The organism is Clostridioides sp. ES-S-0108-01 (genome assembly GCF_020662285.1).
GTDB lineage: Bacteria > Bacillota > Clostridia > Peptostreptococcales > Peptostreptococcaceae > Clostridioides.
Genome location: NZ_JADGMN010000010.1, coordinates 1 through 55,829 on the forward strand (window position 1 = coordinate 1; position 55,829 = coordinate 55,829).

The 55,829-nt window shown below is 25.4% G+C and carries 90 protein-coding genes (1 of these 90 running past the window's edge); 3 read left to right on the forward strand and 87 right to left on the reverse strand.

Annotated elements, in window-relative coordinates:
* Positions 1-714: 714 nt before the first annotated feature.
* The 3 genes from IR152_RS10515 to IR152_RS10525 all read left to right on the forward strand — a co-directional run bounded on the left by IR152_RS10515 (position 715) and on the right by IR152_RS10525 (position 2,752).
* On the forward strand, positions 715-873 hold the full coding sequence (locus tag IR152_RS10515; RefSeq protein WP_227451804.1) for a hypothetical protein: 159 nt from the start codon (positions 715-717) through the stop codon (positions 871-873).
* A gap of 333 nt (positions 874-1,206) precedes the next feature.
* Positions 1,207-1,854, forward strand: coding sequence for a hypothetical protein (locus IR152_RS10520; protein ID WP_227451805.1), 648 nt, complete (start codon positions 1,207-1,209; stop codon positions 1,852-1,854).
* A 682-nt stretch (positions 1,855-2,536) separates the two neighbouring features.
* Positions 2,537-2,752, forward strand: a complete 216-nt coding sequence (locus tag IR152_RS10525; protein ID WP_227451806.1) for a hypothetical protein — start codon at positions 2,537-2,539, stop codon at positions 2,750-2,752.
* Positions 2,753-2,862: 110 nt separating this feature from the next.
* On the opposite strand, the gene IR152_RS20020 is transcribed toward IR152_RS10525, so the two are convergent.
* The 87 genes from IR152_RS20020 to IR152_RS10935 form a co-directional block, all read right to left on the reverse strand.
* Positions 2,863-2,997 carry a hypothetical protein gene (locus IR152_RS20020; RefSeq protein ID WP_255624752.1) on the reverse strand — a complete coding sequence of 45 codons (135 nt, stop codon included), beginning with the start codon at positions 2,995-2,997 and terminating at the stop codon, positions 2,863-2,865.
* Between the two features lie 210 nt (positions 2,998-3,207).
* Positions 3,208-4,320, reverse strand: coding sequence for a tyrosine-type recombinase/integrase (locus tag IR152_RS10530; protein ID WP_227451807.1), 1,113 nt, complete (start codon positions 4,318-4,320; stop codon positions 3,208-3,210).
* 287 nt (positions 4,321-4,607) lie between these two features.
* Positions 4,608-5,390, reverse strand: a complete 783-nt coding sequence (locus IR152_RS10535; RefSeq protein ID WP_227451808.1) for a hypothetical protein — start codon at positions 5,388-5,390, stop codon at positions 4,608-4,610.
* 79 nt (positions 5,391-5,469) lie between these two features.
* Positions 5,470-6,129, reverse strand: coding sequence for a hypothetical protein (locus tag IR152_RS10540; protein ID WP_227451809.1), 660 nt, complete (start codon positions 6,127-6,129; stop codon positions 5,470-5,472).
* Positions 6,130-6,137: 8 nt separating this feature from the next.
* A complete protein-coding gene (gene dut / locus IR152_RS10545; RefSeq protein WP_227451810.1) occupies positions 6,138-6,593 on the reverse strand; it encodes a dUTP diphosphatase in 456 nt (151 codons plus the stop codon).
* Between the two features lie 213 nt (positions 6,594-6,806).
* Entirely contained in the window at positions 6,807-8,030 is a 1,224-nt protein-coding gene (locus IR152_RS10550; protein WP_227451811.1) for a hypothetical protein, read from the reverse strand.
* Positions 8,031-8,525, reverse strand: a complete 495-nt coding sequence (locus IR152_RS10555; protein ID WP_227451812.1) for a crossover junction endodeoxyribonuclease RuvC — start codon at positions 8,523-8,525, stop codon at positions 8,031-8,033.
* On the reverse strand, positions 8,516-9,088 hold the full coding sequence (locus IR152_RS10560; protein ID WP_227451813.1) for a guanylate kinase: 573 nt from the start codon (positions 9,086-9,088) through the stop codon (positions 8,516-8,518). The genes IR152_RS10555 and IR152_RS10560 overlap by 10 nt, the downstream gene beginning before the upstream one ends.
* On the reverse strand, positions 9,088-9,471 hold the full coding sequence (locus IR152_RS10565; protein ID WP_227451814.1) for a hypothetical protein: 384 nt from the start codon (positions 9,469-9,471) through the stop codon (positions 9,088-9,090). The genes IR152_RS10560 and IR152_RS10565 overlap by 1 nt, the downstream gene beginning before the upstream one ends.
* A 118-nt stretch (positions 9,472-9,589) precedes the next feature.
* Positions 9,590-10,351 (reverse strand): site-specific DNA-methyltransferase, encoded by a 762-nt coding sequence (locus IR152_RS10570; protein WP_227451815.1) that lies wholly within the window; start codon positions 10,349-10,351, stop codon positions 9,590-9,592.
* Entirely contained in the window at positions 10,345-11,154 is an 810-nt protein-coding gene (locus IR152_RS10575) for a PD-(D/E)XK nuclease family protein (protein WP_227451816.1), read from the reverse strand. Before IR152_RS10575 ends, IR152_RS10570 begins: the two co-directional genes overlap by 7 nt.
* A gap of 73 nt (positions 11,155-11,227) precedes the next feature.
* Complete coding sequence (locus IR152_RS10580; RefSeq protein ID WP_227451817.1) at positions 11,228-11,431, reverse strand: hypothetical protein; 204 nt, start codon at positions 11,429-11,431, stop codon at positions 11,228-11,230.
* A gap of 16 nt (positions 11,432-11,447) precedes the next feature.
* A complete protein-coding gene (locus IR152_RS10585; RefSeq protein WP_227451818.1) occupies positions 11,448-11,705 on the reverse strand; it encodes a hypothetical protein in 258 nt (85 codons plus the stop codon).
* Positions 11,689-11,943 carry a hypothetical protein gene (locus IR152_RS10590; protein ID WP_227451819.1) on the reverse strand — a complete coding sequence of 85 codons (255 nt, stop codon included), beginning with the start codon at positions 11,941-11,943 and terminating at the stop codon, positions 11,689-11,691. Before IR152_RS10590 ends, IR152_RS10585 begins: the two co-directional genes overlap by 17 nt.
* A gap of 141 nt (positions 11,944-12,084) precedes the next feature.
* A complete protein-coding gene (locus IR152_RS10595) occupies positions 12,085-12,597 on the reverse strand; it encodes a metallophosphoesterase (protein ID WP_227451820.1) in 513 nt (170 codons plus the stop codon).
* Between the two features lie 33 nt (positions 12,598-12,630).
* Complete coding sequence (locus tag IR152_RS10600) at positions 12,631-12,786, reverse strand: hypothetical protein (protein WP_227451821.1); 156 nt, start codon at positions 12,784-12,786, stop codon at positions 12,631-12,633.
* Positions 12,783-13,469, reverse strand: coding sequence for a hypothetical protein (locus IR152_RS10605; protein WP_227451822.1), 687 nt, complete (start codon positions 13,467-13,469; stop codon positions 12,783-12,785). Before IR152_RS10605 ends, IR152_RS10600 begins: the two co-directional genes overlap by 4 nt.
* 212 nt (positions 13,470-13,681) lie before the next feature.
* Positions 13,682-13,999, reverse strand: coding sequence for a hypothetical protein (locus tag IR152_RS10610; RefSeq protein WP_227451823.1), 318 nt, complete (start codon positions 13,997-13,999; stop codon positions 13,682-13,684).
* A 93-nt stretch (positions 14,000-14,092) separates the two neighbouring features.
* On the reverse strand, positions 14,093-15,487 hold the full coding sequence (locus IR152_RS10615) for a hypothetical protein (protein ID WP_227451824.1): 1,395 nt from the start codon (positions 15,485-15,487) through the stop codon (positions 14,093-14,095).
* 182 nt (positions 15,488-15,669) lie between these two features.
* Positions 15,670-15,900 carry an HNH endonuclease gene (locus IR152_RS20450; protein ID WP_413927493.1) on the reverse strand — a complete coding sequence of 77 codons (231 nt, stop codon included), beginning with the start codon at positions 15,898-15,900 and terminating at the stop codon, positions 15,670-15,672.
* Positions 15,848-16,063, reverse strand: coding sequence for a hypothetical protein (locus tag IR152_RS10620; RefSeq protein WP_227451825.1), 216 nt, complete (start codon positions 16,061-16,063; stop codon positions 15,848-15,850). The genes IR152_RS20450 and IR152_RS10620 overlap by 53 nt, the downstream gene beginning before the upstream one ends.
* A gap of 81 nt (positions 16,064-16,144) precedes the next feature.
* Positions 16,145-16,939 carry a hypothetical protein gene (locus IR152_RS10625; protein ID WP_311315439.1) on the reverse strand — a complete coding sequence of 265 codons (795 nt, stop codon included), beginning with the start codon at positions 16,937-16,939 and terminating at the stop codon, positions 16,145-16,147.
* A 132-nt stretch (positions 16,940-17,071) separates the two neighbouring features.
* A complete protein-coding gene (locus IR152_RS10630; protein ID WP_227451826.1) occupies positions 17,072-18,211 on the reverse strand; it encodes a DNA sulfur modification protein DndB in 1,140 nt (379 codons plus the stop codon).
* A gap of 170 nt (positions 18,212-18,381) precedes the next feature.
* On the reverse strand, positions 18,382-18,684 hold the full coding sequence (locus IR152_RS10635; protein WP_227451827.1) for a hypothetical protein: 303 nt from the start codon (positions 18,682-18,684) through the stop codon (positions 18,382-18,384).
* 75 nt (positions 18,685-18,759) lie between these two features.
* Positions 18,760-19,824: a CHC2 zinc finger domain-containing protein gene (locus IR152_RS10640; protein WP_227451828.1), complete on the reverse strand. Its 1,065-nt coding sequence runs from the start codon at positions 19,822-19,824 to the stop codon at positions 18,760-18,762.
* Between the two features lie 3 nt (positions 19,825-19,827).
* Entirely contained in the window at positions 19,828-21,339 is a 1,512-nt protein-coding gene (locus tag IR152_RS10645) for a DnaB-like helicase C-terminal domain-containing protein (RefSeq protein WP_227451829.1), read from the reverse strand.
* A gap of 55 nt (positions 21,340-21,394) precedes the next feature.
* Positions 21,395-21,946: a hypothetical protein gene (locus IR152_RS10650; protein WP_227451830.1), complete on the reverse strand. Its 552-nt coding sequence runs from the start codon at positions 21,944-21,946 to the stop codon at positions 21,395-21,397.
* A gap of 60 nt (positions 21,947-22,006) precedes the next feature.
* Entirely contained in the window at positions 22,007-22,561 is a 555-nt protein-coding gene (locus IR152_RS10655) for an ERF family protein (RefSeq protein ID WP_227451831.1), read from the reverse strand.
* 41 nt (positions 22,562-22,602) lie between these two features.
* Positions 22,603-23,496 (reverse strand): hypothetical protein, encoded by an 894-nt coding sequence (locus IR152_RS10660; RefSeq protein ID WP_227451832.1) that lies wholly within the window; start codon positions 23,494-23,496, stop codon positions 22,603-22,605.
* 119 nt (positions 23,497-23,615) lie between these two features.
* Complete coding sequence (locus tag IR152_RS10665; RefSeq protein WP_227451833.1) at positions 23,616-24,341, reverse strand: FAD-dependent thymidylate synthase; 726 nt, start codon at positions 24,339-24,341, stop codon at positions 23,616-23,618.
* 11 nt (positions 24,342-24,352) lie between these two features.
* Complete coding sequence (locus tag IR152_RS10670; RefSeq protein WP_227451834.1) at positions 24,353-24,913, reverse strand: hypothetical protein; 561 nt, start codon at positions 24,911-24,913, stop codon at positions 24,353-24,355.
* A gap of 41 nt (positions 24,914-24,954) precedes the next feature.
* Positions 24,955-25,107 carry a hypothetical protein gene (locus IR152_RS10675; RefSeq protein WP_227451835.1) on the reverse strand — a complete coding sequence of 51 codons (153 nt, stop codon included), beginning with the start codon at positions 25,105-25,107 and terminating at the stop codon, positions 24,955-24,957.
* A gap of 17 nt (positions 25,108-25,124) precedes the next feature.
* Positions 25,125-25,562, reverse strand: a complete 438-nt coding sequence (locus tag IR152_RS10680) for a hypothetical protein (protein WP_227451836.1) — start codon at positions 25,560-25,562, stop codon at positions 25,125-25,127.
* Positions 25,553-25,735, reverse strand: a complete 183-nt coding sequence (locus IR152_RS10685) for a PcfJ domain-containing protein (protein ID WP_227451837.1) — start codon at positions 25,733-25,735, stop codon at positions 25,553-25,555. The genes IR152_RS10680 and IR152_RS10685 overlap by 10 nt, the downstream gene beginning before the upstream one ends.
* Positions 25,699-26,676: a PcfJ domain-containing protein gene (locus IR152_RS10690; RefSeq protein WP_227451838.1), complete on the reverse strand. Its 978-nt coding sequence runs from the start codon at positions 26,674-26,676 to the stop codon at positions 25,699-25,701. The genes IR152_RS10685 and IR152_RS10690 overlap by 37 nt, the downstream gene beginning before the upstream one ends.
* 74 nt (positions 26,677-26,750) lie before the next feature.
* Positions 26,751-27,059: a hypothetical protein gene (locus IR152_RS10695; protein ID WP_227451839.1), complete on the reverse strand. Its 309-nt coding sequence runs from the start codon at positions 27,057-27,059 to the stop codon at positions 26,751-26,753.
* A complete protein-coding gene (locus IR152_RS10700; protein ID WP_227451840.1) occupies positions 27,059-27,310 on the reverse strand; it encodes a hypothetical protein in 252 nt (83 codons plus the stop codon). The genes IR152_RS10695 and IR152_RS10700 overlap by 1 nt, the downstream gene beginning before the upstream one ends.
* Positions 27,311-27,412: 102 nt before the next feature.
* A complete protein-coding gene (locus IR152_RS10705) occupies positions 27,413-30,484 on the reverse strand; it encodes a PHP domain-containing protein (RefSeq protein ID WP_227451841.1) in 3,072 nt (1,023 codons plus the stop codon).
* A 28-nt stretch (positions 30,485-30,512) separates the two neighbouring features.
* On the reverse strand, positions 30,513-30,758 hold the full coding sequence (locus IR152_RS10710) for a hypothetical protein (RefSeq protein ID WP_227451842.1): 246 nt from the start codon (positions 30,756-30,758) through the stop codon (positions 30,513-30,515).
* Positions 30,759-30,788: 30 nt separating this feature from the next.
* The gene (locus IR152_RS10715; RefSeq protein WP_227451843.1) at positions 30,789-30,950 is read right to left on the reverse strand and encodes a hypothetical protein; all 162 of its coding nucleotides are present in this window, start codon (positions 30,948-30,950) and stop codon (positions 30,789-30,791) included.
* 28 nt (positions 30,951-30,978) lie between these two features.
* Positions 30,979-31,188 carry a hypothetical protein gene (locus tag IR152_RS10720; RefSeq protein WP_227451844.1) on the reverse strand — a complete coding sequence of 70 codons (210 nt, stop codon included), beginning with the start codon at positions 31,186-31,188 and terminating at the stop codon, positions 30,979-30,981.
* Between the two features lie 14 nt (positions 31,189-31,202).
* Positions 31,203-31,805, reverse strand: coding sequence for a class I SAM-dependent methyltransferase (locus IR152_RS10725; protein WP_227451845.1), 603 nt, complete (start codon positions 31,803-31,805; stop codon positions 31,203-31,205).
* A gap of 2 nt (positions 31,806-31,807) precedes the next feature.
* Entirely contained in the window at positions 31,808-32,086 is a 279-nt protein-coding gene (locus IR152_RS10730; RefSeq protein WP_227451846.1) for a hypothetical protein, read from the reverse strand.
* 22 nt (positions 32,087-32,108) lie between these two features.
* A complete protein-coding gene (locus tag IR152_RS10735) occupies positions 32,109-32,441 on the reverse strand; it encodes a hypothetical protein (protein ID WP_021425100.1) in 333 nt (110 codons plus the stop codon).
* A 25-nt stretch (positions 32,442-32,466) separates the two neighbouring features.
* Positions 32,467-32,601 carry a hypothetical protein gene (locus IR152_RS20025; RefSeq protein WP_255624753.1) on the reverse strand — a complete coding sequence of 45 codons (135 nt, stop codon included), beginning with the start codon at positions 32,599-32,601 and terminating at the stop codon, positions 32,467-32,469.
* Position 32,602: 1 nt separating this feature from the next.
* Positions 32,603-32,872: a DUF5052 domain-containing protein gene (locus IR152_RS10740; protein ID WP_227451847.1), complete on the reverse strand. Its 270-nt coding sequence runs from the start codon at positions 32,870-32,872 to the stop codon at positions 32,603-32,605.
* A 100-nt stretch (positions 32,873-32,972) separates the two neighbouring features.
* Complete coding sequence (locus IR152_RS10745) at positions 32,973-33,425, reverse strand: hypothetical protein (protein WP_107612896.1); 453 nt, start codon at positions 33,423-33,425, stop codon at positions 32,973-32,975.
* A gap of 55 nt (positions 33,426-33,480) precedes the next feature.
* On the reverse strand, positions 33,481-33,708 hold the full coding sequence (locus IR152_RS10750; RefSeq protein WP_227451848.1) for a hypothetical protein: 228 nt from the start codon (positions 33,706-33,708) through the stop codon (positions 33,481-33,483).
* Positions 33,709-33,748: 40 nt separating this feature from the next.
* Positions 33,749-33,943 carry a hypothetical protein gene (locus IR152_RS10755; RefSeq protein ID WP_227451849.1) on the reverse strand — a complete coding sequence of 65 codons (195 nt, stop codon included), beginning with the start codon at positions 33,941-33,943 and terminating at the stop codon, positions 33,749-33,751.
* A gap of 27 nt (positions 33,944-33,970) precedes the next feature.
* Complete coding sequence (locus tag IR152_RS10760; protein ID WP_227451850.1) at positions 33,971-34,261, reverse strand: hypothetical protein; 291 nt, start codon at positions 34,259-34,261, stop codon at positions 33,971-33,973.
* A gap of 19 nt (positions 34,262-34,280) precedes the next feature.
* Positions 34,281-34,457 carry a hypothetical protein gene (locus IR152_RS10765; protein ID WP_227451851.1) on the reverse strand — a complete coding sequence of 59 codons (177 nt, stop codon included), beginning with the start codon at positions 34,455-34,457 and terminating at the stop codon, positions 34,281-34,283.
* 1 nt (position 34,458) lies between these two features.
* A complete protein-coding gene (locus tag IR152_RS10770; RefSeq protein WP_227451852.1) occupies positions 34,459-34,602 on the reverse strand; it encodes a hypothetical protein in 144 nt (47 codons plus the stop codon).
* Positions 34,603-34,628: 26 nt separating this feature from the next.
* The gene (locus IR152_RS10775; protein WP_227451853.1) at positions 34,629-35,069 is read right to left on the reverse strand and encodes a DUF5662 family protein; all 441 of its coding nucleotides are present in this window, start codon (positions 35,067-35,069) and stop codon (positions 34,629-34,631) included.
* Positions 35,070-35,222: 153 nt separating this feature from the next.
* Positions 35,223-35,495, reverse strand: coding sequence for a hypothetical protein (locus IR152_RS10780; protein WP_227451854.1), 273 nt, complete (start codon positions 35,493-35,495; stop codon positions 35,223-35,225).
* A 90-nt stretch (positions 35,496-35,585) separates the two neighbouring features.
* Positions 35,586-35,756 (reverse strand): hypothetical protein, encoded by a 171-nt coding sequence (locus IR152_RS10785; RefSeq protein WP_227451855.1) that lies wholly within the window; start codon positions 35,754-35,756, stop codon positions 35,586-35,588.
* Between the two features lie 34 nt (positions 35,757-35,790).
* Complete coding sequence (locus tag IR152_RS10790; protein ID WP_227451856.1) at positions 35,791-36,759, reverse strand: hypothetical protein; 969 nt, start codon at positions 36,757-36,759, stop codon at positions 35,791-35,793.
* Between the two features lie 27 nt (positions 36,760-36,786).
* Positions 36,787-37,188 (reverse strand): hypothetical protein, encoded by a 402-nt coding sequence (locus tag IR152_RS10795; RefSeq protein WP_227451857.1) that lies wholly within the window; start codon positions 37,186-37,188, stop codon positions 36,787-36,789.
* 39 nt (positions 37,189-37,227) lie between these two features.
* The gene (locus IR152_RS20455) at positions 37,228-37,827 is read right to left on the reverse strand and encodes an RtcB family protein (RefSeq protein WP_413927489.1); all 600 of its coding nucleotides are present in this window, start codon (positions 37,825-37,827) and stop codon (positions 37,228-37,230) included.
* Positions 37,828-37,838: 11 nt separating this feature from the next.
* On the reverse strand, positions 37,839-38,480 hold the full coding sequence (locus tag IR152_RS20460; protein WP_413927490.1) for an RtcB family protein: 642 nt from the start codon (positions 38,478-38,480) through the stop codon (positions 37,839-37,841).
* Between the two features lie 28 nt (positions 38,481-38,508).
* Entirely contained in the window at positions 38,509-38,976 is a 468-nt protein-coding gene (locus IR152_RS10805) for a hypothetical protein (protein ID WP_227451858.1), read from the reverse strand.
* A gap of 37 nt (positions 38,977-39,013) precedes the next feature.
* On the reverse strand, positions 39,014-39,457 hold the full coding sequence (locus tag IR152_RS10810) for a hypothetical protein (protein ID WP_227451861.1): 444 nt from the start codon (positions 39,455-39,457) through the stop codon (positions 39,014-39,016).
* Between the two features lie 66 nt (positions 39,458-39,523).
* Positions 39,524-39,970 carry a hypothetical protein gene (locus IR152_RS10815; protein WP_227451863.1) on the reverse strand — a complete coding sequence of 149 codons (447 nt, stop codon included), beginning with the start codon at positions 39,968-39,970 and terminating at the stop codon, positions 39,524-39,526.
* Positions 39,971-40,235: 265 nt separating this feature from the next.
* Positions 40,236-40,541: a hypothetical protein gene (locus IR152_RS10820; RefSeq protein ID WP_227451865.1), complete on the reverse strand. Its 306-nt coding sequence runs from the start codon at positions 40,539-40,541 to the stop codon at positions 40,236-40,238.
* Positions 40,542-40,585: 44 nt separating this feature from the next.
* Positions 40,586-40,954, reverse strand: a complete 369-nt coding sequence (locus IR152_RS10825) for a hypothetical protein (protein WP_227451867.1) — start codon at positions 40,952-40,954, stop codon at positions 40,586-40,588.
* Positions 40,955-40,968: 14 nt separating this feature from the next.
* Positions 40,969-41,505 carry a hypothetical protein gene (locus IR152_RS10830; protein WP_227451869.1) on the reverse strand — a complete coding sequence of 179 codons (537 nt, stop codon included), beginning with the start codon at positions 41,503-41,505 and terminating at the stop codon, positions 40,969-40,971.
* 85 nt (positions 41,506-41,590) lie between these two features.
* A complete protein-coding gene (locus tag IR152_RS10835) occupies positions 41,591-41,785 on the reverse strand; it encodes a hypothetical protein (RefSeq protein ID WP_227451871.1) in 195 nt (64 codons plus the stop codon).
* Between the two features lie 186 nt (positions 41,786-41,971).
* Positions 41,972-42,103: a hypothetical protein gene (locus tag IR152_RS20030; protein ID WP_255624754.1), complete on the reverse strand. Its 132-nt coding sequence runs from the start codon at positions 42,101-42,103 to the stop codon at positions 41,972-41,974.
* 34 nt (positions 42,104-42,137) lie between these two features.
* Entirely contained in the window at positions 42,138-42,635 is a 498-nt protein-coding gene (gene nrdG, locus IR152_RS10840) for an anaerobic ribonucleoside-triphosphate reductase activating protein (RefSeq protein WP_227451872.1), read from the reverse strand.
* 86 nt (positions 42,636-42,721) lie between these two features.
* Entirely contained in the window at positions 42,722-42,889 is a 168-nt protein-coding gene (locus IR152_RS10845) for a hypothetical protein (protein WP_227451874.1), read from the reverse strand.
* 225 nt (positions 42,890-43,114) lie between these two features.
* Positions 43,115-44,398 carry a hypothetical protein gene (locus IR152_RS10850; RefSeq protein ID WP_227451876.1) on the reverse strand — a complete coding sequence of 428 codons (1,284 nt, stop codon included), beginning with the start codon at positions 44,396-44,398 and terminating at the stop codon, positions 43,115-43,117.
* Between the two features lie 54 nt (positions 44,399-44,452).
* Complete coding sequence (locus IR152_RS10855) at positions 44,453-44,638, reverse strand: hypothetical protein (protein ID WP_227451878.1); 186 nt, start codon at positions 44,636-44,638, stop codon at positions 44,453-44,455.
* Between the two features lie 30 nt (positions 44,639-44,668).
* Complete coding sequence (locus IR152_RS10860) at positions 44,669-44,989, reverse strand: hypothetical protein (RefSeq protein ID WP_227451879.1); 321 nt, start codon at positions 44,987-44,989, stop codon at positions 44,669-44,671.
* Positions 44,990-45,048: 59 nt separating this feature from the next.
* Positions 45,049-45,438, reverse strand: a complete 390-nt coding sequence (locus IR152_RS10865; RefSeq protein ID WP_227451882.1) for a hypothetical protein — start codon at positions 45,436-45,438, stop codon at positions 45,049-45,051.
* 37 nt (positions 45,439-45,475) lie between these two features.
* A complete protein-coding gene (locus IR152_RS10870; RefSeq protein ID WP_227451883.1) occupies positions 45,476-45,706 on the reverse strand; it encodes a hypothetical protein in 231 nt (76 codons plus the stop codon).
* Between the two features lie 126 nt (positions 45,707-45,832).
* The gene (locus IR152_RS10875; protein WP_413927491.1) at positions 45,833-46,429 is read right to left on the reverse strand and encodes an RNA 2'-phosphotransferase; all 597 of its coding nucleotides are present in this window, start codon (positions 46,427-46,429) and stop codon (positions 45,833-45,835) included.
* A gap of 122 nt (positions 46,430-46,551) precedes the next feature.
* Positions 46,552-46,794, reverse strand: coding sequence for a hypothetical protein (locus IR152_RS10880; RefSeq protein WP_227451885.1), 243 nt, complete (start codon positions 46,792-46,794; stop codon positions 46,552-46,554).
* A 175-nt stretch (positions 46,795-46,969) separates the two neighbouring features.
* Entirely contained in the window at positions 46,970-47,485 is a 516-nt protein-coding gene (locus IR152_RS10885; protein WP_227451887.1) for a hypothetical protein, read from the reverse strand.
* Positions 47,486-47,658: 173 nt separating this feature from the next.
* Positions 47,659-47,997 (reverse strand): hypothetical protein, encoded by a 339-nt coding sequence (locus IR152_RS10890; protein ID WP_227451889.1) that lies wholly within the window; start codon positions 47,995-47,997, stop codon positions 47,659-47,661.
* Positions 47,998-48,159: 162 nt separating this feature from the next.
* Positions 48,160-49,053: a hypothetical protein gene (locus IR152_RS10895; RefSeq protein ID WP_227451890.1), complete on the reverse strand. Its 894-nt coding sequence runs from the start codon at positions 49,051-49,053 to the stop codon at positions 48,160-48,162.
* Positions 49,054-49,238: 185 nt separating this feature from the next.
* Complete coding sequence (locus IR152_RS10900) at positions 49,239-50,180, reverse strand: tyrosine-type recombinase/integrase (protein ID WP_227451892.1); 942 nt, start codon at positions 50,178-50,180, stop codon at positions 49,239-49,241.
* 186 nt (positions 50,181-50,366) lie between these two features.
* A complete protein-coding gene (locus tag IR152_RS10905; RefSeq protein ID WP_227451894.1) occupies positions 50,367-50,540 on the reverse strand; it encodes a hypothetical protein in 174 nt (57 codons plus the stop codon).
* Positions 50,541-50,616: 76 nt separating this feature from the next.
* Positions 50,617-51,189: an integrase gene (locus IR152_RS10910; protein WP_227451896.1), complete on the reverse strand. Its 573-nt coding sequence runs from the start codon at positions 51,187-51,189 to the stop codon at positions 50,617-50,619.
* A 188-nt stretch (positions 51,190-51,377) separates the two neighbouring features.
* Positions 51,378-53,732, reverse strand: coding sequence for a CRISPR-associated helicase Cas3' (gene cas3, locus IR152_RS10915; RefSeq protein ID WP_227451898.1), 2,355 nt, complete (start codon positions 53,730-53,732; stop codon positions 51,378-51,380).
* A gap of 42 nt (positions 53,733-53,774) precedes the next feature.
* Positions 53,775-54,296, reverse strand: coding sequence for a hypothetical protein (locus IR152_RS10920; protein ID WP_227451899.1), 522 nt, complete (start codon positions 54,294-54,296; stop codon positions 53,775-53,777).
* 151 nt (positions 54,297-54,447) lie between these two features.
* Positions 54,448-54,957: a hypothetical protein gene (locus tag IR152_RS10925; RefSeq protein ID WP_227451901.1), complete on the reverse strand. Its 510-nt coding sequence runs from the start codon at positions 54,955-54,957 to the stop codon at positions 54,448-54,450.
* Positions 54,958-55,130: 173 nt separating this feature from the next.
* The gene (locus tag IR152_RS10930) at positions 55,131-55,463 is read right to left on the reverse strand and encodes a hypothetical protein (RefSeq protein WP_227451902.1); all 333 of its coding nucleotides are present in this window, start codon (positions 55,461-55,463) and stop codon (positions 55,131-55,133) included.
* Positions 55,464-55,483: 20 nt separating this feature from the next.
* Positions 55,484-55,829 carry the 3' portion of a hypothetical protein gene (locus tag IR152_RS10935; RefSeq protein WP_227451903.1) on the reverse strand. Its footprint extends 257 nt past the window's final position, so the window shows 346 of its 603 coding nt (coding positions 258-603); its start codon lies beyond the right edge, outside the window — the gene reads right to left on this strand; its stop codon occupies positions 55,484-55,486.

Genomic DNA, 55,829 nt, shown 5'->3' on the forward strand with positions numbered 1-55,829 from the left:
CAATTATATCTTTCATTTTCAAAACCTCCAAAATTTTTTATATGAATATTATTCCAAATTTACCAATTTTGTATACCAAAAAGACTATAGGTAAATTTGTTTTTACACAAATCTACTTACAGCCCCGTTTTCTTTAGAGGGCTTTATTTTTTTATCTATGTATCTATAAAATTTTTGCGTTTTCATTCAATATATTAAACTTACTTTAATTAGGTACTTATCTCAATTCTACTCTGATAGTATAGAATGTGTAAGAAATCATTCATAAATAATTATTAATCATTCATAAACTAATATTAATTATTTATGAATATTTCTTAATTATATATATGAATATATAACTATATTGAAAGCATTAAAAAACAATCTAAAAGTCGATTTAAATAAATATTTATCAAAAAATCATAAATATTATAATATTTATGATTAAATAAATAAAAAAATTAATAATAAAATAAATAAAAATAAATATTTATATTTTATTTTAAACATTAGATATTTTAAATATTAGATATTTTAAATTTTTATTTTATAAACTAATTAAAAATTTATATTGCCAATTGTTACTATATATGATAAAATTCTATTAAAATAGAATTAAAGTAGAGGGTATAACAAGATAAAAAAATACAGAGTAGATTAATTGTATTAGGTTGTGTGACAACAATAGGATTAAGTTAGGTTGAATTATCATTTACAGATAGGAGTGTTAATTTGACAAAGACAAACAATTCTTATCTAGCTGAAAACAATACTTATAATAGTTCTAAAAAAGATTTTACAGAAATAGTTACTATTGATAATCAAGAATATGTATTTATCCTAAGATATGTTTCTATGATAGTATTCCTTAAATGCAAATTTAACTACTAATTGCTTGTTTTATAGCCCAGACCTGATGTTCTAAGTATATTTTAGCATCTAATCACTTTTATATATAAGTTATTTTAGAGGGGATATCAAATATTTAATTAAATTAGGCACTTAATAATCATAACATATAAGATTCGATTATTATATTATGTATTAGTAATTTCAATGCTTTAAGCATGGCTATAACCAAAATAATAAATATTAATATATTTTATAGTTTTATCAAGTTGCCTAAAATGACACGTATGTCCTCCCCCTATAATCAGAATATTAAAAGGATTTCTGTTTAGTAGTGTATAATATTTAAAAAAATAGTATATTGGAGGAATGTTTATGAGTTTAAAAAAGAGAGTTACTAAAATTATTTCACTCGCATTAATAGGGGTTATTGCTAGTCTCACATTATTAACAACAACTGTAAACGCACAAACTAATAATATTGATAAATATCATACAAGTGAAAAATCAACAGAGTCGTATACTGATAAAAATCTAGGAGTTATATATGATAAAGTTGTAGATGGTGATAAAACTACAATAACAATTAAATCATTAGATGGAAAGGTTCTAAATACACTAGAAGATATAGATAATGAAGTATATCTAGATGGAAAAAAGATTTCTGTTACTAGTAGTGAGAATTACAAAAGTAATGATAATAGTTTAGAAAAATCTGAAATTGATACTTTCAAAGCTACAGTTAAATGGGGAAAATGGCAATCTAATACAATGTATATAAATACAGGTGGATTAAAGACGGCTACTATAGCTGGTTTGATTGCATTAAAAGCAGGATGGACTCCTATTGGGATTGCATCTGCTGTTGCTGCCGCAGTTGCAGGTAAGTATGACCAAATTAAAATATATTATAAAATAAGATTTGGTTCAGATGGTAAATACACTTACTATGAGAGAGAAACAACATTTTATGGAGATGGTAAATACATTAAAAAATTTACGGATAGCGGTAAAAGATATTAATCTCGAAGGGGATATACATAGATGAAATATTTAATGAATAATAATGAATTGTTTTTTCATTTTATAGCTTATATTTCAACACTTATAATTTTACCAATTATTTTTAAAAGTAAGCGATTATTGACGAAAACAAAATTTTGCTTTTCATTTATTTTAATAAGTTTAAATTTATTTACTATGATATATTTTAACGGAATGGATAAAGTTACATACAATTACTTTATTTTACTACTTATCACTGGTATATATATTTTATATGAAAGAAATAAGAATTTTAAAAATTAGAATTTTGGAGGATGTAGGTATATTTTTGTAAAAAAATTTACCTACATCTTTTTTAGTATGTTTAAATGGATATGATATAAAGAAAATATGTGATTTTTTTGAGGTTAAAGAAGCTGGAATTTATGAGCGTGTAAAAGAATATGGAGAAAAAGTTGAATATATCAAAAAAACAATTTACATTTAAATGTAGAGAAAGATGTAAATGAAAGAAAACTAAAACATTTTACTATTTCAAAGTATTCTTAAAATAGATTTTTAAGGAATAGTTTATATTAATCTATTATAACTACTCTTTCTCATATTATGTAATTAAAAATAAGTTATTTTGTGCATTACGATTTATTATATTTAATGATATAATAAGATTAAGTATGACAATATTGAAAGGAATGATATTATGAAAGAACATGAATTAGAGATAAATATCTCAATACCAATTTCTCTAGTTATTCTTTATTTAGCTATAGTATCTATAGTAATGCTAGGTATGTCATCTTTAAATAATTTTACTAATATATCATCAATACCTGCAAATGCTTTAGGTTCAACAGTTGGATTTGTTATGTTTCAACTTTTAGTTAGTTTTTTTAAGCATAGAAAATCTATAGATTAAAATATTATTTGTATTAAATTTTGTTTTAATATTTTCAATTTGTGGTATAATAAAAGCAAGGAAATATATTTTACTTAACTTTAAGTGATGTTTCCATTAATAATCAGATATTAATGTTTGTTTTTCTGGAACTTTATATTAAGTTCCCAGCCACTCTTAGTTGGTCGCTTAGAGTGGCATTTTAATTTATCGTAGATATAACTAGCTATAACACCAGCTATAATACTCATCATTAGATTTTCCATAGTTTTCCACCTCCTTTCATAAGAAAGTGAGGAAATTTCTATGGAAACACCACTCATAGCGTTTTCAAATATTTATTCCTTGCTATGTTTATTATATCATAAATATTGGAAATATAAAATTTCAAATATCAGCTAAAATCCGACGCTCTATATGCCATTCTAAAGCTTTATAAAAATCGCCCTTTATGTTTATACCTTTAATTTTTATTATTAATTAGCTTTAAATAAGTTTTCAGATATTCTATCAGAAGCTTCTTTATCCATTTCTTTAAGTACATGAGAATATACATTAAGAGTAGTATTAATATTTGAATGTCCTACCCTTTCAGATATAACCTTAATTGGTACTTTAGAATTTATAAGTAAAGTAACATGTGAATGTCTTAAGTCATGGAATCTTATATGTGGTAAATTATTATTCTCTAAAAACTTTCTAAATTTCTTACTCATTACATCTTCAGCAATAGGATTTCCTTTTCTATCGAAAAATAGTAAGTTATATTCATTTCTAATAATACTTCTTAATAATTTTTTATTCTGCTCTAATTTATATTCTTTTAGCAAGTCCATAAGCTCTATTGGTGCAAATATTTTTCTAATCGAACTTTCTGTCTTAGGTTCTTTAAGTATAACAGAACCATCTAATCTACTAGTTATTCTACTTATAGTTATCGTATTTTCTTCAAAATCTATATTCTCCCAAGTTAAACCTAAGACTTCTGAAAGTCTTAATCCTAAACCTGTAGCTAGGTTAATAGGCAGTTCTATATTAGTACCTTTGGCCAATTCTAATAATTTTAACATCTGCTCTTTATCATAAATATCATTTTTAAATTTTTTAATTCTAGGACTTTCTATTCCATCTATAATATTTTCTTTTATTAACTTAATTCTATACGCTCTCTTTATAGCAAGTCTCAATACATTTATATGAACTTTTATTGTTTGAGGATTTAAATTACCAGCTAAATCATCTATGTAATTTTGTATATGAATATTTCTTAACTCTTGTAGACGATATCTCCCAATAGAAGGATTAATATGATTTTTACAAATGGCCATATAACCATTGTATGTGCTTGCCGATATGTTATCTTTATACTTTTCAAGAAAATCTAATAAAAAATCACCTAATGTTATTTCATTTGGAATAAGAAAGCTGTCTTTGTATATACTATCCTTAACTTCAGCCAATCTTTTGTTAGCATCTCTTTTTTTATCAAATGCTCCCATATTCTTTTGTTTTCTTTTCCCTGATTCATCATCTCTAAATTCTAAGTACACTACATAGTTTTTATTTCTTTTTCTTATAAAAGCGTTCATCATCACCCCTCCTATCAAAGTTTATATATTTATTATACCATATAGGCAAGGCAAAAAATAGTCATTTTAGCTGACTTTCAACTGACTTTTTAAATTATTTTATTTATATAATTATTTAAATTGCTTAACTATAAAGAAAAAAGGCATAGAATGAATTCTTCTATGCCTTACACTATCACTTTATTGTTTTTTTATATTTTCCATTTTAAGCAATCATATTTCTGAACAGGATTAATTATAAGTGTTAACTTTTATAAAGCCTTAAAATGGAATTTAGACGGTTAAAATTATTTCTCTAATATTAAGTTTATCATTTTAAAGAATATCTTATAGAATAAAAAGGAAATCATCATTCCTAAATAAATGGCCAAGATATTTATTCCGCCTATGCTACTAATTGATGCGGATGTTATTAGAAAAAATAAGCCTCCAAGTAAGATTATCTTATTATCTTTTAAAAAAACTATAAGATTAAAATTACATATTTTCTTACAGTAGAAAGCGAAATCAATCCAAAAATGTTTCCCAAGTAGAAGTACTATTATCATTAATATAGTCAAAGTCTTTACTTCAGTTTCTGCTGTGATAAAAAATAAAATATTTATCCCAAATATAATGACACCCATTTCTATAGTTGAAGATATTTCTTTTTTTGACAATCTATTTTCCAATTTAGGATTTTTAAGTGCATATTTATAAAATATACTTATTAAAAAACTAGACATAATTAATAAGATACATTGTAACATTCCTGATGATTTTAAATAATTAAAATTAATTTCTAAAAATGAATCTGGAATCAGAATTGGAATAAATAGAACCATAGAAATCATAATATAAGTTAAAGTCAGCAAAATCAAGACATTGATAAATTTCGTAATCATCTCTTCACATTCGTCCATTTCATAATACATATCATTTATAATATTTTTAAATTCATTCCTCATATTTACTTCCTTTAGTTCTCTTTTAAAAAATTGTTTCCTCCTAAAAGTCTCAATACAAGATTCTTTATTTTTATATATCCCAAATATAAATGTAAGCATAATTGATATAAAAAAATATTTCAAAGTATGTACCTCCTATTCTAAATAATTAATATGATAATATATATAAAAAGCCACCTATTTTTAGGCGACTTTTTTATTATTATGCTACTTTTTCAATGTATTTTTCATTAACAACATATGTTTTAAACTTATGAGCCACCATAATATCTTGCATATTCCCTAATGTCATTATAACTCTAACGCATTTATTTCTAATTTCTTCTGGTAACTCTAAACTATTTGTCAAATTAACATAATCATCATATTTAAACATATTAGCACCTCCAAAATTAGTATTGAGGATATTATATCTCTTTATCTGATTTTCTTCAACAACAAATTTCTCTCCAGTCTCAATATCTTCTAAACAATATAATTTTTCACAAGCATAACCCTGATAATAGTTAATCTTTTCTATTAACCTACAGGTCTTTTTGTTCAATTCATCACATATCTTTTCTAATATCTCACAAGAATCATATAGGCTGCTTACTTCTTCACCAAATATACATCTATGGCAAGTTTTGTCTTTACATTTAAATATAATGTCATTAACTTCTTTTAGTATTTCAATCTGTTTATCAAATTCAATATTTGAATGTGATAGATTGAGAGATTTTCTTGTTTCTTCTAACCACCAACACAATGTTTTTTCTATTTTATTTGTAATTATACTTTTACTTAATATACAATTATTACATTTTAGATTACAATTTCTATTAGATTTTAATACATCTATAACATCTTTAATAGTATACATATATCCCCCTATCTTATACCAGTGCTTCCAAATCCATCATTTCCTCTTTCAGAAATGGTCAATTCCTCTACAATTTTTAATATAGCTCTTGGGACTTGTTGGAATACTCCTTGAGCTAATTTGGTATGTTTAGGAATAACAATCTCAACATCCTCTTCATTATATGTAATTATTCCTATTTCACCTCTATACCCCGAATCTATCGTACCTAGTCTCACAGTCGGATATATAGCAAAATACAATTCCTTAAGGCCATTTAAACTTATACCACTTCTTGGTCTAATTTGCATTTCATATCCATATGGAATTTCCAATGCTATACCTGTAGGTATTGCCACTGCTGATTTAGCTGGAATAACTGTATCTTTTAGTGTATATAAATCTATCCCACTATCGCCTTCTTTTGCATAAGATGGTACTATTGCATCTTGACTTAATTTCTTTATTTTAACATTTATACTCATTAATTTAATCTCCCTTTTTTATAAAATCTTATTTAGAGCATAAGCATATCTTAGTGTAAAACAGTACTCTTCCACACCCTTACCTCCAAATGTGTTGATTTTGCTATAATGTATCTTAATATTAGCACTTCTATATAATCTTTTTTAAGGCCTCATTTTTAAAACCCTATATTTATAGGCTAAAAAGAGCAAAATTTTTGATTTTAGCACTTTTTATTTTTCAAAAGTGCTTAACCAATTTATCATCAAATTCCTCATTCTTGATGAAGGTATGTAAATATCTATGCTTTTATTTTCTCTTATTCTACTTCTCCATACCCATTGAATCATTTCGGCTAAAGCCCATGAGTTCTCATCAATATTTATTTTTCTATCTATAAAAAAACCTTTTTCAATTGGATTCATATATAAATTTATACAATAAGCTAAAGTAGATTTTTCTCTATATTCATTTGTGGCTCTTGCATTAAAAGCTATGAATCCTTTCGTATATCTTTTGCCTTTACATTTATGCAAGTAATCTTTATATACTGTCCATCCGTTGTTTGATGTTTTAGATTTACATATATTTGTAAAATAATTATAAATATTTTTCTTTAATACATCTAAAGCATCTGTTTTATTTATTACTTGTTTTTCAAACCATGTACTTGATAAAGGATGATAATTTTTACCTTCTTGGCCAATCATGTTTAACTTCTCATTATCGCAAATATTAATTAATCTTTTATATAGTTCCTTATCAACATCTTTATATTCTATTAATTCATATCTATTGTCTATATTTTTTACTGATTTATAACTGTAATTTATAGAATTCATATCATAATAATATCGCTGCATCTGACCTTTAAATAAATATGTCATTATGTATATTTCTTGAAATTCTTTAAATATAGTTACTGGGAAGTGCCACATGGCCAAACTGTTTCTAATAAAGTAAACATCTCCATTTACTATTGCATTTTTTAATTCTATAAATTCTCCATTATAATTCTTATCACTAGAGTTCCAATACATTTTTTTTGTACTATCATCAACTGTTATAACTCCATCATTAAAGAGCATCCTAAAATCAGTTTTATCAATTGGAATACGTTCAATTATATTCATTACTTCATCTAAAATCAGAGTATAGTTCTTATTTTTAAGTAGCTTAAGAGTATCTTCATTAATATTTCTGAATAAAGCATGAGTAGAAACTATATTACATCCTTTTGAAAGTAGATTATTAAAATGAGCTAATTTACTTCCTTTGCCTTTTTTAGCTTCTGGTTGATAAAATTTCCTCATATAACAACCATTTATAACTCTCTTTACCTCATCTAAATAAGGTGTTATGTAAATATATCTTTTATCTAAACTTTCATTCATTGTTTGTATTGCCCAACTTGTTTTACCTGTACCACACATACTATCAACTATGGTTACACCCATTTACTCAACATCGCCAACTTTATTTAAATAAGCTATTCCAAGAGCTATAGCATCATATATATCACTTGTTTTAGCCTTACAAGTCCTATCAATGTATTCTCCAATATCAATTATATTTTTTCTTAGATAATTAGCCACTTCTTCTTTTTTAGACTTACCACTGTTCATGAGATATTTTCTAATAGAAACTGGATACATATATTCAATTTCTATGTTATTTAATTTAACAGTTCTCATTATTGCTCCTAAGAGTTTTCTTAAACTAAGAATTGTTTTAGAATTTCTTGAAGTGAATTGGTCTTCAACTAAAACTATTTGAATATTATAAGTTGAAATTAATTCTTGAATTACATTACAAATATGACACATACGTTCATCTTCAGTGTCGAATTTATCTTTTTTAGTTACTATCTTTCCATATTTTAATATTTCTTTATTTCTATTTATAACTGCCCATCCAGTACTGGACATTGATACATCTAAAGCTAAGACCATTGAATCCCCTCTTTCATATGTATTTTAACCTGTTCTATAGCATTGGTTAGGTCTGAATTGTTTGGTACTACAATATAATTTTCATTATTTAAGAAATCTTTAAATTTAATCTTATCATCTTCCAATCTTCTTTCAATTTCTTTAGGATTATCACCTCTGCCTATAAGTCTTTTCCTTAATGTATCTTCATCTGTATTTATAAAAAATGGTACTAACTTAGTTTTTGTCCCCATAAAATATTTTTCTAGTGTCTTATATCCACTTGCATCTACTACAGTCAAAGCATATTTTTTATTCTTTAATTCAGACTTATGTATTCCATATAGCCAAGTACTACCATCATGAACTGTATATTCTCTCATTTCTATAAAATTACTTTTTTCTTTCTTAAAGAATTTATTATCTACAAAATGATAGGATTTATTGATTATTTCTAAGTAATGGCGAGGAGGTCTTGTTGTGTGAGATGTCAGAATTGGAATATTGAATTGCTTTGAAACTTCACTCACTATGCTATCTTTGCCTGAACCTGAGTATCCTAAAAATACAAAAATTTTATTCATTACATTTCTCCTAATTCTACAGGTTCTAATTTATCAAGAAAAACTAAAGAATAATTGATTGGATTACAATCCACCTCTTTTTTACATTCAAATATTTCTGGATTATCTGTAATAACTTGATAAAGTCCTTTAGCCAATACATCTACCAAATATTCTTCATCTTCATTCACTATACATCTATCATTAAAAATGCAATGGAATAATTCATATAAAAATGTGATTTCCTTCACTCTTTGTGATTGTAAACTACTAGATAATTTAATTACTTCATTTCCATAATCAGCTAATCCATAACATAATTGATTATTTACTAGAATAGGTTCTTCTGTCTCTTCTATTTTATAGGATAAACCTCCTACTTTTACTTGCTTTGGTATATTCATTTAAACACTCTCCAATCTTATTAAAATCTACATTTTATTGTGATTTAGTCATATGGTCACCTAGTTATTTTAAGATAATTATGCTATAGCAAAACATCAAGGTGGTTAAAAGGTTAAGTTAAGATATTTCAGACAATCTTTTACTACTTATATTGAAATATTTTTCATCCAACTCTATACCAACAAATCTACGATTAGTGTTTATACAGGCAACTCCAGTTGAACCTGAACCCATTGTAAAATCTAATACTAAATCACCTTCGTTTGTGTATGTTTTTATTAAATATTCTAATAAATCTATTGGTTTTTGAGTAGGGTGTAGTTGTTGTCTTGTAAAATTATTGTTAAAATATTGTATTCTCTTCGGATATCTCAATCCTGTATCGACTTGCATAAAAGATTTTTGTTCCCCATAATTATCAGATTGTTGTATCCCTTCGTCTTTATTTCTAACTACATAACCTCTATTATATATTTTTTCAGCTTTTGTCATCTGTGGATTATATACACATTGTTTTTTATAAAAAACACTAATCATTTCATGGTCATTCAAAGGTTGTCTTTTTGAGTTTAAGAACCCAGTGCTTTTATTTTTCTGCCAAATCCAATTATATTTAAAATCCTTCAAATTGCTCCTTATAAGTAATGATGTAAATGGTTCACTTCCAAATAAAACTATTGCACCATTAGATTTTATTAATTTATTAATTCTACTCCATATTTTATCTAATGGTATTACTGAATCCCATTTATTTTGAGTAGTCCCATAAGGTGGGTCTGTTATAATTGCGTCGAATTTTACTCCTAATTTTATTAATCCATCCATTACTTCTAAACAATCACCTTTATACAATTTATAATTTCCTCTATCTATTAACATAAATCTTCTCCTTTGTTATAATAAGAGCATAAAGTTTTACAAAAAAACTGATTACTTTTGTCATCATTTTTGCACCAAACACTCTCATCATTGAAATCTAGCTGATTTATTTGATTTACTGTGTCTGTAACAAAGTCAATTAATTGTCGCTCTAGCTTTTTAGTATATTTAATTTTTACTATAGCTCTTTCATATTCATTTATATCATCAATCTTATTTCTTTCAATTAATGTCCCATTAGTATTTTTCATATATTTACACATATCAAAAGCTACATATTTAATTATTTTATCTGGATATTTTTCTTTAAGATACATTGCATATAAGATGAGCTGCATTGATTTTTTTGGTAGGTCTTTTTTAGAAAATTTGCTACTTGATTTGTAATCTATAACATAGATTTTATTACCTATCATGTAATACAAATCTATGTATCCTCTCATGGTAATTCCATTAATATCAAACTCGAAATATTCTTCTATATAGTATTTATCACATTCAATTGGTGTAAAATTTTCTAAATAATGTAAAATACATTCTAAATAGTTAATTCTTGAGTTTGGTGTAGGAAAGTTGTAATCCATTAGATTTGCATATTCTATAACTTCATTATATTTTTGAATAGCTTCTTGATTTGTTATTTTTCTTTGTTGTAATTGTTCTAGTAAACTATGTAATTCATTGCCATAATAACCATAACAATTTTGTTCTCGATTTAAATTTTTAATATATGTAAGATAATATTGAAATTGACATGTGTGAAATGCACTTAACTTACTGAAACTATATAGTTCCTTTTCCATTAACTCTCCCCTTTCAAAAAAATAGAGAGCTATTGATTAATAGCCCTCAATCCTCAGTTCCTAAAAATATATACTAAATAATATTCTCTAGGATGCTATTAATTCCTCTAAAACGTTTATTAAATTCTATTTCAGTGTAATAAGATGTTTTTCCTGATGTGTCTTTTACAGCAAATATTTTACCATATTCAGATATGCTTATTTCGCTTAACATGTACTGATTATCTAAAGTTATTGGCATGTCATTTAATTCTATTTTGCTTATATAATCTCTCAACTCCAACTGTCTCACCTCACTTTACATCTTCTTCACAATAATCTCCTAAGCTATTTATAAAATTTTCTGTAACATCAAACCCAGCCAACATCATTGAGAAAAATATTCCTATAGAAGTTATAATATCCATTATATATTCTTCTATGCAACTTGGACTAGAATAAAATCCGATTTCTGTATTCCTTCCAAAATATAAACTATATACAAAGTTAAAAATCAGAAAAAACATAATTAAATATAAGGCTCTATATTTACAGTTAATTATTTTTTTCATTCTCATCACCTGACTTCTTTATATCTATTATCGTATATGCACAAATTGTTTCTTCTGATGAATTATACTTAGAGCTTGTATCTAGTGTAATAAATGCTTCACATGCATATTTAATTTTTCCTTTATAAGAATTTTCTTTATTATCTTTTTCTAGTTTATATTTTACACTTACGACATCTCCAGTATGTAATATATACCCATTTTTTAATTGTATTTCCTGTCTGACTTCTTGTATCATATATACCTCCTAAATATAAAATTCTTTCATGTCATCTAATCTTAGACAAGCTAATTTACCATTATTAAAACATGCTCCACAATCTATATCTATTAATCCTTCTCGTTTATATATTTCAGCCTTTTCATAATCTTTAATATTTTAAGTTGGTGTATGGCCAATAATAATTGTATACCCTTTTATATGTTTATTAGATTCTAATATTGTTCTATCCCACACACAAATGTCTTCTTCTTGCAAATCAATTATTTGTTCTATATTAAGACACTCATAGTTATTTGGAAGATATAGTCCAGCATGAACTAATATAAAATTATCTACCACCTCTAAATATGGAAGATTTTTAATATATTTATAAAAACTTTCTTCATATTCAAATTTCTTATTTTTCAATTTATGAAAAGTATCATCTCCCCCATTGTAGAACCAAAGATATCTATCATTAGTATTTATCCAGCTCTCTTGAAACATTAACTCATGATTGCCTTTTAGAAGAATTATATTCTTATGTTTTCTTATGTAATCTATGATTTCTAAAGGTTTATCTCCTCTGTCTAATACATCTCCTAAGATATATAACTGGTCATTTGAACTGAAGTCGATTTGCTCTAACATTGAAATGAATTTATCGTACATACCGTGTAGGTCACTCATTACATATTTAATAGTTCCCACCTCCTATTAAAACTAACTTTTTAATTTATTATTAATTTTATCAATAATATCTTTTAATTCATATATTATTTCAGGTATTATAGTAATTAAAATATACAAGCAACTTATAAATATAGTTATTATTAATATAATAATAAACATGAATATTGATAGTTCAACTGCTATCATCGGCACACTTCCTTCGCAAGTAAATATACTAGCATATCTTTAGACAAATTTTCTTTTGAATATGCTATTGCTTTATTTAAAATTTCTGATATTTCATAATAATTAAGACATTTATCAAATAATAATTGAGAAAATGTGTATGAAAATCCAATCTTTTTCATTTGATTCATAAACATTCTATGATAATATTCTTGTACTCCTAATTTACTTAAGGCATACCATTCAAATTTAGTATTTATTCTAGGAAAAATCCTTTGTATATGTATTTTTAATTCATCAAAAGTTAATTCTTTAAAAAATATTATCTCTTTAGCAACTATTTTATTTATTTTACAAATACCTGAAAATTCAGATGGGGGTCTACTCAGTTCTCCATATTTATTTTTGTCAACTTTTTTAACCAGAGCTTTTACTTTAAAAAATCTATTGCTTAAATTCAAATCATAATAACTAAATACATCCTCTAAATTTAAACATAAATGGAATCCACAATTACACACATTAATATCATCTCCATTCATGCTATAAGTTTTATTTAGCTTATACTGAAAATCTCTACATTTCATATTTTCATCTGTACCTTTATATCCTTCAACCCAAACCCATTCATCTTCTTCTGACTTCTTTTTCTCTTTTTCTAATTCTATCCTTAATCTCTCGGTATCTAATAGTTTTCTTTCCATTTCTTTATCATATTGTATATTATCTCTATTAGATATTGGTTGTTTAGGAGGAAGCGTTGGAGCTTTTTCTTCGGTTATTTTTACATTTCTACCATATTTTTTATTGAAGATATCAAATATAATATCATCACCTCACTTTATTGTTTAGAAACTATTTTAATTTTATATCCTAATTCATCTTCAATTTCTTCTTTAGTCATAACAATCACCCTCTAAATATATTTTTTTATTTCTAGCAAATAATTAAGTATAATTTTTTCTGGAAATGTCTTTGCTGTTATTATATCTATTGATTGTATAACTATAAAAACAGCAGAAAAGATTATAATAAGTAAACCAATAGTTGCATATATAGGGAAATCATCTTCATCATATTTCCAATCTATATAAATTAATAAAGCACCAATAATTATTCCAATTACACATATAATTATCCAAAATATACTTATATCTACCTCATAATTAATATATTTAGCAGCTAATGTTTGCAGATATTGAATTACATTCTTGTCAGACCAATCAATAGCCATTCCAAATTTATCACTTAGATTATCTAAAATTTTTATAATTTGGTCACTAAATTCTATTTAATTCACCTCCAAAGAGGGAATAATCCCTCTCAATTAATTGCATTTACTCCACCCACAGTCTGGACAAGTCATGCATCCTTCCATCATTTGAATTTCTAACCCACATTCAGGGCATTTTGGCTTGAATTCTTTAGATTCTTCCACTTTTTCTCCTTGCTTTTCTTTAAGAAAATCTTTTATAGCATTTAAAATAGTTATGCCACAATGGTTACCCCTATCTAAAATATTACCTTTTGCTCTACTTGCAGCAAAACTAGGACAAGTGTTGACCCCTTCTAAAGCCTTTTCTATATTATTTAAAGTTCCTCCTAATCTAAGTATTCCAGACATTGCGATTGTGGTAGATTCAAGAAGTTTTTCACATCCACCTGAACCAGCTTTTTTTACATATAGTTCTTGTATGCTTTTTTCTTTTTCAGAATAAGATATAAACAAAACTAATTTCCCACAACCAATATGTAATTTTATTTTAGATAAAGATGAATCACTTGCTATAGGCTTCCAATCTCCTCTTTTAAGTTCTCGAGTCTTATTTATAGTATTAGTTGTAAGAACTCCTTCACGTTTACATCCAGCTCTATATATTGTTAATCCTTTTAGCCCATTAATCCATGCTAATAAATACAATTCTTTAACTTGTTCAATTGTTGATTCATACGGTAGATTTACAGTAGACGAGATACTTGCATCTATATGTTTTTGAAATGCAGACTGCATCAGAATACGTTCTCTTGGTGTTAACATTGTTGCTGTTACAAAATAATTAGGAAGTGCCTTTTCATCTTCAATATTGTTTTCTTTCATATATTTTTGAACTATAGGTGTATAAACTTTATAATATTTTTCTTTATCATGCAGACTTTCTGTTTTTCTAGTGTAAGAAAAGGCAAAGATTGGTTCTATTCCTCCAGATATTCCTAACATATTTGATATGCTTCCAGTAGGAGCTATTGTTAAAAGTTGTGAATTTCTAAGACCATATTTTTCTATTAATTCTAATGTTTCATGAGATGCATTTTCTTGAATAAATTCTGATTTTAAAATACATTGTTTATATTTTGGATATGTGCCATATTTTTTTGATAATAACGCTGACTGTTTTAATGTTTCATCTGCTAGACATTTTCCTATCACATTACATAATTCAATAGCCATTTCTGAACCATATCTTACATTCATTTTTATAAGCATATCAGCTATTCCCATAACTCCAATTCCTATTTGTCTATAATCTCTAACTGTATCTCTTTGGATTTTTAATGGATGTAAAGGTAAACCTTCATCTAAAACATTATTCATTTCTTTTACTACTATTTTTATATCTTTCCTAAATTCATTATAATTAAAAGTTTTATCTTCTTTAACATATTCACTTAAATTAAATGAACCTAAAAGACAACTACCTCCAGATGGAAGCGGCTCTTCCACATTGTTATCGTAAAGGCTTTTTATCCTCTACTTCTTATAGTTTCCTATAAGGTCGGCATATATTTTCTACTTATACCAAGTAGTTGGAGGCTCGTGGTAGAATTATTGCTCTCATTTTGTAGCTCATCTACTATGCTCTACAAACAGTATTAGATATTACTGCTCTCGGTATTATCATATTATTAGTGTTTTCTTTGTGAATAAGGTTTATTTTTCCAACCTCCTCTATCTTTTATTAATCCAGTATCATAAGCATGTTGAGTATTTATTGATATATTACACCATTCTAAATTTGTATAATTATCATTTAATTTATTTCCATCAATATGATTAACTATATCAAATTCTCTTGGATTTAAATTATCTACATAATACTGTGCGACTGCATACTCTTTTATACCTTCTAATACCAGTTTCTATATCTGTAACTCTTATTCTTTTATAACCATGTGCTATATGGTAAAAACACTCTTCCATTTTTTTATTTCTAGTGTCTAATCTAAATACTTTCCCATTTCCTGTTACATAGTATTTATATCTCTCAGATACTTTAAAATCAAATGTTATATTTCTCATATGTAAAATTTCTTTATTCACTTATAAGCACTAATAACTTAGACTTCACCGATACACCCCAATTTTTTACTTGAGCCGAAATTAAGCAGCACAAGGGTTTACTCCTGCATATTCAAATTCATCATCTTCACTCAATAAATTATAATTATTTATTTTGTCCCAAAATAAAATTCCTGGTTCTGCATAATTCCAATTATTTTCACATAGTTTATTAAATAGTTCCTTAGCATTTATTTCTTTAACTATAATTTCACCAGTTTCTTCTCTTGTAAAAGAACAATTATACATTGGATTTGAATCTATTCCTGTAGCTTTTTGCATAAATTCATCTGTTATTTTTACAGATATATTTGCTTTAGTAATTTTGTTTAAATCTGTTTTAATATCTATAAATTCTTCAATATCTGGATGATTAATATCGAGAGATATCATTAAAGCAGCTCTACGACCACTTTGACCTATTGTTTCAGCAACTAAGGAATATGTATCCATAAATGAAACTGCACCAGTTGTAGACTTTGCTGAATTATTGACTTTTGCTCCCCTAGGTCTTAACTTAGAGATATCAATCCCTACTCCTCCACCGTAGCTAAATGTTCTAGCTAAATCACTACATGTTTGATATATATCTTCAATAGAATCATTTGTGGGCAAGACATAGCAATTTGAGTAAGTTATTTTCCTTCCATCTTTTTGTAATCCTCTATTAGCTAATATTCTACCTCCAAATAAGAATTTTTTTTCTTGTATTAACCTTCTTATTTCCTTATCTCCATTAGAAACCCTATCAAGCCATTCATTAAAGGTTTCATTATTATTCCTATATTTATTACTCCATATTGCATTTTGCATTTCATCCATTTCCCAATCTATCATTAAATCACTCCTTTGCATTTTATTTAGTTTATATAAAACTAATTAATTTTAATATAAGTATAACACTTAACTGAATAAAATTCAATACTAAGTTTTAAAAATAAAAAATATTTTCAAAACTTAGTATTATTTCTATTGTTTCTGCTGCTGGATTGCAAATTGCTCTAAATATATATCTTTTAGAGTTCTTCTTGTACTCGTATTATTAATAATGCCTAATCCAGAACTTGTTTCTCTCATAACTCTACTCCAAATAGGATTTCCTTTATCTAAATCTATATACTTAATACATTGCATTCTTTTTTTCCAATTCGAGTGCCTCCATAAATACAGATTATGTGCAAGACCGATATATGCATAAAACATAAAATTTTCACATGTTAATGAAATTTCTTTAGACATCTGTCTTCCTTCATAAGACAACATCTCTGGATATATTTTAACTAATTCTTCAAAAAATTCTTTTAAGAATTTAAAACATTCGTCTTCCATAGTTTTGTCTTCAATATCACTGAAAGTATTTTTAAAGGCTGTTACAAGTGTGCTTAGGGTAACAATATTCATCATATCATTTTTTGCGATAGATGTTTTAACCATATCTATTTTATTTTTTAATACACCTTTTTCATTTAATTTTATCATAATACGATTTACTGCATCTTGTTTATTAAAAGACTCAATTCTCGATTTAGAAAGAGTTTCATGTAGATTTAATTGCCAGAAATGCTCCATTGCAATTTCCATATTATGACAAGTTATCAGAATAGGAAATTTAAGAGTTTTTAATATTTTTATTATTCTCTCTCCATCTTTTCCTCCTATTACTTTGGAATCCTGATATATATTATGTATTGCTTTTGTTCTATGCTGTCCATCTTGCATACACATTAAACCTAATATTATTGTTAGTTGCGAAGTGTCTTCACTATATATTACTTTTCCTTCTTTCCCATCTTCATTAAGTATATTTATTGTTAATTGATCTGGAAAATACTTTTCTTGCAATATCTTTTTCTGTATACTCTTAACTCTTGTTTTATTAAAAACTGCTTTATATTTAAATGTTCCATCTGCTTGTCTTTTAGTAAGTAATCCCCTTTGTGTTGCAGGATAGTATATTATTTTTTGCTCATCCCATAATTTTGCTATTTCATATGCAGAAATATTTATAGTCCACATTTTTTTATATAAGTGGTCAACGCCTTGAAATGTATAGTTCTCAGTAAGTTTATGTTCATTAGGATTATATATATTATCAAATGTTATCGCCAATTAAATCTCTCCTTGTTTTATATTTTATTGTATTATTATTATATACTATTTTTAACTAAATAAAAATAGATTTTATACAATTTATATGTTTTTTATTTAGTTTATAATTTACTCTAACATTCTTATTTTATACATAATCTTAAGTTTTAAATCTTATTAAAATAATGATTTTAATTACTTTTTTTATTCTTAGATTCTGCATCTATCTTTTTCTTATTTTTTAAATTTTTTGCTTCCTCTTCTATTAATTCAATCATAGTGTCAATAAAGGTTTTTACAAATATTTTTTTATAATTTTTAAATTCTTTATCAGTAAAATCTAATTCTTGTTCATCTACGATATTTTGAAATCTATCATTTGCAAATTTTTCTAAATACTTTTTTGAATATGTTATAGTAAAACATGCCTTAAATGATTTAGCATATTCTTTAGTCCAATTATCTAAGTTATTTAAATCTATTCTAATACCCATAGTACCTCCTTTAATATATATCACATATTTTAATTTTATTTATTTAATTCTTTTTGTTCTATATCAACAATATAATTAACTCTTCATTAGACTATCTATATCAATTCTATTCTTTAATAATTTTTCAAATACATGTTTTCCCGAATCACTAGGGCTATCTTTGTACTCTAGTAAATTATCTTTATCCCAAATTACACTTATACTTATCTTATCTTTGATGTCTTGTACGGATTTATATATCTTATTTCTCCATGTAATATATTCTTCATCTCCTTCTATTTTAAATTGCCTATCAAAAGCTATAATTAATTCTTTAATGCCTAAATCTATTAATATTTTTTTTTGTTCTCTACTGAAATTACTGCCACATATAGCTATAGAAGGATTGTTTTTATATATAGTAGCCATCTGTAATACTGATTTTTCACCTTCGAATACAATTACTTTTTTACATTTTTTAATAATTTCTTTATTTATATTTAATCCGTATAAATTAAGACTTAATCTATGATTATAGCATTTGTTGTCATACCATAATGGAATATATTTACCAAAATTTTTAGCTTTATCTTCATCTAAGTTTCTAACTCTAATACCAACAGGTCTTTCTTTATCATGCCAACAGAAGTGAGGAATTATTATTTGATTTTCATATGGATTGTAATATATTTGATATGCTTTAAGAACTTCAAAAGATATGTTTTCAAGCTCCCATTCTTTAATTGGAACTTGTTGAAAAGTTTTGTATACATATGGCTTTTTAGGGGTAGGAAGTAATTCTATTTGTATATCTTTAATATCATCTTGTTTTACTTTTTTCTTTACTCTAAATCCTTTTCTTAACATTGGTTGATTTGAAATATCAAAGAAATCTTTTATTTCACTAACAGCATCTTTAAATTCATATTTATTTATATGTATTAATAAATCTATTAAGCTACCTATATGACCACAAGAACTATAGCAATGGAATGTTTTATTCTCTGTATAATAAAATAATTTATATGAATCACCATTATGACATAAACAAGTATTAAATATTAACTGCTTATCATTACTTTTAGGAGATAAATCCGAACCTAAATATTCCATAAAATTTATTACTTGTTTATTAGTTAAATCCTTTATTTCCATAGCCATCACCTAGTATGACAATTGTCCTCTATAGACTTTCTCGCACCTTCCTATTTCTTCAAACCTTCCAGTTTTACCATAAAATCTTAGTAAAATTACATCTCCATCTTGTCCCCTTCTTGATTTATTTAAAAATAATAATCTATATTCTTTTTGTAAATCTTTTGCATCAAACTGGATATATTCTCTTTCAGTAGTCTTTTTTAATTTATTATATTTTAATTTATATGGTTTTAAAAAGAACTTCTTGTTAGTAGAATCTAATTCTAATTCATTTACTACTTTTCTCATAAGTTTTAATAAACCACATACATTTTTGACAGCTTTTGCTTCTGACAAATCTCCTGCCGAAAGATATGAGCTTTTATTTTCTTGAGCTGTAAGTAATTGCATAGATAACATAGTTATTACATTATATTTGTTTCCAAAACTATCGAGTAATTTAGAATTTTCAATTAATTTTCCTGTATAATGTGCATCTGACGAATCTTCTGATTTAAATGTATCCACTGCTATTCCAGTAAATCCTTGATGTGTAACAAGTTCTTTACTTTTCCTTAGTATTTCAGATATTTCAAATTCTTCCATATAGATAAATTTTAGATTCTCTGCAAAACATCTATCTCTTAAAAATTTTTCTATTTTTTCCATTAAGTCTTCTTCAAAGTCTGTAAAATCTCCATTATCTATTTTATTTCTATCTAAATCATGATAATTAAATATGTTATATGCTATAAATGATACTAACATACTCTTAAAATACTGAGATTTTTGTTCATTCGCAAATATGACTATCTTCTCTCCTCTATATATCATAGCTAATATGTAGTTAAAAAATAGTAAAGTAGTTTTCCCTATGCCTGAAAACCCTGCTATTATATTTATACCACCACCCTTACCAATCCCATTAGTCCTATTTGATAATATTGGTAAGCTATATATATACTTAGATTCTTCATTATTACTCAATCCTATTTCTTTTTCAGTGTATTCAAATATAATATTATAAGGTGTTCCTGCTTCAGTTTTTTGCTTTAATTTTTCTCTATCGTCTTTAGTAAGTAAAAGATTTTCAACTTTCATATTATTTTTTATAGAATTTACACTACATGAAGATATTAACCCCTCATAAAATTCTTCCACTTCTCTACATTTCATAGATTGAAATATTTCAAATGGAATAAATTTTAACCCACTATGCTCCATTTCTTTTATTACATTAAAACCTCTTTTATCTAAAGCAATTAGTAAATTATTCTTAGCTAAATCATCAATATATGCTGATATATTAGTTTCTTTTCCATACTCCATAGCAGATGATAAGCTATTCCAACCACCATATCTTTCATATTCAGATTTAAGTTTATTTGAAGATACAAATTTAGCTACACTTATTTCATCAAGCTCACTATGTGTTTTAGACATTATTCTTCCTAATGAGAAAAAGAATTTTACCTTATCTATTATAAAGTCACTTTCGCTAATTTTATATTCACTAAAAAGAGTTAATGATTTTAACATTGTGCCTAAAACCAATGTTTCTATAATACCCCTATCCTCTATTATTTTTTCATAACTACTCGTCTTGATACACTCCTTTCACTTTGTCAAATAAACTTTGTCTTTTATTATAAATTACTTTTTTAGGAGCAATTATTTCATAATATTCTTCACTTTTCCCTGCTTCTTTGTATATCCTTTCATTTTCTTTTTCATATTTCATTTGCTTATTTTTAATTGTTATATCTCTAATACTTCCTTTTAATATGGTAAACACATAACATAATTTAGGATATTCTTCTTCTATATCTTTTCTATAGTTAAGTAATTCTATAATTTCATCTTTCTTCTCAATGATGCAATCATATAATTCTTCTCTTGTATAACCACCTTTTATTATCTCTTGTAACATCTTATTTTTTTGATTATTTATAACTGTATATCCCATAATATAATCTATTCCAAGTTGACATTGTTTCCAAAAATATATATCCTGTTGCTCTTCTCTATACTCTCGTTCATTACAGTAATATCTATTTTGTTTGTTTCCTCCAGATGTAATATACTCTACTTTATAAGCATCCTTTGTATTTAATTTTTTCTTACAAACCTTACACTTACAATTCAAGATTTTCCCTCCTTATGCTATTTATTTATTGCTACCCCATTTAAGAGGTAGCATTTTTACTTACACTCTACTTTTTTTAACTATTGTATTTTCTTCCTCAGACTTGCCTTTTGATTTGTTTGTTAGAGAATTACCATCATCGTCTTCCTCGAATGATAATGCTAATACTGATTGAACTGCGTATCTTCTTAAGTAAGTTTCTAATGCCCCTCTAGCTTGTATATCATTAGTCTTAGCTGGTTTAAATGGTGCAGAATTTGACTCTATGTATTCTCCTGATGAATGTTTAAGTTTAGTTTTTATATAGACTTTATCATTACCTGCATCTTCTGCTGACTGCATTAGTATTAAATCATGTTTTGCTAATAATGGATTTACTGCTTTAAGAATTGTATCTAGATTTGCATATTTAGACCTAAAAAATGGATTTGTATTGTCTTTTGGAATTGACTCTATATCTAAATGGAATGCTATTAATGCTTTTGTTATTTCAATTTGGCTATCACTTTCTTTTAATCCTTCTATCCTATCTGAATATAAATTTGATGCATTCTTTTTATTTTCTTCGTTTACTTTTCTCTTAAAATCATAATTCATTATTTCTTCTGGACTCATACACACATCTCCCTTTTTTAATAGTTTATTTAATTTATAATTTAGAATGGCACATCATCGTCACTTATTTCAACTGTCTTACCATTTTTGTCAACATCTCTTTGTTTTTCTTTTTCATTCTTTTCTTTTATTTTTTCTTTCATTGCCTCTATATTTTTATCTGTGAAAGGATAATTTTTATCACTTAATATTTCATCTCCTTTTTTCAAAGGTTCGTCTCCACCTTCTATTTCTAAAAATGTAAATGCACTTTTTTTAATCCTTGAACCAAACCCTGCTGATTTACTAGTAACTATAGACTTGACTGTACCTTCAAGAAGACCAACATCTCCCACCTTATATAAACTTTTAAAGCCTTCTATCATATCTTTGTTATGTATTCTAAACGTTAGATTGCAACCTTGCTTACCATAATTATTAATTAAACCTTTAATCTCTAAGTACTCACCTAAGTCATCTTTTTTTTCTTCTATATTTTCAATTAATGCATATGCCCTCCAAACTTGACTTGCCTTTATTGGTTTTACTATTTCTCCCTTGTCATCAATTGGATTACCTTTGTCGTCATATTTTTCTCTATTACAAAAAGTTCCTGATATTTGAAATCTCTCTTTCTTTTCACCATCTTTATAGTATAAATTGTTGTTTAAGGAACAAACACATCTAACAATATCACCTTTTCCGTCCTCTGCTCTAGTTTTTATTTCATTAGCTATTGTCTCTATCCCTAAAAACATTTGATTTGGTGAACCATCTGACTTAAACATTGATGTAAAATAGTCTACGTTCACTGATTCATTTGGTGCTGTTTCAACTTTTAAGGTAAATCTTATTGCTTCTTGACCAGTTCCTTCATCCATTCTAGCTATATTTAATATATCTAAAACTTCTCCTGATACAAATACTTGATTATAGTTTATTCTTTTTTCTGCCATTCACACTTCTCCTTTTTAATTTGCATTTTATTTAGTTATTGCTATACTTAATTTTTTTATATACTTATAATAACATGTTCTATTTATTATTTCAATACTTATTTTTAATTTTATTTATTTTAATTTTTTATTTTTTTGAACAAATCTCGATTGAATTGACTATGAAAACTCTCAATTTGATTTGCTATACTTTCACAACATAATTTAACCTCTGGATTTGCACTTGAACTATTGTTTCTTTCTTTATAAACATGACTCCACTCAGTCATATTTACTTTAAAAATAAAATTACTAGGAATGCTTAACATATATAATCCTCTTTTTACATCCTTATTATCTTTTAAATCTTCTCTTATATATCCATTTATAGCTTTTACATAGTTTATTCCATTAATTTTGATTGTTTTAGGTATATTTTGATTTACATGCTGTAAAGCAATATCTGTAGGAATAATTTTATCTTCATACCATTTTGATATCTCATGTTCAAAATCAGCTAATCTTGTGCTACTTCTTATTATTCTATTATTGAATCTTTTAGTATGAGAATCCCAATCATCTTGACCAGCTCTATGTAAACCTTCCACTGTGATAGACATATCTATGAACCTTAACATGGTCGTATGAGTCCATCCCCATTTCACTAAACTTTTCATCCATGTATCAAATTGTTCTAGTTCTGAACTTAATTTATCTGAAATAATTATTTTACCTCTATTATCTAAGACTTTATCACAGATACTTCTAATTTCTAATTCTTTTTCTCTAGTCCAACTTCTTTTACTCATGAACATTGATACTATAGCATCATCAATCCCTGTTATTTCATTTAAATAAACTTTCAATTCACCAGCTCCTAACCTTCAACTATAATATATCCTTCTTTATAATGTCTTCCCATATTGTTCACCCTTTTATAATACTTATAATCACTCTCCCCTTTTATTCTTGGTACAAATACATCTATTGCATTAGAATTACCAAAATATTTATTAGAGCCTCTATCTTTAACTACTTTTAAATTTCCATCAACCAATATTTTAGTTCCAAATTTAAGATGATTATTGGCTACAAAACCATATCTTAATTTTTCTCCTGTTGCTGTCACATCTCCATGTTTACTATTTTCACAGTTTAAAGAAGTATAATAGCTTACTTCCCATGTTATAGGAATTAGTTTTTGTATTTTAACTCCTAATTCTTTCTCTAAATTAATTCTTTTCATTTCTAACTTATATTCTTTACTATCTTTATATTGCTCCCATTCGTATTTATACATTAAGTCAATATTCTTAGTTGTATTTAGCATTACGTTTTTATTTATATTACTAGTGTCAACTTCTTCTGTATTAGCAAATATAGTTACAGTACCACAAATTATTAAAGTTCCTGTTACAATTATGTTTCTCCACCTCATATATACCTCCCAATCATATTAAATAATAATTTTAATTACTTTTATTTAATAGCATCATCTAATTCTTCTTCAGTCGGCTCTTTTCCTTCCCCATTCCATTCAAAAGAATCTTCTAAATATGCACTTGGATTATAACAACAACCATCACAATCTGTATATCTGTTTTTACGCATTTGTTTAAATTTACAATCCATAATAATACCTCCTAAGATTATTTATTGTTTATTTCATCTAATAATAAATTTAAGTTATTTTTTGCTTTTTTTACTTCAATTCTAGCTAGACATAATTTAATACCTTTATCTAAATCAAATTCATCTATATCATGACAAGTAGCCGAAGCTTTAAATCCATCTTTATCAACTATCACTTTTTTATGATTCGTTCTATACCTACATGTATCTCCCATACTAAGAGAAGCTCTTATTTTCCAATCATCCCAATTATATTTCTTTTTCTCTTTATTATTTACTATTTCAAAATGCTCCTTAAATTCACTATAACTCATAAATCCCATTCCATAATCTGTTTTAAAATGTATATTTCCATTATCTTCTATAGATGTAACTATAAATATATCTCCTATTTCAAATATTCCAAGACCTTGTATTTCCTTTATTAATTTTATTTTATTTCCTTCTATTTGCATACTTTCTTCATCCTTTCTATTCTATCGTTATATTTATCAATTGCTTCTTGTTCTTTTTCATTAACATCTCTATTATATTTACCTTTAGCTTGTACTATTTTCCCATCTCTAACTTCAATTGTTACTAAGCTCTTACTTATATTATCTTTTTTCTCATAAATAATATATGACACTTTCCATCTATAACATTTTCAATATAGCTACTTACACAATTATTTTGTTGTACTGCTTCATCTTTAATTTCATTTGTAGTTTTAGGGTATATAAATTTATAATCTTGATAGGTATATTCTAATGTTTTATCTATTCTTTTATTGAATATTTCTTCTTCAAATTCAGTTTTAAGTCGATTATAATTTCGAGATGCTATTTTATGGGTTGTCAAGAAATGCCTTGGATATTTTTCGTATTTATCACTTATTGAACTCATCATAATGACATAATCATATAATTCATTTAGAGTACTTTCAAGCCCATTTAATGCTTCATATGTCATCAAATTATCTATATAATTTATAAGTGATTGAGGCTTATATTTATATGTATCTATTAATCTATCAAATATCACTCTATAGTAACCATAGTCAAGAAGAGATATTAAATTATTTTTTCCTATTGAATTTAATTCTAAGCTTAATAAATTATTATACAGATTAGGATTTTTACTATAGCTTTGTATCAGTCTATCACTCAAAGTAATACTATGATTTCTACAGATAGAAATAAGACCTTTAGGTATACTCTTAATATCACAATTTATTGGATAAATCACTTTTTTTAACCCTGCAGAGAATAATTGTTCATACTCAGAATAATTATTTATTTCATTTAAAAAACTTCCTATATTTCTTATTCTTTCAACTCTCCTTCCCCAAGTTCTGCTACTCTTACTTCTATTTACTCTTCCATCTACAAAATTTAAAAAACACTTATAATTTTCATCTTCAAAAGAATTTATTACCTCATGTAAATTATATCCTCTAAGTTGTGCACATATATCTTTTACAACTTTGCCTGATTTACCAATGCATTCTCCTGTTGCCAAATTGTATTTTACATTTTTACTATCCTCAAATTCAAACACTAAAAATTGTTTGTTTTTATAAGATTTCAAATATTAATCACTCCTTTACATCTTGATGACAATTGTATGACATAAGTTATTTTTCTACCTATGTAATAATCATTTTAGATTTTTTTAGAATTTATATATTTTTCTTTTAAACCTTTATTACTTCTTGTTTCCATGAATTTATTTATAGATTTTATATAGTTTATATCATTAGAAATTCTCTTAAGACTTGTTATAAAGTAAACAGAATAGCTTCTTGGCATCTTCTTTCTGATAGCTAAGTCAATTACTGTTCTGGCAGCATTATAACTTTTTAAATGAGTATGCCCTTCTTTAAACTTCTTATTAGTATTATATACAATATATCCAGTTTTAGATTTGATAATAATATATTCTTTTTTCTCATATATTTTATTTGCATCCATTATAAATCCTCAATTTTATGCCATATCATTTCTAACTTTCCATGCTTTATATTTAGCTTTCTTCTAATTTCATATGCAGATTTAATTTCTGCTTTTACATTTTGCCACTTTTCCAAAACTTCCTCATATTCCTTATTCTCTTTTTGCAAAAAGAGTATTTTTTCATTTAATTCATCTATTTTAGTATTTAATTCTCTATTTTTTTCTAATAAATCATAGTGTCTTTGCTCATCTATAAGTATTGAAATCACTGCCTTTCACCTGCCTCTTATATGCCATTTTAAGATTGTGAGGTACAAATATAAACAGTATTTTATACAAAGCCTTAGAAAGCCATATATGAGGTAATATTTTTAATTTTCTATTTTCCAATATTCTTGAATCCACCATTCTGTTTCTGTATTACTTTTAATCCATTTTTCATCTACTTTTTTATATTTAGCTCTTTCTTCAATTGATTTCAAATAAATCAAATCATAAACATCAATTTTATTATCCTCAAAAACAGCTTTACTTACTTTTAGAATTTTTTTATTGCCTGATTTTAGATTGTATAGTGTGAGTTTAGGAGAATATTTAGTATCTATATCTATTACTAAACAATGTCTTGGATTTGAATTATTGTCTTTTATACTACATGAACCTACAAACTCAAAATTAGTTTGTATTTTTTTACTAATTGGGGTATCAACACTTTCTATTTGATTTACAAGATAGGAGCATAATTCTTTCGTATCTACCTCTTTAAACTTTTTTTCTGTTTCTTTATTAGAATATTTTCTCATAACCTTTATATCACATGGTAAACTATCCTTTTTAAATTGTTTTTTATTATAGATTGAGTTGTAAATATCATAAACTTTTAAAAGTTTGCTAGACTTTCCAAATTCATCAAAGAAATCTAATTTAATTAGTATAGATAATTGTTTGGAGTTTATATGTCCTTGCAAGTCATTCAATAGTTCTAAAAATGAATCATATTTATTATCTTTAAGAGAATATAGATACTCTCCTATATCAGAATTTAAAAATTTAATAGATTCAATTCCCTTGTAAATACTATTTGTATCTCTATTAAAGAAGTATTCAGATTTTGAAAATCTAAATTTAGGATTTTCTAATTTAATACTAAAATACTCTATTTCATCTGTTAATTTTCTTGTTCTCTCTGTATCTTCATTATATAAATTGAATGCTACAGTATAATATTCTAATGGATAATGTGACTTAAGGTATGCACAATATAAACTATCATATGCATATGAAAGACTATGCGAAGCATTAAATGAATACGAAGCGGCATCATTTACAACTTGCCATGTATCCTCAAAATTGTCAATTGTTCCTATTTTATTTATCCATTTTTGTCTTAATTCATCATACAGTTTTTTTAGTTCTTCTTCTTTAAATTTCTTCTTCTTGATTTTATTTATAATATCATAACTCTCAGATTCCTTTATTCCCAACCATATTAAATATTTCATTATGGATTCTTGATACATAAGGTAATGGTAACTATCTTCTAATAATTTATCTAATTCCTCCACATTGGTAGTATAAGGGTTTCTATTAATAAAGTTATCTAATAAGGATGCAAAACCTGGTCTAATACTCGCTATAAATGCACTTGTTTCAGCCACACTTGATATTTTGTATTTAGATGCTAGACTTGTAGCATAGTCTGAGTCCACTTGATTTATAGTACAAGTTAATTTATTTCTATAGATATCATATGTCTTCTTATCTAGTAAACTATTTAGTTCCTCAATTGTAGGAATACTAATATTTGCTAATTCACAAGTTTTTCTGATTAATGACCACACCTTCACTGTTAAATAATCATTCTTTAAATACTTATACTTATCACAATAATATCCATCTATATTACAACATATCCCATCCTTAGTTTTTAATAGTCCTACTTCTTCATCAATTGTTTTGTCATATATAAGCATAGAGCATGGTGAGAAAGAAACACTTTCTACTACTCCTACAAATACCTTTGATTCATTTATTATATCTTTCCAAAAAACATCATTTGTATATTTATCTAAGTTTTTAGCTACTTCGTCATATTCAGATAGTTTCATATCATTTGCTTTACACCATAATCTAAATGCTGATGCATCTTGTAACGGCTTATAACTTATCATCCAAGCACAATTTTCTTCTCCTAATAAGTCTTTAGTTGCTTGTATAAATGGTTCTGCATCTTCAGCATTTAAATCTATATCAGGTAAAGATTTTGCTGATAGTATCCTTTCAGCACTCATAAATCTAGTAGGGAATAATGGTACTGGAGCATTTAATCTATCTATTTCAGTTAACCCTAAAAGGTTATTTATTATAAATGAAGGAGCAGAACCTCTCCCTGTTTTAGTAAGAAGACCATTATATTCTTGTTTGGCTCTTTGAACTATTTTATAATCTATAATAAAGTAATCCGCCATATGAGTTTCCTCTATAATATCAAATTCATATCTTATAGCATCTAAGTATTCATTCCATCTATTTTTAGGTATATTTTTTCTTTTCTCTAACCATTCTTTATTTAATATTTCTTTCAGTTCTTTATTTGGATTTTTAGATATTGATGGTAACTTTATATCTTCATTTATCAGTGTAATTTCTTCACACTCATCAAATATTAGAGTATTTTTTAATGCTCTCTCAACTTCTTCCTTTGTTAATACATTTTGTTTTTCATATCTTTTAAATATATCATCTGAATTTGGATAATCTAAAATAAATCCATCTTCTTCAGGATAATTTTTACCTTTAGCTTTAAGAAATTTAGTTCTATATTTTGATTCTTCTGGATAAATATAATGACTATCATTGGCATGTATTATATCTATATTATATTTGCTGCTTAATTCTAAAACATCTTTATTATGCAAAGCTTGAGTTTTATGAGGATGAGATTGTACTTCAAGAAAGAAATTATTTTTAAAATAATTCTTTAGTTTTACTATTAATTCTTCTCTATTCTCAAGTTTTAGTATTCCAGCTACACATGCAGTAGTAATAACTACATCCCCTGGTTTAAATATCTCAAATAATATTTTTTCATCTATTCTTGGCTTATAATAATATCCATTTTTATTAGCTAAACTTAAAGCTTTATTTATTTGCTTGTAACCATTATCATTTTTAGCAATTACTATTAAGTGATAATTTCTTCTATCTTTCTCATTTATATCATTTACATAGTAAAATTCTGCTCCAATAATCATTTTTAATCTATATTCATCACATAAAGTTTTTGCCTCATATACATTTCCTTGATATCCATGTTCTGTCGTAAAATATGTATTTTGGCCTAGTTTTATTGCTCTATCTATATATTCTCGTGGTTTAGTGATTACATCTAACGACCTTATATTTGAATATATTTTATGACTATGATAATTATTATATCTCAACTCATCACCTCAACTTAAAAAACAAATTTTAATTATTAATATTCTTTTCAAATAATTCTATTTTTAAAAAGTCATTACATTTTATAACATCCATGCCATTAAACTTAGTAATATACCTCCTTGTTTTATCCTCTATATATTGGATATTAAGAAGGCTATAGTAACCTTCCCACAAAATAAGAAAATTAGGATATCTTCCTGTTCTGGCAACATACTCACACCTTCTTCTATTTATTTCCCTCTCCAACGAATATGTATCTATCTTAATACCCATATATGATTAGCCCCCTTTAAAACTGACATTTTATAGCCTCTCCTGTTTTTCTAATTCATCACATATTTGTAAACATATTTCTTCCAAATTACATCTATCACATTTTATATCTACATATTTATTCTCATATTTGTCTTTATCCCAAAGACACTTATTTGCTATTTCATATCTAAAAATCTCACTAAATTTCATATTACCACCTCTTATTAAAACCATGATTTTATAGTTTATATTTCCCATCATTCCTTGGATATAGAAATTTTATATCTTTAAGGTCTAAACCATCTCTCTCGTAATAATCCTTTGCTCTTATACATTCTCTTGGAGACACTCTGTATAGTTTAATTAAATCCCTAAAATTTATAAAATGTTTTTGACCATCATTTTTTGATGTAATCTCTCCTTCAAATACCACATATTTAATTTTCACTTTACACCTCTATTCTATTGACTCATTAATACTTTTAATCTTGAAAAATTTGGATTGTATCCCTTCTGCCATACGAAATGAGCATATTCTATACTATCTGTCTTTCCATCATCTGTAAAACTCATTCTTTTGTTATGAACAAAAATATATTTAGGCATATTATTCCTCCATAGTTCCTGCCTTACCTTACCTCCCAAATAATTCAATCTAAGTAACATAATAACAAAACCATCTTCTTTTACATCATTTAAAGCTTTATTAATTATATCTAAACTTAAATTAAATGGAGGATTAGTAATGATTACATCATATTTCTCCTTAGGACGGAACTCTAGGTAATCTTGTTTTAGATTTGCTCTTGAATCATCTCTTATGTCTATTGTATCTATTAAAATATCTTGATTTAGAAAATCTTGAATTGCAGTTGGATAGCTCATTGAATTGGTATTATCTCCACCTGCACATGGATCTAATATCCTTATCTTTAAATTGAGTATATTTTCATATTTACTAAACTCATTTAAAAACTCTTTAATTTTAGGAATTGGAGTCCTATAGTAATCACTTACATGAAAATCCCTAGCATCACTTCTATTTGTACTACTTATAAATATCACCTCTATTTATCTAATATTTCATTTACTGTTACGGCTATAAATATAAATATAGCATTTATAATTCCACATATAGGATAGACTACCAATATTCTTAAAATATTTTTTCCCAACTCTAATCCACTATAGTTACTAGCTTTTAATAAGTTAACCACATTTACAAATCCATCTAAAAATAATACTTTTCCTCCTACATATGCTGCTATTATAAATCCTAGTATAAAAATAGTAATTGAAGCTATATGGTTAATGTTATTCCTTTTCTTCTTTATCCTTTTAAACAAATATAAATACCTCCTCAATATTTTAATCTTGTTTTCCAAAATATTCTTCTAGTGCTTTTATAAATAAATGCTCTTTATTTTTAGCATTTTTTATTATATTTTTAATATCCTTTACAGTACAAGCATACTCGTCGCCCCATGAATCCCATCCATTTTGGTATGTATGGGTTAAAATATATCCATAACCATATTCTTTTAATGTTTTATCTATCTCAACTAAATTACAATGAGCATCATATAGTCTATATTGGTCAAATTGATTTTGGTCTTTATTATGATTCATTGATATGGCACATATAATGTTATAATTTTTTATATCAAATTTCTCATTTCCTAGTACATCTACTTTTTTCATCTTTAATCTCCTTAAAATAATACTTTTAATCTATGTCATCCCTTAATAGTAATAATGCTACAACACAAAATCCATTAACTATTATTCCATTAGTACTCCCCGATAGATAATTGAATAGCATAAAACATAAATTTAAAATTGCACCAATATATAAAATCAAATTAATTCTCCTCTATTATAACTGGAACATTACACATAATTACTTTTTTATCACTAAAATATAACGCTACAGTTCCACCATTACTATAATCTACCTTCATATTTTTATCTGCATATTTTTTTAATATTTCACCATTATTAGAATATAAACTTACTGTTACAGATGTCTTTATATCTTCTGTGTTGTTTTTAGAATCTTTCTGTATCTCAGTACACCCAGACATGCCTATTAATATTGTTCCTAATAACCCCGTTAATAAAAACTTTTTCAATATAATTTCACTCCTTTAGTTTTAATTGAATTGTAAATAGGAATATATATTTAGAATTTTTTGAATTGCTTAAATGAATTTCTTAGAATTAAAATTTTGATTAATCATTTACAACATTATATCTATCATCTTCTCTCCATCCAAAATTGTATGGTTTTATAATATTACATATTATATCTTTACATAAATACATATAATCTTCAATGCTATCTTTCGAGTCACCATCTTGTATATTTATTAATGTATCACATCCACCACAGCTTCCATAACCAACATATGTCATAAGATATTCTCTTTCTGATGGTTGATATATCTTTTTTGGTATTAAGTATAATAAAGTACCTTGGAAATCTCCATCATCTATTTCACTTATATTATTTACATCCCACTCATCATCTTCGTTGATATTGTCATTCAAAATATATTTTACAGATAATTTAACCAAATCTTCATAACTACAGTAACTATTATTATTAACGAAATCAGACTCTAACAATGCCTCATGTAATCTTGTTTTATTTTTTATCCACTTTTCTTTACAATATTTTATCATTTAAATCTCCTTTAAATATTATTTAGATTTTTCAATCCTTTACCCCAAAATAAATTTATTTACTATAAATAATTTCATACTTTCCCCATTTTTCTTTACCGATGCTAACTTCAGCAACATCCACTATCATTAGTACATAAAAAATTTCATAACAACTCTCATTGTTGCAGGTATATCTCAAATGTTCTCCACCTCCATCAAAATTTATTTCACAATCTAGAGAATCTATGCACTCTACATCACTACTATTGCAATAAGGACATCTTATTTCAACTTCATCCACTTATTCTCAACTCCCTATTAAATAATTCATATTAAAATATTTATTTTATTACATTAAGTCCATGTTCATAACCTTGTCTATAAGCTGCTACAAAATTTCCATTTACAGTACAATCACAATTTAAACACTTATATTTACCAAAACTAATCATTTCAAATTCATGTTTTTTACATTTATCTAATATCTCTATTTCTTTTTTTATTTCTTCAAATATTTTTTTGCTAGTATCTTTCATATTAAATATCTCCCCCATCTATTATTTTTATTTAATTTTTTCTTTTAAATTTTCAAGTATTCCATCAAAACAACTATCGTGTTCACTACAAATATTATATACACAATATGGACAACGATTGTCTAAATTCTCATCAATATATCGTGCGTATCTTTCTAATATTTCTGTAGTATAATCTTTATCTTCCAACTTTAAGTAGTTTATGAATTCTTCCATTATGTATCTATATACTTTATCTTTTTCTTGTTGAATGTTCTTAAAAAGCCTATAATCTTCAGTATTTACTTCTCCATTTTTTATTTTTCTTTCATATTCCATAGTTCTCTCCAATTAAATACTATTTTACCTTTTTATCATATTTAGCTCTTAAGTAATGTAAATCTTTCCATGCTCTATCAAATTTACTATCTCTTTTAAATATGTACTTCCCTTCTTCGTTTTTTGTATATTCAAATCCTAACCAAACTAAAAAATCAGAGACATTTCTATAATTAACAATTCTTACCTTTTCCATTTTATAATTCTCCCTCAAATTTTCTAATTACATCAATTCTTTTCTGTAGCTTTCTATTATCGAAGTCTTCATCCTCCATCATATATTCTAAGTTATCAAGTAAATAATTCACTGCTGTTATATAGTTTTCAACTTCTTTATCCATATTAAATATCTCCTCATCTATTATTTTTATTTTACAGTTATCATATTTTTAATCATCTTAGTAGTATTTACCAAAGCTTTATTTAAAATATCATCATCTATTTCAATTGGTCTTATATTACCACTTCTAGCCATACCAGCACATACACAATCTGTTATCATTTCTAAAATATCTATCAGATTAACATCTTCTGGACATCTTGACAATAAATGATGTCTTTCATTTTTTATATGTAATTGATACCATTCATCACCAACAAAATCTGTATTATTATTTATAGTTGATAGAAAGTTTTTGTAAAATAGTTTTTCATCAGATTTTTTAGTATAATCATGTGTAACTCCAGCAACCATTAATTTTAAAGCTAATTCATTCATAATATTTCTAACATCTTGTATATGCATATCATTTGCCTCTTGAAATTCTTTAAAACTAACATCTTTTTTTTGCTGTTCTTGTATCTCCATTTGAATTTTTATAAATTATAGTCATTTTTCTTATCTCCTTGATTAATTATATAAATATCTTTTTCTTCATAATTACAATTAAAGCATTTTACATAATGTTCATATATCATTAACTCTTTCATTTTTTACCTCACATTAAAAGTATCATTTTAATTAATCTTCAACTCTTTCATATGTCATTTCAAATATATCTTTTTTACAAGGATATCTCTCTCCCTTAACACCTGTTATTATGAAATCTGTCTCTAAAATGTAATGGTCACCTTCTAACGTTTTTATATATGGCTTATATAATTTACATCCACCACATTTATTCAGTCGTTGATTTTCATATATACAATTATCTCTCATACATTTAAATCCATCTTCTAAACCTTCTTTATATGGTTTAGCATCGATGATAATTGGTTTTTTTCTATACTTCATAACTTCCCTCCATTTAAAATTAAGATTTTATAGTGTTATGTCACTTAAACATCACTTTTGCTTTAATTATTTTAAATTCTTCTATTTTAATTATTTAAATATAATCATAGCACTATATTCATCAACACTATAAGGTGCTGAACTTCCAATTCCAGAATATTTAATATTTAAAATATCATCATTTCTATATGTAGATAAAACATCATTTACATCTTTTACTAATTCATAATAATTACTATTTGTATATATTTTTATTTTCATATTTTTACAATCCCCTTTTATATATTTTCAATCTTTATTTTTTTATATCGTCTATATACCCTGTCCCATTACAATGAGGGCATGATTCTAATGGTTTATTAATTGCATCTACAACCCCTTTTAACCATGTATCAACTTTCTCTTTTAATTCATTCTCATTATTTGCATACATAGCATCTATTGCAGTATATCCATCATAATTACATTGGTTGTGCGTCATTGAAAATATTTTTACTTCTTTATATTCTTTAATCTTAAAATTAATCTTATTACGTTCTTTTTTAGTTTTTGCAAAAACATTTTGATAAGTTATTTTTTCTGGCGTTAATAATGGTACTATTTTTTTAACAGTAAAACAGAAATCATAATCAGATGTTATTTTAGCTTTACTTAAATCTATATTCTCTTTTATATATTGTCTTGTTATATCAAACATTTGTTTTGAAGTTAATTTGCATGGTCTTGATGATAACATTAGTTCTGGAAAAATTATTTTATCTAATAACTGATGTTTTACATCTGCATTTGTTATTTTATATACAGAACTATTTTTATAGTTTTCTTTAACACCATTAGCCTCATATTCTATCTTATTTGGCATTTCAAAACTATCTAATTCCATAATTACTTCTATTTTTACATTTTCTACTTCAACTAATTTAGGAGGAAGTTCATCTTTTTGAAAAGTATAAAATTCACGTATTTCAAAATCAAATTTATCTATGTCTTCTACATTTATTGTTTTAGGAAACTTTTCACATTCCATATTTTTGTTATTAAGTTCATATCTTTTATTTGTATATTCTATTAATTTAGTTTCAATTCTTTCTGGATATTTATCTATAACATACCAATTTTTACAGTATGTTTCTTTTGGTTTCTCTCCATCAAAATATATATTAGTTAGCTTGGTTCTATGATAGTCATAACCATACCCTTGAAATACCTCACAATCAGATATAAAACATTCCTTATTTGTTTTTACCATGTAAATATTCATCATAATTACCCTCCATTTAAAATTAAGCTTTTATTGTATTTCATTATAATAAATTAATTCTGGATTACGACATTCTTCATATCGACTATATCCTAAAAATTCATCGTCTTCACAATGTATTTGTATATATGGTTTTATCCAATTTAAAAATTTATTTATTTCATCATCATAATTTTTTAAGTTACTTCTAATAGTTAAATAATGTGTTTTTGCTATATCGTCATACTCAAACATCGTATTGCTCCTACCTGAGAAAGAATAGCTATCCATTATAAATAACCATCTCCATCTACGACATTCAAAGAATGGATGAGGTGGTGTAATATCATATCTATCTTCTCCTTCTATCATGTTATTTAATATATTAATAACTTCTTTCGGCGTATCCTTTTTTAATTCAATCGCACATACAAACTCTGTATACATTCCCATTAGTATTTCCTCCTAAATTCATCTATTAAATTTTTCATTTTAATTACTTTTAAAATTATAAACTGGTTTTAACACCTCCATTATCTCAATAGTATCTCCTATATTGTTTAAGATGTCCTCTATAGGTTTGTATGCTTGTGGTGCTTCATCTAGTGTTGATTGACCTACACAAGTTGTAAATATTTCTTTCATAGATTCTTCAAATTCATCTAAAGATATTTTTTCTTTAGCTTTTCCTCTTGATAAAATTCTTCCTGCTCCATGTGGTGCTGAATAATTCCACTCAGAATTACCTTTACCTTTTCCTAATATAATCCCATCTCTCATGTTTATTGGAATTATTACTGTTTCATCTTTATTCGCAGAAATTGCTCCTTTTCTAAGTATTTTACTATCCATATCTATATAGTTATGAATACATTCTATAACATCACATTTAATATCTCTTATAAAATGGTCATAATTTACATCTAGGCTGTTATATTTAAACAATATATCCGCAATTATAACCATTCTATTTACAGCAGCGTATTTTTGAGCTATACTCATATCATGTAAATAATCTTCCATTAAATCATTTTCTAAATAACATAAATCATCATGTGGCTTATTCAATTTTCTGTCACTAAGGTCTTTCAAATATTTATTTATCAAATGTTCTTTATTGTCTTTTTTAGAGTAGATATTAAAAACTCTTTTGCATCATCATATGACTTTTTATATTTTTCAACACAATATTTTATAGCTTTGTCTTGGTAATAATCAGCTATTTGTTTTCCTAAATTTCTTGAACCTGTATGAACAGTAAGATACATCTGACCTTTTTCACTTTTATCAACTTCTATAAAGTGATTGCCTCCACCTAAAGTTCCTAACGACATATATGCTCTATTTTTATTCACCTCGCATTTAAGATTATTTATGTCTATATTAAATAAATTCTTTAATAGTTTTTCTCTTGACTTATTATGTATTTTAAATCCATGAGGAATATAATCTCTTATAATCTTATCTAATTTTGTATAATTTATATTATTAATATATTTTTCTAATGGAATAGTAGCCATTCCACAACCTATATCCACCCCTACCAGATTTGGCACTACTTTATCACTTATAGTCATTGTTGTTCCTATTGTACATCCTTTACCAGCATGACAATCAGGCATAATTCTTATACTGGATTCTTTAAATTCCTTTTGATTACATAAATTTATTATTTGTCCTATTGTTATCGAATCTACATTCTCTGTAAATATTTTAGCTTTGTTATATTTTCCTTGAACCTCCATTTATTATTCTCCTTTTAAAACCTGTATTTTAATACCAGTACATAATAACTAAACTATGATTTTCAAAATCAATTATATTTAACATTTTTTGAAATTCTTTTAATACTAAATCCCAAAAATCTTGTGTATATCTGTCATCAACCGTTACTTTTTTGTCGTTTTTATAATAATATTCTGTATCCTTATTATATATTCTAGAATTTATATCTTTTTGTTTAAGAAAAGGGATTATATAATCTTCCAAATCTTCTTTTGTAATAAGTATGGCTTCATCTTCATAACTTTCATAACCCTTTTCCCACTTAGCTTTATATATCATACGAATAATTGCCCAGTCTTCTAAAGCTATGTCAATATCTAATAATTCTTCAAATTTATAAAATTCGTCTTCATTCTTATTTAATTCTTGATACTTTTGTATTCTTGTTTTATTTAAGTAAGTATCTAAATCTGTAACTTTTGTTTTTATTGAATAAAAACCTAAATCTAATCCCATATATATCCCCTCACCTATTAAATTTTATAGTTTAATTTTATTTTTTTATATATGTGCTTTCCCTATTAAAACCCTGGACATCTATAACAACATCGCCTTTTCTTTCAAGTTTTATTATTTCTTGTCTCATTTCTTTAATCTCACTATTTTTAGAATATTGCTCTACTATTTTATTTTTTATTAAAATCATAATACATTCCTCTAAATCATCATACATTCTAATAATTCCACTTTCTCCAAAGCCAAATCTATAAATATAATCATTAACAAGCTTCTTAAGTATTTTATTATACAGCAATACAGTTTTTTTTAAGAATAACTTCCCAGCATCTTCTTCATAAACGAATAATTCCGAGCCAAGATACAATATATTTTCCTTAGCTTTTATTTCATACTTAAAGATTCTTTCTGAGGGTTTTATTGTTTTATCATTTAATTTTTTTGTATCCTCTGATTTTATCGACTTCTTAAAAGAACTCATTATATTTGTTCCTTTCCTTTCATTTTAAAATTTATATTCCGGTTAAAACTGTTGTTTTAGTTACTTTTATATTCCATACATTTTAAAACTAAATTCTACCTCTTCATCATCTTTAAATTCTTCATTGAAGACTTCTTCTACTGTTTTATCCTTAGAGACAACTATATGTAAATAACCTCGTTTACTAATAAAAGAAGTTTGATAAAGATTATCTGCACCCAAGAAATCCCCTTCTTTCTTCCAAGGTACATATATATACTCTACACTTCCGTTTTCGTATTCTATCTTTACATTTGTAATATCCTTATAATCATTCAATCTTTGAATTTCATCAACACGTTTATGTATTTGTATATGTAAATAATCTGCATTCTTGCATTTACCTATATAATTCAAAGCAAATCCTCCAATAGTTTCATGTATATTATCTAAATAAAACGCCCCTACATCTCCAATACCTAACTCTACACTCTCTAAGTTCTCTAATCCTAAAATTATTTTCTTTATTTTCATAAACTAATCCTCCTTTTTTATTAGAATCTATCTTTTAATATAATTCAAATAGTTTTAAAGATTTAATATTGAATAACTATGTATCTCATATTTCCATATAAATTTCTTTTAGCTTTTCCTATAGTTCCATCTTTTTTTATTGGGCTATTATTAAATATTTTCATATTAGCTCTCCTATATCAACTTAAAATTTTTATATATTATATCAACTTTAAGATGATTAGTCGACATAAATTATTTAATTTATACCAGTATTTTCTTTTAATTAGTTTTCTTTACTTTCTCCTCTATTCACTTCATAATATCCAGATATTTCGATATCTTCATTCCTCAGAATAATTTTCCCACTTTCAAATATTGTTAGTGTAACATTTTTTAATTCTACTTCTCCAATATTTAAGATTGCTGCTTCAATAGAAGCATAATATTCCCCTTCTTCAATTACTTTTAGAGCTTTTTCTACCATCCGCCTTGTAATATCATCTTCTAGAACTAGAATCAAATTAATATTCTGTTTTTTAGATTGATGAATTATAAGATTATCTCCAGCTTTTATTTTGTATTTAGTCATTTAAAACCTCCTTTTGATACAATGTTATATCTTTTTCATTAATTTTACTTATTTATAATATTTAATTTAGATATATTTATTTTATATTTATCTAAATAATAATTTCCTTCAACTACATCAACTGCTTCATACCATAAATAATCTATATCTTCTTCAGATATTTTTAATTGTTCAATAGACTCTTTTTTCATTCTATCTGCCCAATCTTTAGCTTCTTTTTCAGTACAAACTCTATGCATATACAAATGTACAAATTTCCCTTCATGAATTAATTCTTCTGCAATGTAATATAACTTTAAAACTTTATTATCTAAATATTGTTTATCTTCTGATTCTTCTAAAGCTGATATTAGTTTTTCTGCTGAATTTTCATCTTTTATATCTATGTTTTTTAATATACTTTTTGTAGACATATCATCACTCCTTATTATTTTTTAATCCATCCTTCTGGATAATCATTTCTTAGAACTCTTAATCCTAGTATTTGTTGGGCTTGATGTATAGCATTTTTAAAATCTCCTAATTCAGAAGGATGTTGTCTTTTTAATTTATAAAAAACATTCCATGCATTTATTAAATTATCCATGATTAATCCTTCTTCATGGTTTAATCCATCAAGTCTTTTTCCTTCTCTATTGCCATTCATTGTTATTGTAATCCCATTTAAATCTAAACTCTTTTTATTTAAACTTTTTATGTAATGTATTATAGGTTTTACTACATCTTCAACATCTGCATTTACCTTTCTAAGTAAACTATAATCACTAGAATCATATTCAACATAAGTTAATTGGTTCGTATCACTATCAAAACCTAATGATAATTCTGTTTTTCTATTTATAGGTATTAAATCCTTTTTACAACTAGGGCATATCATTATCTCTTCATTCAAAAAATAATTATATTCTTGCAATGTTTCTTCTCTATCGAAATATTTATTGCAATTCTCACACCAAAATCTCACAATATCACTCCTTTAATTTTTCCTACCAGTCTATACAAATACTCCCCACCTTTAATTTAATTAATTCTTTTTTACAATTCTCAATTCATTCAATATTATCTTCATAAGATATATCACTTTTACTTAAATCTACAATCTCATCATTTAATATACTTAAGAGATTTTCTAAACTACAAATCTCATGTTTTTCTAAATAATTCTCTCTTAACTTTATTTTTATAAGTTTATTTAAATTAGGAGCTTCTTCTTTTGAAAACATAAATATATAATTTCTTTTCAATGGATATTCTCTTAATTCTTCTAAACTATTGATATTTTTATTTTCTATTTCTTTTAACCAAATCTTCTAATTTTTCAGTATTTCCCCCACAATATTTTATTATTTTATTTACAGCATTCTTATTTTTTATAATATCTGTTTCAAAATACATATATCTACTTTCCTCCTTATATTAAAAGAAATATTTTAATGCCTCCTAGACTTTCTCCTCTCATGAAACCTTCTATCCATCTTGAAATTTTCAACTTCATAATATAAAACCTTTTTTCTCTTATGTTGCTCTTTAAGAAATTTACCACTAAATTCTTCTTTGGTCATAACAATCACCTCCAAAGAGAGGGTTAAGCCTCCCTTATTCATATAATACTATTTGTTTTTTATCTAATGTTTCTTGAACATCAATTATCCTTTGATTTGATGAACCTTTAAAAATCAACTCTAAAGATTTTTTATCTTCTTCAAATTTTCCATCTACAAGAACATCTATTAATTTTAACAATTCTAGCTTTTCATTGTCTGTTATGAGTTCTTCAAACTTAAAACCTGTATAACACCATATTGTTTTGTTTGTATTCTTTTTAATTAATTTAGCTAAATGAACAAATCCTTGTAGTTGTAGAAGTGGGTCTCCTCCTGAAAATGTTACATCTGAAAATGTATTTGAAATGATTTCCTTATAAATATCTAACACTTTAGTTAAAGTTCCATTTTTTATATCCCAAGATTGAGGATTGTGGCAGCCTCTACACATATGGTTACATCCAGAACAATAAATAGATGTTCTAAACCCTTCTCCATCAACAATTGTGTCATGTTTTATATCTAAAATATAAATATAATTTTTATCCATGTGTGACCCTATCTTTTAACTCAGCTAGTTTTGCATTATTCCAGCTATTCTGTGGGTTTTATTGTTTTCATAACTCTCTCCTTTAACTATTCTACCTTTTCCCAGTTTACAAATTTATAAATATTAAAATTTAAATCTATATAATATAAATTATATTGTTCAATATTTTTATTTTTAAGTTCTAATGAACTTTTCAAGCCTCCTAATGTCTTAAAACCAATTCTATTACTATTACCTATATGAAAATTTTCCATATCTTTATTTTTTGCAAAATAAATCCTATCCCATCCCATATATTTATACCTATATAATTTTGTATTTTATTTAGTTTATATTCTTAACATATTATATTTAGTTCCTCTTCCTTATTTATAATAATAACATAATTCTTTATTTATTTCAACGATTATTTTGCATTTTATTTAGTTTATGATTTTATTATTTATATTCGCACAATTAAATACCTTGTATATATCTTTTTAAGAATATGAAACTTCTTTACCTTCCTCTCTAACTCTTATAAAAACAGGAAATCTTAAGGATAGTTCACCTTTTTCATTATTGGTTTCCTCGAAAAATTTTACTTCTATAACTCGTCCTAATATCTTATTTTGATTAATAAAATAATACTTGCGTTGTTCATCTGTAAATCCAGAGCCAACTCCTAATCTATATCCTTTGTAATCACATATTATATTGTCTAACAAACCCTTGTATTTACCATCGCCTTCCTCTATAGCGATACATCTTATATCACATGTATTAAACACTTTTACTTTAAGTAAGCTTTTTACACGTTTACATTGATATGATTCATTAGATATATTAATCATTACCCCCTCTTCATTATTGGATATCATTTCACTTAAATATTTATTAATCATTCTAACATCTTTACCTTGATATAATGGTTTTAAATATTCAACATATTTTAGTTCATTGATAAGTTTTTTAAATATCCTTTCAAGTTTATTTTTTCTAATATAACATGGTGTTTTATCTTCTCCTGCATAAAAGTCATTTATATTTTGAATATAGTCATAACAAACCATCTTTAACCCAGTTTTAATACCTTTGACTCTGCATCTTTTTAAAGTATCTTTAAATCGCTCTTTAGAATCTTTATAGATACCTTCTGCAAGTAGTTCTCCATCATAAACTCCCGAAGGCATTTTAATAAAGTCTTTCTCTATATCAATTAAGTTTTCTATTATCTGCCCTTGTCTACTAAATATTTTAATGTAGCTTTTATCCTTAATTACTATTATTCTTGTTCCATCTAATTTGGTTGTTAAAATAAATTCTTTGTTATCAAGTTTGTCTTTATTTTTATCATAATTTTCTGCCAACATTACTCCAAATTCTCTTAAAACTCCTGGCATTATTTTATTTGCAGTTTTGGATGTCAAACCTAATTTAATTGATTTTGTAGCTAATCCAATTATAAATTTTTTCAATTCTTCATTTTGAGTCGCAAATACTTGTATAGTTTTAATGTCAGTATCTCTCCCTGTATTATTTTCAATTAGATAATCAATCATATCATATATATCATTTAAATTATTATAATTAATATTATTCAACGATTTAGATATTTTCTTTTTAGATATTCCAGTTACAACATATTGGTCTAACAGAAATTGTAAACATTCAACAAACATTCTATTATTTTTATATTTTTCTAATATTCTCTCTTTTTCTTTTCTACTAGATGTAGCTGCTAAACTATCAAATATTTTTTTTACTTCTAAAAGCTCTTTCATTAAAAACCTCCTTGTGCCTACTAGGTAAAATCATATTAAAACATTTGTTTTAATTTAACCTTCAACCTTATACCAATTCCAATCTATAAAATTTTCAAAAACATAATCCCATGCAATTTTATCTATATAATCCTCTCTCTCTTCATCAGACATATCTTTTAAATCATCATCATCTATTTCAATCTCCAGCTCACAGTCTGAACCAACTTTATTAGTTTTAACATGTACATTTATTTTCATATTTTAAAATCCTCCTATTCAATTTAAATTTTATTCCAAATCAAAATTTTTACACTGCAAAATCTCTTTATTACCTTCTAAGCAAATAGACTTAAATTCAATTTCTTTATCTTTAGAGTTACAATATCCTTCATAATTATTTGCACATGCTAAAAGCTCACACTTTATACAATACTCATTGACTTTCATATTAGGATGATAAACAGGAGTTGAACCAGCCACAATTTGTCCACAATATTTACACATCCAAATTTTACAAGTATATTGCTGACTCCTTGTTGTAATTAATTGACAATCTTTTATCCTTGAAAACTTATGTCTGAATATACATCTAAAACTTTTAATAAACATCACTCCTTTATATACTCATTATTCTTGTCATACTGTTGTCATCACTGAAAATACTAGTTTTAATTGACAGCATTTTTTAGTTCTATTTCTTCTATATCTCTAACAGCAAACCAATATGGTTTATATTTAAAGTCATCTATCCATTTTTTAAATACTTCGCTTATCCTACTCTCTAGTATTAATATGTCTTCAGCACGTATATTTTCAAACCAATCTTCTCCATACTCTCCGTATTCGTCATCAATTCTATCTTGAACATAATCTAGTATGTTTTCTGCATCTATGCCGGGAATATAAGCGTCTTCTTTTTTCCCAATATAAACCCATCGTTTAATCTCTCCGAGCCTCTTAAGTTCTTCCTTAGCTGCCTCAACAGCCTCTTCTTTACTTTCGTATTCATCGCTTCTAAAACATTCGTCATCCCAACTATATAACCAAACATCTTTCATATAAACTCCTCCTCTATTTATTTTTCTTATATATTTCTTAAAGTAACTCTATATTCATATTTCTATCTCTAAAAAATAATTCTCTAATTATCCTTTTATTTTTATACTCAGTATCTAATATTTCATAACATTTACTACATAATTCTATGCCTACCCTATCCCACCCCTCTCTTAATTCATCTCCACATCTGACACAAACCTTATTTTCTTCACAAAGCATAAGAAACTTTTTTTCTTCTCTATCATTAGCATTTCCAGTTAAAAACACTTCATTTTTATTAAATTCAAATTCTAAATTTTTACCATAAAATCATCAGTAAGTTCATCTCTTTCACAAATCTTTCTAAAGTTGAAATCCATTCAATAACCTCCTATTTTCTATAATTTTATTTAACTACTCAAAAATCTCTACATATTCAAATGGTATATACTCACATAACCAAATATTGTTTTCAGATAAGTAAAACTTATAACCATTTTCATACATTTTGCCTGTGTTAATTTTTAAAACTACAGGTACACCATGCCTTTTCCCAACTTTAGCAGCTGTATCTATATCATTTGATAAATGTACATACAGTCTATTTTGTTTAATAATGCCTTCATTTTTAATATTATCTAAAAATCTAGTAGCTGTTCCATGGTAAAGATATTTTGGTGGTTCTAATTCTTTCAATTCAACATCAACATTAATTGAATGCCCTTGATTTGCTCTAATCTTGCTTCTATCATCATTAAAACTGTACCTTTGCTTATCATCTTCTTTAACTATTTGCTCAAGGATTTCCATATTAATATTTCTTCCAGTACTATTTATATTTCCAATCAATTCATTAACATCTGCATACCCATAGTTATCTAGTTTAATTCCAATGGTTTCTGGTTTGTGCCTTAATATTAAACTGATAAATACAGATAAATTATCTTTTTTACTCATTGATTTCACCTCATCTTCTTTAACTAATATTTTAGCACTATTTATACATTTCACCACAATTTTTACATTGATATATAATACCTATCTTTGTATTAAGTTCATATATATCTCCACCACATTCACATTTTTTTACTTTTACTGGCTCTTCTTTCATTTTGAACTCTCCTTTAAGTTTTTTATTGGTTAACTGTTGCATCTAATAATCTTGAAACTTGTTTTATTTGCCAGTCAACTGGCAATAAATCATTTTCCATTAATTTATATAACATACAATTATATTCATCTAAATCTTCCATATATCCAAGAGGACAATTTTTACAGTGTTTAGACTTTGTACAAATATATTTAATAGTATTTAAAGCAACTAAAGTGTTTTTTATATCTTCCTGTGTTAATTCAACTTTATTCTCCACACACATACTTCCTTATAGTTTTTCTAGAATCTTACAATTTTTCTTATTACATTTATTACTACAACCACATTTTCCAATTATTCTAAAAATCTCTTGTATACTTTTCTTTAAGTACAAATCTTTTCCAGTAAGTTAAATTGATACTCTTTCATTTAATTATTTCTCCACTTCTTTTTTATTATTATATTGAAGCTTCTTTTAGTTTTTCTATTAATTTTAATCTTGATTTTTCAACGTTTTCATTAGAAAACTTAAGGCTACACCAACTATAGTTATAATCTTTTAATAGGTATCCATCTATATAAAAATTATCTTTATGTATATTTGTTTCTTCTAATTGTTCATGTGGAATTTCAATTATTTTTTTAAAGTTATTATATGGTACTACAAGTTCAAATTTAAGTCCTTCCTCTTTCATACTTAAAACATAAAGCCACTTAAAATTGTTTTTACATATTGGTTTGTATATTTTTATATTTAGCATGTTAGTCTTCAACATTTGTTCAACAGCTCTATCTTTAATTCTATAATTCATACTTACAAAATTATTTTTACCTTTTTTAGCTTGTATTTTTCTAACTTGACTCATAGAATGATTAACCCATAAAGCTATTATAAAATTTGATTTTATAATTCTACTTTTTTCATCTAGCAGCTGTACTCTACTATTTATACATCTAACTACCATTCCACTCATTTTTAATTCCTCCTATACACTTTCTTATTCTAAAAATATTCTTGTTTATAATTTTGCATTTTATTTATTTGTTAATTTTATTAAAATGTAAATTCATAATATATTCTATTAGCTATTCTAAGATTTAATAATAGCTTAGAATAGCTTAATTCTTTTATACAAAACAACTTTAATCATTGTACTCTTCTCACCAAATAATCCACAGTTCTTCTGAATCCATTTTCTGCTTTTAATATATAAACTTCTTCAAAATCATTTTCTATATCTTCATATTTATTTAATTTATTTATGTATTTATCTATAATATCTATTGGTATTATTTCAAAAAAAAGTATGTTCTCTATCATGTATTGAATCTCATATACATTATGTTTTACTACATAATCTGTAAACTTTTTAATTTCAACTGATAAATTAACATCTTCTTTTGTCTTTCTTATCATCTCAAGTCGTTGTGTATTCTTTTCTAATGTATTACCTTTGAATTTATTTGTTGCTTTTATTATGCTCATCTGATTCTCCTCTCCAACCTATATATATTTATATTATAACATATCGAACAGTTGTTCTACCAGTTTTTTCTAAAATTTATTCATTATTTTTTATTTTTTGATTTTATAGATTTGTTAAATCTTTTTATAAATGCACCAATATGCACATTTATAAAAAGATATTTATTCTCGATTGGTTTTTAAATTATGATATCTCTGATGATATGATTTATATATATTATTTACATCACCTTTCAAACATTTTAGATCTAAATATTTTTTTATTTCAGGAATAGTCCATGATACACATTCATAAGCTTCTTGCTCGTACATATCGTATATTATTCCTGATTTTTGCAAAGTCTTACCAGTTAGATGTATGTTTAAATCTGAAAATGCTACTGATAAAGTTTTCAGTCTATTTTGTATACCATTTTTACTAATAGGTTTCATGCCATGATCGGTCAATTTGGTAGGCCTAGTTTTTATGACATATTCACAATCCATATTAAATTTATATTCTGTTTCCTTAGTGCTTCCCTTTATTTCGCTTTTAGTATAATAATCTTCTGCAATAACATCCTCTAATATTTCTTTCATATAATCATCGCAAATAAATCGTCTATCTGGTAGATCTATATATGAATAATCCTCTGCTATATCTGAAACTTTTAAATTTCTTAATTCTGTATAATCTTTCCCCATTATACCTTCAAATAGTGCATAAACTATAAATTTGTCTTGAGCATTTAAAAATGCACTACAGATATTCTTTATTTGATTTCTTGTAAAATATTTATTAGCATTAAATTTTATCATATCTGTATATTTATTAGTATCTATATTTATATTACAATTATTTTCTTTTAATATATGTCTTAGCATTCTTAAATTAGTATATACAGTTGTAGCAGATTCCCCTATTAATTTCCCTTTTATAAAATTATCTATATTTTGTTCATTTAAGTTACTTATTTTTTCTATTTTAGCTTTAGTTATAAACTCTTCTAAGTATCCGTTTATTCTGTTGCGTCTTACTTCTTCTTCTTTTATTGTACTTTCTAATTTATTAATCATTTTTTTAATTCACTCCTTTTAAGCACATATATTTAACGCTCCATTTACATCTGCATTAAGAATTTTTCCTCTTTTGTCTAATACAAACCTCTTTTTATCCCTTTCCCAGAAAATTCATATTTCTTTTGAAAGATATTTTACTTATTGTTTTATAGTTAAATACATGATATTTACCAATTTCCTTCTTAAAGATTAAAATATATTGGATTGTTTTCAGTCATTTTTTTTGTATTGTTTTCTGTAGCTTGATGCATGTAATGTTTATACATAGTTTGTATATTTCTATTGCCTGTAAACTTCCCTATATCTTCTAATTTTACACCCTCTTCACACATTATTGAAACAAAATTATGTTTAAAACTATGTGGTGTCACGTGAGGCAATTCAGCTAATTTTAATACTTTTTTTACTATTCTTTCAATTGACCTTGTAGTCAATCTTGTTTTGTTTTTAGATAAAAATAAAGCATTTTTGCTATTTTTGCTATCTTCCTTCCCCTCAATTTGATTTCTAAAATATAAAAATTTCACATATAGTTTTAAAACTTGTTTATTCAAACTTACATTTCTTTTTAATTTCCTTTTTCCAACTACTTCAAAATCTCCATTCGAAAAATTTATGTCTCCCATATTCATTTTTTCTACTTCATGAATTCTCATGCCAGTCGAAATAAGTAAATTTATAATTAAACTATTTCTACAAGTATCATAATTTTCATCATCAACATATATGCTGTTTACAGTTTTTAATAACTTAATAATTTCATCTTTAGTTAATATCTTTTTCTCAGATTGAACTTTATCTTGTAATTTTTTGACATATGAAACTGGATTATTTTCAATTTTACCCTTAGCTTTAAGAAAACCACAATAAGCTTTAAATGATGCTCTTTTTCTATTTATTGTGGCTGCTTTCATTCCTTTTTCTTTTAATAAGACAAACCATTTTTCTTGTATATCTGTAAAAAGTATTTTATCAAGTTCTTCCATTGTACAATCTTCTTTTTCAAATAAATACCTTATGCCTTCTTTTACATCAGCCCTATATGCTTTTATTGTCTTCTCGTCTCTATCATTATATAACTTTAAATTTAATAAAAATTCTTCTAGAGCTTCTATTCCAGTCATATGTATCACATCCCTTTTATATTATATTTATATGATATACATATTTTATTTAGTTGTCAATATTTTTAATTTATTTTATATTTTATTTAGTTTAATATTTTACTAAAATATAAAATTTTTTGATAAGATATTAAACTAAAACTACGAGTTTATTTAAGTTAATTTTACATGTATACTCAAGTATAATCATTTACTTGCCAACCTTCTGAATATATCATCATTTTCTTCTATACACCTATCTATTTCATTGTCAGAAATAGAACAAAGATTATCTAATTCTTTTCTGATTTCTTGACTATATATATAACTTTTTGATTTTATAAATTCAAGTACTTCATCTATTGTTATTTTATCGACCATAATAATACCTTCATTTTATATTATAGTTATATTTATATTACCCTAAAATAGTAATGATTACAACAATACAAAAATGTTATTGACCATACTTCTTTATGTATTCCAATAATGACATACTCATCAAATCAGACTTATTAAACTCTCTGAATTTTTCACAAAACTCATCAAATAAGTTCCATACATCTTTATTCAATCTAACTGTAGTTCTTATAGCATCTTTAGAAGGTAAATCAATCTTAATACCATCCTGTACAACCTCTATTACATTTGTATCTTCTTTATTCTCAAACCAATTTAATACATCTTGTATCTTGTCATAGTCTTTTGCTAAAGAAATTATATTATTTTTAAATTGATTGTCAACTACTATGTTATTACTGTTGTCATCTTCTATTGTCATATTAAATATATTATCATTATTACTCTTTGATTTATTGTTCACTACCTTTGTCATACCATTGTCACCAATAAATATATACTCATCATTTATACGTTTATAGCCTCTTTTAGTAAGATATTTTCTTATACTACTTTCAGACACACCAAGCTCTATGGCAACTTTAGTCAAGCTCCTGTTGTTATTTAACTTACTATTAATATATTCAACTATATATGTTATATCATTGTTTTTTAAATCATTCCAAGTCATATACTCACCTCTAAATCAAGTATACTACATGAGATTACTATTGTCATACTATGTTAATCTTTTAATTCTATGTTTAATCTACATATCTTTCTAAACTATATCATTTTTTACAACATTACACCTATTAATAAGTAAATAATAAAGTCAATATGCTGTAATTTAGTATATTGACTTTATATGTATACTCATTACAAAATCAACCCTAAAGTGCTGTTATACTTTAATTTATTACTAGATTTTAGTACCATATATCCTTCTAATTTTTTTATTAATTTCAAATAACATAATCTATTAAATATAAATCCTGATACTTGAATTGTATTGTATTGTAAATCTATATCTTCTCGATAAAAATCTTCCTCAAGAATAATTTTACAGTTTGCATAAGTAGCTTTAAAAAGCTTAGATGCTTCGCTCTCATTATCAACAATATGTTTATAAGGTTCAAAATTAAATATTAAATCCAAACCATCTAAATCAGCTTTATACATACCAAAAATATTCTTAATTTCATTATCACAATTTATAAAACTATCTTCAAAATATTTTTTAACTACACTATTATCATAATATTCATTCAAAATATTTTTTCTAATACTCATCGTAAAAATATATTCAGTCTTTAATATTTTATTTAAAATAGATTTAGTTATATTCTTAAGTTTATCATCATAAATTTTATCTTCACTAGGTAGAATATAAAAATTCCCATATTCACATTTATCATTGCTATTACATTTACCCATTCTTTGTATTAAACTATCCATAGGCGACAAATCACTTATTACTATATTGAAATCTAAGTCTAATGATATTTCTTGAGTATATATCCAAATATCACCCTTTTCATCCAATATTTTATTATATTTTTCTTCCTTATCTTTAAATTTAAATCTATCATGTAAAACATTTATATCTGCATCATTATATTTATTTGATAAATTTTCTTTTAAAAACTTATATGTGCTATTAGCTGAGTCAATAGTATTTTTTATTATTAAAATTCTTTGTCTCTTTTCTAAAGCACCTTCAACTATTGACTTGATTTCTTTTTCCTTTATAAAAGAAACTTTTACATTTTTACCTTCACAAATCTCTTCTTTCTTGTTGCTCTCAATAAAAACTATTTTTCCTTTATCAGTGATATTTTCATTACATTCTTCTTGAAAAATAATTCCCTTGTTTATCATTTGTTCTTTATATGATTTTGGAAGCATAGTTGCCATTAAGTGAAAATCAACATTTAAATACTTACATGCAAACTGTATAAAATATATTAAAATTAAAAACATCTTTGGATTCAATAAATGCACTTCATCAACAGTTATAGATGCATTTTTTATAGATGCAAATATCATTTCATACCCTGGAAACTTAAACATACTTAATAACAATTGGTCAATGGTTGCAATTAAATATGGTTTACAAAGATTCAAACTCAAATCTATATCTCTTAAAGTTACTTCACAATCTTGTTCATTATAATCTTCACTATATGAATATAAATTTATATCTCCATTAAGTAATCCAAGATAATCATTTTTAAATATATTTTTTATGTAAAAACTTTCTGATGAAAATTGATTTGGAACTAAAAATAATTTTCTTTTAAAATTCTTTCTACAATCAGCAACTTTTTTTCCTGACCCAGTAAATGCAACAGTCAGAACATTTTTTCCAGAAAGCTCTCTCAGCCTTTTTTGTATAGTATTGAACTCTATATTATTTTTTTCTAAATTATCATGATTATTATAGATATCATTTAAAATCATTTCATCAATTTCTTTATCAGTAAAATCGTTATAAAATTTTATATCTTTATTCGTGCCTTGTGCAACATGGTCTATTAAATTCAACATACCTTTGTACAAAATATAGTTAGCTCTTCTTTGATTTAAAACTGAGTCATCTATTTGACCATTATTATAATCACTCTCTATAACCATTTTTTCACTTAATTTATCTAAGTAATCATAATCCAGTACATCTTCATTAAATTTAAAATCTATATTTAAAATTTCACTTATATAATCTTCTATATCTTTCAGATTAAATGATTCTTTGTTTTCTAAAATTCCATTGTCAATATACTTATAAATTTCTTCTTGTACTTTACTAGTAGTTAATTTCATATAATCTATATAACTTCCATGATGCAGCATTATGCTTTTATATATATAAAATTCATCTTCTTCTGATAAATTCATTTTTTCTAATATTGATTTCAAAAATGCCCCAGAAAACACATTGTGTTTTGCTATCTTTTCTAAAGATTTTTTTTCAAATTTTAATTTTTTTATTTCTTTTTTTGAAGAACTAGATGATATTTTATTGTTAATTTCTATTTTTTGTTGTGTAATTAAATTAATTTTTCCTAAATCGTGCAAAACACAACATATCTTTAGTATTTCTATATCTTTACCTGAATACAAATCTGTATCTAATATAGATTCTAATATTTTAAATAAATCCTTAATATGTTCAACTAATGTTTGTTCCTTTTTATTTAAATTACATGAACCAGCCAATAATTCTTTTTTCATATTAACCCCCAAATATTTTAAAGTATATAATTTATACTATGATTATTGTTTTCTTTCAAATTTAGAATATGCTCCTGCTAATTTTCTTATTTCTCTTGAGTTGTATTTTCTTTGTATTTCTTTGACCTTTCTCATATGTTCATCCATATTAAAATTATACTTTAATTGTTCCATAACACATTTTTTCAAATATTTAGATGTGTTTGTATTAAGTCCAACACGTCTGAAACCTTTTGCGATATTGTTATTAGCTTCTACTAACATTAAATCCATTGCATATCCTTCATTTTCACCAAGTTCTTGAAATTCTTTACATTTAGATAAATGAATTGTGAATGGTATATCTGCATCCCCTATACCCATTGTATTTGTAAATACAAAGAAAATAATTTTGTCTAAAAAAGACACATCTATTCTTAAATTACCTTTTCTAAATTCAACTATTTCTTTGTCTGATAAATTGCTTAATTTGAATATAGCTGTAAATCCAGTTTCACCAAAAATAATACTCAAGCCACCTGGTATTTCTGCTTCTAATTTCTTACCTACTTCTATTTTAAACATATATATTCCTCCAGCTTTTCATATTGTACATTATAAGTATAGCTTGTCTTATAACATTCTTCATCATTTAATTTTCTTTTGATACTTCTCTTATTATTTTATTGCAATTTAATAAACAAGTTAAATCAATTATTATTAAGCAAATTGTTAATTAAAGAATAATATCATGATAATAATAATTTTCTATATTTCTTTCAACTATTTCTTGCAATTCTTGTTTACGATTTTCAATATTCTTTTTTATTTCTTCTGAAAAATCTGACAAACTATCTTCTATATTTCTTTCAACTAATTCGTCAAAGTTGTCTTTGTTGAATTTTTTATAATTTTCCCAATTCAAATCTTCATTTTTAATTTTACACCATTTTTCAAATTCTTCATAATCATTTAAGTAACAAGGTTCTCCCAGTAATTCATTAACACTTATTTTTCTTTTATCTAATTCACAAATAAAAATTTCTCTTTCGTAAATATCTTCTATATATTTGCTCCAGCTCTGAACTGATATAGCTTCAACTTTACCTTCTAAATTGATATATATTCTTATATTATTATCTTCTGCTAAAAAACTTTCCTTATAAGCTTTTATGGCTTCCTCTTCTATTTTATCTATATTCTTATCTATTATTTTTAAAAATCTTTTTATTTTTTTATAATTCATCTTAATTCCTCCTATTTTTAAATATCATTCAGGGTATATTTATATTCTTTGTATTATAAAAATGTATTTTAATAATACATCTTTATAATTTTTAAATTCTATTTTGTAATTTTTGAAAATAAATTTAATTACTATTTCTATCCCACCTAATATCCATAATGTATTTTTTTATCTTACATTTGCGAATCAAAAATCGCAAAATCAACTGCATTTTTCATAATATCCTTAGACCTATAAAGATACTCGTCGAGTTCTTTATCTTCTACACCTGTATATAAGTTTAAACTCCCTTTTGGTTCTAATATTAAATCTATGATATTTTTAAACTTATATTTTTCTTTGAAATAATTAACAGCATAATCTATTTTCTCATTTAAAACATCATCTAGAATGAAGTATCCAATTTCTGTAACTAACATATAAGTATTTCTTTCATGTTCGTACCCTATTTTAAAATTTTCTCTATTAACTTTTAAGTCTAATATGTCGCTAAACTCTATATTCATAGAACACTCCTCCATTCAGCTTATTTTCTATATATATAAACCAATTCTTCCTCAACATTTTTTTCATACTCTTTTATAATTTCAATAAACGATGTAATAAAATTATCATCTAAAACTTTTTCGATTGGTAAATGAAATATAGTTAATATTTTGTATTCACACTCGTCATCTGTTTCAATCTCTATTCCTAGATTATTTATATCTTTTTTAAAATTATTTAGTTTATCAATATAAAATTCCTTTTCTTTAAATACTCCACTATTAGCATATTTTTCAACATCTTTTATAAGACTCTCATAAAAAGGGATATAATCAACTATGGCTACAGATTTAATTGTATCATCATTTATATATTCGACTGCATAT

Excerpts from the sequence above, each read along its gene's own strand:
- IR152_RS10675 (WP_227451835.1), bottom strand. The coding sequence starts at position 25,107 with ATGGATTGTAAATTTAAACAAATGCGTAAAAACAGATATACAGATTGT.
- IR152_RS10930 (WP_227451902.1), bottom strand. The coding sequence starts at position 55,463 with ATGAATATAGAGTTTAGCGACATATTAGACTTAAAAGTTAATAGAGAA.
- IR152_RS10810 (WP_227451861.1), bottom strand. The coding sequence starts at position 39,457 with ATGAGTTCTTTTAAGAAGTCGATAAAATCAGAGGATACAAAAAAATTA.
- IR152_RS10925 (WP_227451901.1), bottom strand. The coding sequence starts at position 54,957 with ATGAATTATAAAAAAATAAAAAGATTTTTAAAAATAATAGATAAGAAT.
- IR152_RS10880 (WP_227451885.1), bottom strand. The coding sequence starts at position 46,794 with ATGTGTGTGGAGAATAAAGTTGAATTAACACAGGAAGATATAAAAAAC.
- IR152_RS10850 (WP_227451876.1), bottom strand. The coding sequence starts at position 44,398 with ATGAAAGAGCTTTTAGAAGTAAAAAAAATATTTGATAGTTTAGCAGCT.
- IR152_RS10595 (WP_227451820.1), bottom strand. The coding sequence starts at position 12,597 with ATGAGTGACCTACACGGTATGTACGATAAATTCATTTCAATGTTAGAG.
- IR152_RS10900 (WP_227451892.1), bottom strand. The coding sequence starts at position 50,180 with ATGACTGGAATAGAAGCTCTAGAAGAATTTTTATTAAATTTAAAGTTA.
- IR152_RS10780 (WP_227451854.1), bottom strand. The coding sequence starts at position 35,495 with ATGAAGTATAGAAAAAAACCAATTATCATCGATGCTAAACCATATAAA.
- IR152_RS10905 (WP_227451894.1), bottom strand. The coding sequence starts at position 50,540 with ATGGTCGATAAAATAACAATAGATGAAGTACTTGAATTTATAAAATCA.
- cas3 (WP_227451898.1), bottom strand. The coding sequence starts at position 53,732 with ATGAAAAAAGAATTATTGGCTGGTTCATGTAATTTAAATAAAAAGGAA.
- IR152_RS10855 (WP_227451878.1), bottom strand. The coding sequence starts at position 44,638 with ATGAAAATAAATGTACATGTTAAAACTAATAAAGTTGGTTCAGACTGT.
- IR152_RS10785 (WP_227451855.1), bottom strand. The coding sequence starts at position 35,756 with ATGAAAATAAAAATATATACAAATAGTAATTATTATGAATTAGTAAAA.
- IR152_RS10575 (WP_227451816.1), bottom strand. The coding sequence starts at position 11,154 with ATGGAAAAGGAACTATATAGTTTCAGTAAGTTAAGTGCATTTCACACA.
- dut (WP_227451810.1), bottom strand. The coding sequence starts at position 6,593 with ATGAGTATAAATGTTAAAATAAAGAAATTAAGTCAAGATGCAATAGTA.
- IR152_RS10860 (WP_227451879.1), bottom strand. The coding sequence starts at position 44,989 with ATGTTTATTAAAAGTTTTAGATGTATATTCAGACATAAGTTTTCAAGG.
- IR152_RS10530 (WP_227451807.1), bottom strand. The coding sequence starts at position 4,320 with ATGAACGCTTTTATAAGAAAAAGAAATAAAAACTATGTAGTGTACTTA.
- IR152_RS20030 (WP_255624754.1), bottom strand. The coding sequence starts at position 42,103 with ATGACCAAAGAAGAATTTAGTGGTAAATTTCTTAAAGAGCAACATAAG.
- IR152_RS10635 (WP_227451827.1), bottom strand. The coding sequence starts at position 18,684 with ATGGGTATTAGAATAGATTTAAATAACTTAGATAATTGGACTAAAGAA.
- IR152_RS10620 (WP_227451825.1), bottom strand. The coding sequence starts at position 16,063 with ATGAGAAATATAACATTTGATTTTAAAGTATCTGAGAGATATAAATAC.
- IR152_RS10570 (WP_227451815.1), bottom strand. The coding sequence starts at position 10,351 with ATGTTAATAGATAGAGGAAATTATAAATTGTATAAAGGTGATTGTTTA.
- IR152_RS10745 (WP_107612896.1), bottom strand. The coding sequence starts at position 33,425 with ATGATAAAATATTGTAAAGAAAAGTGGATAAAAAATAAAACAAGATTA.
- IR152_RS10795 (WP_227451857.1), bottom strand. The coding sequence starts at position 37,188 with ATGGGAATGTATACAGAGTTTGTATGTGCGATTGAATTAAAAAAGGAT.
- IR152_RS10555 (WP_227451812.1), bottom strand. The coding sequence starts at position 8,525 with ATGGTCTTAGCTTTAGATGTATCAATGTCCAGTACTGGATGGGCAGTT.
- IR152_RS10910 (WP_227451896.1), bottom strand. The coding sequence starts at position 51,189 with ATGACTTGGAATGATTTAAAAAACAATGATATAACATATATAGTTGAA.
- IR152_RS10525 (WP_227451806.1), top strand. The coding sequence starts at position 2,537 with ATGAAAGAACATGAATTAGAGATAAATATCTCAATACCAATTTCTCTA.
- IR152_RS10895 (WP_227451890.1), bottom strand. The coding sequence starts at position 49,053 with ATGATTAATAAATTAGAAAGTACAATAAAAGAAGAAGAAGTAAGACGC.
- IR152_RS10765 (WP_227451851.1), bottom strand. The coding sequence starts at position 34,457 with ATGGAAAAGGTAAGAATTGTTAATTATAGAAATGTCTCTGATTTTTTA.
- IR152_RS10755 (WP_227451849.1), bottom strand. The coding sequence starts at position 33,943 with ATGAAAGATACTAGCAAAAAAATATTTGAAGAAATAAAAAAAGAAATA.
- IR152_RS10645 (WP_227451829.1), bottom strand. The coding sequence starts at position 21,339 with ATGTTAAAATCATTAACTCTTTTTAGTGAATATAAAATTAGCGAAAGT.
- IR152_RS10865 (WP_227451882.1), bottom strand. The coding sequence starts at position 45,438 with ATGAAAGATGTTTGGTTATATAGTTGGGATGACGAATGTTTTAGAAGC.
- IR152_RS10805 (WP_227451858.1), bottom strand. The coding sequence starts at position 38,976 with ATGGGATTAGATTTAGGTTTTTATTCAATAAAAACAAAAGTTACAGAT.
- IR152_RS10695 (WP_227451839.1), bottom strand. The coding sequence starts at position 27,059 with ATGGATGCAAATAAAATATATGAGAAAAAAGAATATATTATTATCAAA.
- IR152_RS10560 (WP_227451813.1), bottom strand. The coding sequence starts at position 9,088 with ATGAATAAAATTTTTGTATTTTTAGGATACTCAGGTTCAGGCAAAGAT.
- IR152_RS10655 (WP_227451831.1), bottom strand. The coding sequence starts at position 22,561 with ATGAGTCCAGAAGAAATAATGAATTATGATTTTAAGAGAAAAGTAAAC.
- IR152_RS10920 (WP_227451899.1), bottom strand. The coding sequence starts at position 54,296 with ATGTTTAAAATAGAAGTAGGTAAGAAATTAGAAGCAGAAATACCAGGT.
- IR152_RS10605 (WP_227451822.1), bottom strand. The coding sequence starts at position 13,469 with ATGGAAAGAAAACTATTAGATACCGAGAGATTAAGGATAGAATTAGAA.
- IR152_RS10890 (WP_227451889.1), bottom strand. The coding sequence starts at position 47,997 with ATGAGCATAATAAAAGCAACAAATAAATTCAAAGGTAATACATTAGAA.
- IR152_RS10550 (WP_227451811.1), bottom strand. The coding sequence starts at position 8,030 with ATGGGTGTAACCATAGTTGATAGTATGTGTGGTACAGGTAAAACAAGT.
- IR152_RS10585 (WP_227451818.1), bottom strand. The coding sequence starts at position 11,705 with ATGAAAAAAATAATTAACTGTAAATATAGAGCCTTATATTTAATTATG.
- IR152_RS10775 (WP_227451853.1), bottom strand. The coding sequence starts at position 35,069 with ATGGAGATACAAGAACAGCAAAAAAAAGATGTTAGTTTTAAAGAATTT.
- IR152_RS10770 (WP_227451852.1), bottom strand. The coding sequence starts at position 34,602 with ATGGATAAAGAAGTTGAAAACTATATAACAGCAGTGAATTATTTACTT.
- IR152_RS10825 (WP_227451867.1), bottom strand. The coding sequence starts at position 40,954 with ATGTCTACAAAAAGTATATTAAAAAACATAGATATAAAAGATGAAAAT.
- IR152_RS10625 (WP_311315439.1), bottom strand. The coding sequence starts at position 16,939 with ATGATAGATTGGGAAATGGATGAAATGCAAAATGCAATATGGAGTAAT.
- IR152_RS10600 (WP_227451821.1), bottom strand. The coding sequence starts at position 12,786 with ATGATAGCAGTTGAACTATCAATATTCATGTTTATTATTATATTAATA.
- IR152_RS20020 (WP_255624752.1), bottom strand. The coding sequence starts at position 2,997 with ATGGAAAATCTAATGATGAGTATTATAGCTGGTGTTATAGCTAGTTAT.
- IR152_RS10660 (WP_227451832.1), bottom strand. The coding sequence starts at position 23,496 with ATGGCAGAAAAAAGAATAAACTATAATCAAGTATTTGTATCAGGAGAA.
- IR152_RS10885 (WP_227451887.1), bottom strand. The coding sequence starts at position 47,485 with ATGAGTGGAATGGTAGTTAGATGTATAAATAGTAGAGTACAGCTGCTA.
- IR152_RS10815 (WP_227451863.1), bottom strand. The coding sequence starts at position 39,970 with ATGAAAATAAAGAAAATAATTTTAGGATTAGAGAACTTAGAGAGTGTA.
- IR152_RS10790 (WP_227451856.1), bottom strand. The coding sequence starts at position 36,759 with ATGATGAATATTTACATGGTAAAAACAAATAAGGAATGTTTTATATCT.
- IR152_RS10710 (WP_227451842.1), bottom strand. The coding sequence starts at position 30,758 with ATGGGTATTAAGATAGATACATATTCGTTGGAGAGGGAAATAAATAGA.
- IR152_RS10680 (WP_227451836.1), bottom strand. The coding sequence starts at position 25,562 with ATGCAAATAGAAGGAAATAAAATAAAATTAATAAAGGAAATACAAGGT.
- IR152_RS10565 (WP_227451814.1), bottom strand. The coding sequence starts at position 9,471 with ATGAATATACCAAAGCAAGTAAAAGTAGGAGGTTTATCCTATAAAATA.
- IR152_RS10610 (WP_227451823.1), bottom strand. The coding sequence starts at position 13,999 with ATGGCTATTGATTGGTCTGACAAGAATGTAATTCAATATCTGCAAACA.
- IR152_RS10845 (WP_227451874.1), bottom strand. The coding sequence starts at position 42,889 with ATGGAAAATTTTCATATAGGTAATAGTAATAGAATTGGTTTTAAGACA.
- IR152_RS10520 (WP_227451805.1), top strand. The coding sequence starts at position 1,207 with ATGAGTTTAAAAAAGAGAGTTACTAAAATTATTTCACTCGCATTAATA.
- IR152_RS10735 (WP_021425100.1), bottom strand. The coding sequence starts at position 32,441 with ATGAAAAAAGTAGATGTACTAGGAAATGAGAAATTTGATATAAAAAAT.
- IR152_RS20460 (WP_413927490.1), bottom strand. The coding sequence starts at position 38,480 with ATGGAGGTTCAAGGAAAATATAACAAAGCTAAAATATTTACAGAGAAT.
- IR152_RS10670 (WP_227451834.1), bottom strand. The coding sequence starts at position 24,913 with ATGAGGTGGAGAAACATAATTGTAACAGGAACTTTAATAATTTGTGGT.
- IR152_RS10640 (WP_227451828.1), bottom strand. The coding sequence starts at position 19,824 with ATGGCTATGGAAATAAAGGATTTAACTAATAAACAAGTAATAAATTTT.
- IR152_RS10760 (WP_227451850.1), bottom strand. The coding sequence starts at position 34,261 with ATGGAATATGAAAGAAAAATAAAAAATGGAGAAGTAAATACTGAAGAT.
- nrdG (WP_227451872.1), bottom strand. The coding sequence starts at position 42,635 with ATGGATAAAAATTATATTTATATTTTAGATATAAAACATGACACAATT.
- IR152_RS10590 (WP_227451819.1), bottom strand. The coding sequence starts at position 11,943 with ATGATACAAGAAGTCAGACAGGAAATACAATTAAAAAATGGGTATATA.
- IR152_RS10820 (WP_227451865.1), bottom strand. The coding sequence starts at position 40,541 with ATGACTAAATACAAAATAAAAGCTGGAGATAATCTTATAATTCATCAA.
- IR152_RS10540 (WP_227451809.1), bottom strand. The coding sequence starts at position 6,129 with ATGTATACTATTAAAGATGTTATAGATGTATTAAAATCTAATAGAAAT.
- IR152_RS10715 (WP_227451843.1), bottom strand. The coding sequence starts at position 30,950 with ATGAAATTTAGTGAGATTTTTAGATATGAAATAGCAAATAAGTGTCTT.